Origin of the sequence: Ensifer oleiphilus (assembly GCF_013371465.1) — a bacterium.
Lineage (GTDB): Bacteria > Pseudomonadota > Alphaproteobacteria > Rhizobiales > Rhizobiaceae > Ensifer > Ensifer oleiphilus.
The window spans coordinates 1-57,671 of sequence record NZ_JABWDU010000015.1 but is presented as its reverse complement, the minus strand read 5'-3'; the positions used below and the strand labels follow the sequence as shown (position 1 = coordinate 57,671).

General features: G+C 62.6%; 51 protein-coding genes. 21 read left to right on the top strand and 30 right to left on the bottom strand.

The window, feature by feature from the left end; genetic code table 11:
* Window positions 1-176 precede the first annotated feature (176 nt).
* The 3 genes from phaZ to HT585_RS30830 all read left to right on the top strand — a co-directional run bounded on the left by phaZ (window position 177) and on the right by HT585_RS30830 (window position 2,981).
* The gene (gene phaZ, locus HT585_RS30840) at window positions 177-1,451 is read left to right on the top strand and encodes a polyhydroxyalkanoate depolymerase (RefSeq protein WP_176356588.1); all 1,275 of its coding nucleotides are present in this window, start codon (window positions 177-179) and stop codon (window positions 1,449-1,451) included.
* A gap of 147 nt (window positions 1,452-1,598) precedes the next feature.
* Window positions 1,599-2,027, top strand: a complete 429-nt coding sequence (locus HT585_RS30835; protein WP_176356587.1) for a DUF2852 domain-containing protein — start codon at window positions 1,599-1,601, stop codon at window positions 2,025-2,027.
* Between the two features lie 195 nt (window positions 2,028-2,222).
* Window positions 2,223-2,981, top strand: a complete 759-nt coding sequence (locus tag HT585_RS30830) for a M48 family metallopeptidase (protein ID WP_176356586.1) — start codon at window positions 2,223-2,225, stop codon at window positions 2,979-2,981.
* A gap of 13 nt (window positions 2,982-2,994) precedes the next feature.
* Here the strand turns inward: HT585_RS30830 and HT585_RS30825 are convergent, their stop codons facing one another.
* Entirely contained in the window at window positions 2,995-3,195 is a 201-nt protein-coding gene (locus HT585_RS30825; RefSeq protein WP_176356585.1) for a YqaE/Pmp3 family membrane protein, read from the bottom strand.
* Between the two features lie 131 nt (window positions 3,196-3,326).
* Between HT585_RS30825 and HT585_RS30820 the strand changes: the two genes are divergently transcribed.
* The 5 genes from HT585_RS30820 to HT585_RS30800 are packed head-to-tail and all read left to right on the top strand — an operon-like array spanning window position 3,327 to window position 8,402.
* A complete protein-coding gene (locus tag HT585_RS30820) occupies window positions 3,327-4,001 on the top strand; it encodes a phosphoribosylanthranilate isomerase (protein WP_176356584.1) in 675 nt (224 codons plus the stop codon).
* A complete protein-coding gene (gene trpB, locus HT585_RS30815; RefSeq protein WP_176356583.1) occupies window positions 3,998-5,218 on the top strand; it encodes a tryptophan synthase subunit beta in 1,221 nt (406 codons plus the stop codon). The genes HT585_RS30820 and trpB overlap by 4 nt, the downstream gene beginning before the upstream one ends.
* A gap of 5 nt (window positions 5,219-5,223) precedes the next feature.
* On the top strand, window positions 5,224-6,063 hold the full coding sequence (trpA, locus tag HT585_RS30810; protein WP_176356582.1) for a tryptophan synthase subunit alpha: 840 nt from the start codon (window positions 5,224-5,226) through the stop codon (window positions 6,061-6,063).
* A gap of 50 nt (window positions 6,064-6,113) precedes the next feature.
* Window positions 6,114-7,031: an acetyl-CoA carboxylase, carboxyltransferase subunit beta gene (gene accD / locus HT585_RS30805; RefSeq protein ID WP_176356581.1), complete on the top strand. Its 918-nt coding sequence runs from the start codon at window positions 6,114-6,116 to the stop codon at window positions 7,029-7,031.
* Window positions 7,032-7,058: 27 nt separating this feature from the next.
* Window positions 7,059-8,402: a bifunctional folylpolyglutamate synthase/dihydrofolate synthase gene (locus tag HT585_RS30800; protein WP_176356580.1), complete on the top strand. Its 1,344-nt coding sequence runs from the start codon at window positions 7,059-7,061 to the stop codon at window positions 8,400-8,402.
* A 130-nt stretch (window positions 8,403-8,532) separates the two neighbouring features.
* On the opposite strand, the gene trxA is transcribed toward HT585_RS30800, so the two are convergent.
* From trxA to chvI, 12 genes are all read right to left on the bottom strand, one after another.
* Window positions 8,533-8,856: a thioredoxin gene (trxA, locus tag HT585_RS30795; RefSeq protein ID WP_025425335.1), complete on the bottom strand. Its 324-nt coding sequence runs from the start codon at window positions 8,854-8,856 to the stop codon at window positions 8,533-8,535.
* An 86-nt stretch (window positions 8,857-8,942) separates the two neighbouring features.
* Window positions 8,943-12,512 carry a double-strand break repair helicase AddA gene (gene addA / locus HT585_RS30790; RefSeq protein ID WP_176356579.1) on the bottom strand — a complete coding sequence of 1,190 codons (3,570 nt, stop codon included), beginning with the start codon at window positions 12,510-12,512 and terminating at the stop codon, window positions 8,943-8,945.
* The gene (gene addB, locus HT585_RS30785; RefSeq protein ID WP_176356578.1) at window positions 12,502-15,687 is read right to left on the bottom strand and encodes a double-strand break repair protein AddB; all 3,186 of its coding nucleotides are present in this window, start codon (window positions 15,685-15,687) and stop codon (window positions 12,502-12,504) included. Before addB ends, addA begins: the two co-directional genes overlap by 11 nt.
* Complete coding sequence (locus HT585_RS30780; RefSeq protein WP_176356577.1) at window positions 15,684-16,415, bottom strand: nucleotidyltransferase family protein; 732 nt, start codon at window positions 16,413-16,415, stop codon at window positions 15,684-15,686. Before HT585_RS30780 ends, addB begins: the two co-directional genes overlap by 4 nt.
* Before the next feature lie 10 nt (window positions 16,416-16,425).
* Complete coding sequence (gene tsaE / locus HT585_RS30775; protein WP_176356576.1) at window positions 16,426-17,937, bottom strand: tRNA (adenosine(37)-N6)-threonylcarbamoyltransferase complex ATPase subunit type 1 TsaE; 1,512 nt, start codon at window positions 17,935-17,937, stop codon at window positions 16,426-16,428.
* Window positions 17,937-20,417 carry a sensor histidine kinase gene (locus HT585_RS30770; protein WP_176356575.1) on the bottom strand — a complete coding sequence of 827 codons (2,481 nt, stop codon included), beginning with the start codon at window positions 20,415-20,417 and terminating at the stop codon, window positions 17,937-17,939. Before HT585_RS30770 ends, tsaE begins: the two co-directional genes overlap by 1 nt.
* A gap of 303 nt (window positions 20,418-20,720) precedes the next feature.
* The gene (gene ahcY / locus HT585_RS30765; protein WP_176356574.1) at window positions 20,721-22,121 is read right to left on the bottom strand and encodes an adenosylhomocysteinase; all 1,401 of its coding nucleotides are present in this window, start codon (window positions 22,119-22,121) and stop codon (window positions 20,721-20,723) included.
* Between the two features lie 168 nt (window positions 22,122-22,289).
* Complete coding sequence (locus tag HT585_RS30760; protein ID WP_176356573.1) at window positions 22,290-22,583, bottom strand: HPr family phosphocarrier protein; 294 nt, start codon at window positions 22,581-22,583, stop codon at window positions 22,290-22,292.
* A complete protein-coding gene (locus HT585_RS30755) occupies window positions 22,580-22,981 on the bottom strand; it encodes a PTS sugar transporter subunit IIA (protein WP_176356572.1) in 402 nt (133 codons plus the stop codon). The genes HT585_RS30760 and HT585_RS30755 overlap by 4 nt, the downstream gene beginning before the upstream one ends.
* Window positions 22,982-23,137: 156 nt before the next feature.
* Window positions 23,138-23,596 carry an HPr kinase/phosphorylase gene (locus HT585_RS30750; protein WP_176356571.1) on the bottom strand — a complete coding sequence of 153 codons (459 nt, stop codon included), beginning with the start codon at window positions 23,594-23,596 and terminating at the stop codon, window positions 23,138-23,140.
* Window positions 23,593-25,374 (bottom strand): stimulus-sensing domain-containing protein, encoded by a 1,782-nt coding sequence (locus HT585_RS30745; RefSeq protein WP_343214118.1) that lies wholly within the window; start codon window positions 25,372-25,374, stop codon window positions 23,593-23,595. Before HT585_RS30745 ends, HT585_RS30750 begins: the two co-directional genes overlap by 4 nt.
* 234 nt (window positions 25,375-25,608) lie before the next feature.
* Complete coding sequence (chvI, locus tag HT585_RS30740; RefSeq protein ID WP_115421109.1) at window positions 25,609-26,337, bottom strand: two-component system response regulator ChvI; 729 nt, start codon at window positions 26,335-26,337, stop codon at window positions 25,609-25,611.
* 329 nt (window positions 26,338-26,666) lie between these two features.
* Here chvI and HT585_RS30735 point away from each other — a divergent pair, with 329 nt between their 5' ends.
* From HT585_RS30735 to HT585_RS30715, 5 genes are all read left to right on the top strand, one after another.
* Window positions 26,667-28,277 (top strand): phosphoenolpyruvate carboxykinase, encoded by a 1,611-nt coding sequence (locus tag HT585_RS30735; protein ID WP_176356569.1) that lies wholly within the window; start codon window positions 26,667-26,669, stop codon window positions 28,275-28,277.
* A 219-nt stretch (window positions 28,278-28,496) separates the two neighbouring features.
* Window positions 28,497-28,931 (top strand): alternative ribosome rescue aminoacyl-tRNA hydrolase ArfB, encoded by a 435-nt coding sequence (gene arfB / locus HT585_RS30730; RefSeq protein ID WP_176356568.1) that lies wholly within the window; start codon window positions 28,497-28,499, stop codon window positions 28,929-28,931.
* A 92-nt stretch (window positions 28,932-29,023) separates the two neighbouring features.
* Window positions 29,024-29,497, top strand: coding sequence for a peptidoglycan-binding protein LysM (gene lysM, locus HT585_RS30725; RefSeq protein ID WP_176356567.1), 474 nt, complete (start codon window positions 29,024-29,026; stop codon window positions 29,495-29,497).
* A gap of 11 nt (window positions 29,498-29,508) precedes the next feature.
* The gene (locus tag HT585_RS30720; protein ID WP_246708018.1) at window positions 29,509-29,943 is read left to right on the top strand and encodes a hypothetical protein; all 435 of its coding nucleotides are present in this window, start codon (window positions 29,509-29,511) and stop codon (window positions 29,941-29,943) included.
* A 10-nt stretch (window positions 29,944-29,953) separates the two neighbouring features.
* Window positions 29,954-30,565, top strand: a complete 612-nt coding sequence (locus HT585_RS30715) for an alpha-ketoglutarate-dependent dioxygenase AlkB (RefSeq protein WP_176356566.1) — start codon at window positions 29,954-29,956, stop codon at window positions 30,563-30,565.
* 79 nt (window positions 30,566-30,644) lie between these two features.
* On the opposite strand, the gene coaA is transcribed toward HT585_RS30715, so the two are convergent.
* The 7 genes from coaA to hisB are packed head-to-tail and all read right to left on the bottom strand — an operon-like array spanning window position 30,645 to window position 35,276.
* Complete coding sequence (coaA, locus tag HT585_RS30710) at window positions 30,645-31,637, bottom strand: type I pantothenate kinase (protein WP_176356565.1); 993 nt, start codon at window positions 31,635-31,637, stop codon at window positions 30,645-30,647.
* Entirely contained in the window at window positions 31,634-31,957 is a 324-nt protein-coding gene (locus HT585_RS30705) for a phosphoribosyl-ATP diphosphatase (RefSeq protein ID WP_176356564.1), read from the bottom strand. The genes coaA and HT585_RS30705 overlap by 4 nt, the downstream gene beginning before the upstream one ends.
* Before the next feature lie 17 nt (window positions 31,958-31,974).
* Window positions 31,975-32,751, bottom strand: coding sequence for an imidazole glycerol phosphate synthase subunit HisF (hisF, locus tag HT585_RS30700; RefSeq protein WP_176356563.1), 777 nt, complete (start codon window positions 32,749-32,751; stop codon window positions 31,975-31,977).
* A 4-nt stretch (window positions 32,752-32,755) separates the two neighbouring features.
* On the bottom strand, window positions 32,756-33,493 hold the full coding sequence (gene hisA / locus HT585_RS30695; RefSeq protein WP_176356562.1) for a 1-(5-phosphoribosyl)-5-[(5-phosphoribosylamino)methylideneamino]imidazole-4-carboxamide isomerase: 738 nt from the start codon (window positions 33,491-33,493) through the stop codon (window positions 32,756-32,758).
* A 29-nt stretch (window positions 33,494-33,522) separates the two neighbouring features.
* Window positions 33,523-34,173 (bottom strand): imidazole glycerol phosphate synthase subunit HisH, encoded by a 651-nt coding sequence (gene hisH / locus HT585_RS30690; protein WP_176356561.1) that lies wholly within the window; start codon window positions 34,171-34,173, stop codon window positions 33,523-33,525.
* Window positions 34,173-34,643 carry a DUF2628 domain-containing protein gene (locus HT585_RS30685; RefSeq protein ID WP_176356560.1) on the bottom strand — a complete coding sequence of 157 codons (471 nt, stop codon included), beginning with the start codon at window positions 34,641-34,643 and terminating at the stop codon, window positions 34,173-34,175. The genes hisH and HT585_RS30685 overlap by 1 nt, the downstream gene beginning before the upstream one ends.
* Before the next feature lie 24 nt (window positions 34,644-34,667).
* A complete protein-coding gene (hisB, locus tag HT585_RS30680) occupies window positions 34,668-35,276 on the bottom strand; it encodes an imidazoleglycerol-phosphate dehydratase HisB (protein ID WP_176356559.1) in 609 nt (202 codons plus the stop codon).
* Between the two features lie 223 nt (window positions 35,277-35,499).
* Between hisB and hslV the strand changes: the two genes are divergently transcribed.
* The 5 genes from hslV to HT585_RS30655 all read left to right on the top strand — a co-directional run bounded on the left by hslV (window position 35,500) and on the right by HT585_RS30655 (window position 40,500).
* Entirely contained in the window at window positions 35,500-36,057 is a 558-nt protein-coding gene (hslV, locus tag HT585_RS30675) for an ATP-dependent protease subunit HslV (RefSeq protein WP_077505445.1), read from the top strand.
* A complete protein-coding gene (locus HT585_RS30670; protein WP_176356558.1) occupies window positions 36,047-36,568 on the top strand; it encodes a GNAT family N-acetyltransferase in 522 nt (173 codons plus the stop codon). The genes hslV and HT585_RS30670 overlap by 11 nt, the downstream gene beginning before the upstream one ends.
* Entirely contained in the window at window positions 36,565-37,869 is a 1,305-nt protein-coding gene (gene hslU, locus HT585_RS30665) for an ATP-dependent protease ATPase subunit HslU (RefSeq protein WP_176356557.1), read from the top strand. Before HT585_RS30670 ends, hslU begins: the two co-directional genes overlap by 4 nt.
* Before the next feature lie 218 nt (window positions 37,870-38,087).
* Window positions 38,088-39,032 (top strand): DUF1402 family protein, encoded by a 945-nt coding sequence (locus HT585_RS30660; RefSeq protein WP_343214117.1) that lies wholly within the window; start codon window positions 38,088-38,090, stop codon window positions 39,030-39,032.
* A gap of 73 nt (window positions 39,033-39,105) precedes the next feature.
* Entirely contained in the window at window positions 39,106-40,500 is a 1,395-nt protein-coding gene (locus tag HT585_RS30655) for a cytochrome P450 (protein WP_176356556.1), read from the top strand.
* On the opposite strand, the gene HT585_RS30650 is transcribed toward HT585_RS30655, so the two are convergent.
* Window positions 40,454-41,074 (bottom strand): hypothetical protein, encoded by a 621-nt coding sequence (locus tag HT585_RS30650; RefSeq protein WP_176356555.1) that lies wholly within the window; start codon window positions 41,072-41,074, stop codon window positions 40,454-40,456. The two genes, HT585_RS30655 and HT585_RS30650, sit on opposite strands and share 47 nt — an antisense overlap.
* Window positions 41,075-41,216: 142 nt before the next feature.
* Here HT585_RS30650 and HT585_RS30645 point away from each other — a divergent pair, with 142 nt between their 5' ends.
* The gene (locus HT585_RS30645; RefSeq protein ID WP_176356554.1) at window positions 41,217-43,220 is read left to right on the top strand and encodes a hydantoinase/oxoprolinase N-terminal domain-containing protein; all 2,004 of its coding nucleotides are present in this window, start codon (window positions 41,217-41,219) and stop codon (window positions 43,218-43,220) included.
* A 115-nt stretch (window positions 43,221-43,335) separates the two neighbouring features.
* Window positions 43,336-45,507 carry a malate synthase G gene (locus HT585_RS30640; protein WP_176356553.1) on the top strand — a complete coding sequence of 724 codons (2,172 nt, stop codon included), beginning with the start codon at window positions 43,336-43,338 and terminating at the stop codon, window positions 45,505-45,507.
* 32 nt (window positions 45,508-45,539) lie between these two features.
* Here the strand turns inward: HT585_RS30640 and HT585_RS30635 are convergent, their stop codons facing one another.
* Together HT585_RS30635 and HT585_RS30630 are read right to left on the bottom strand one after the other, a co-directional pair.
* Window positions 45,540-47,477 (bottom strand): HAMP domain-containing methyl-accepting chemotaxis protein, encoded by a 1,938-nt coding sequence (locus HT585_RS30635; protein ID WP_176356552.1) that lies wholly within the window; start codon window positions 47,475-47,477, stop codon window positions 45,540-45,542.
* 269 nt (window positions 47,478-47,746) lie between these two features.
* Window positions 47,747-48,436: a L,D-transpeptidase gene (locus HT585_RS30630; protein ID WP_176356551.1), complete on the bottom strand. Its 690-nt coding sequence runs from the start codon at window positions 48,434-48,436 to the stop codon at window positions 47,747-47,749.
* 182 nt (window positions 48,437-48,618) lie between these two features.
* Between HT585_RS30630 and HT585_RS30625 the strand changes: the two genes are divergently transcribed.
* The gene (locus HT585_RS30625) at window positions 48,619-49,158 is read left to right on the top strand and encodes an MmcB family DNA repair protein (protein WP_176356550.1); all 540 of its coding nucleotides are present in this window, start codon (window positions 48,619-48,621) and stop codon (window positions 49,156-49,158) included.
* On the opposite strand, the gene HT585_RS30620 is transcribed toward HT585_RS30625, so the two are convergent.
* The 7 genes from HT585_RS30620 to HT585_RS31620 all read right to left on the bottom strand — a co-directional run.
* Window positions 49,159-49,743 carry an ActR/PrrA/RegA family redox response regulator transcription factor gene (locus HT585_RS30620; protein WP_025425369.1) on the bottom strand — a complete coding sequence of 195 codons (585 nt, stop codon included), beginning with the start codon at window positions 49,741-49,743 and terminating at the stop codon, window positions 49,159-49,161.
* A gap of 83 nt (window positions 49,744-49,826) precedes the next feature.
* Window positions 49,827-51,131, bottom strand: a complete 1,305-nt coding sequence (locus tag HT585_RS30615; RefSeq protein ID WP_176356549.1) for an ActS/PrrB/RegB family redox-sensitive histidine kinase — start codon at window positions 51,129-51,131, stop codon at window positions 49,827-49,829.
* 41 nt (window positions 51,132-51,172) lie between these two features.
* The gene (gene hrpB / locus HT585_RS30610) at window positions 51,173-53,632 is read right to left on the bottom strand and encodes an ATP-dependent helicase HrpB (protein ID WP_176356548.1); all 2,460 of its coding nucleotides are present in this window, start codon (window positions 53,630-53,632) and stop codon (window positions 51,173-51,175) included.
* On the bottom strand, window positions 53,629-54,294 hold the full coding sequence (locus HT585_RS30605; RefSeq protein ID WP_246708017.1) for an ATP-binding cassette domain-containing protein: 666 nt from the start codon (window positions 54,292-54,294) through the stop codon (window positions 53,629-53,631). The genes hrpB and HT585_RS30605 overlap by 4 nt, the downstream gene beginning before the upstream one ends.
* Complete coding sequence (locus HT585_RS30600; RefSeq protein WP_343214116.1) at window positions 54,295-55,971, bottom strand: ABC transporter permease; 1,677 nt, start codon at window positions 55,969-55,971, stop codon at window positions 54,295-54,297. It abuts the gene before it with no gap.
* A 33-nt stretch (window positions 55,972-56,004) separates the two neighbouring features.
* Window positions 56,005-57,231, bottom strand: a complete 1,227-nt coding sequence (locus HT585_RS30595; protein WP_176356547.1) for an ABC transporter substrate-binding protein — start codon at window positions 57,229-57,231, stop codon at window positions 56,005-56,007.
* Between the two features lie 55 nt (window positions 57,232-57,286).
* Window positions 57,287-57,671, bottom strand: a 385-nt coding sequence (locus HT585_RS31620; RefSeq protein WP_210270631.1) for a hypothetical protein, incomplete at its 5' end; no start/stop codon positions are given.

The following is a 57,671-nucleotide window of genomic DNA, read 5'->3' as shown; positions in this document are numbered from 1 at the left end:
ATCCGGGGGCATTCTCGCAGAAGTCGCTTGTATCGAGGTGAAACGGGTATACTTGTTGCAGTGCACAAGAAACATGGTAGTCTTGCAGCGATTGCGGACACCAAGACAAACAATCGCAAGCTTGCGTCCGACTGGGAGCGGCGTTGTCGTTGATTGAACCAAGGGGTACGCTTCCTATGTTCTACCAGCTCTACGAATTGAACCATGCCATGATGGCGCCGTGGCGGACGGCGGCGGATGCGATGCGGCTTGCTTTCAGCAATCCGATGAACCCGATCTCGCACACCTATCTCGGTCGCGCGACAGCTGCTGGCCTCGAGGTCTTCGAACGAACGACGCGCCGCTATGGCAAGCCGGAATTCGGCCTTCCCGAAACGCTGATCGACGGCCAGCCCGTCGGGGTTCACGAGCGTATCGTCTGGCGCGAGCCGTTCTGCAACCTGATCCATTTCGAACGCGCTGTTCCCAAGGGTAGGGCTGCCGATCCGAAAGTGCTGATCGTTGCACCGATGTCGGGCCATTATGCCACGCTGCTGCGCGGAACCGTCGAAGCCCTGCTTCCGCATTCCGATATCTACATCACCGACTGGATCGACGCGCGCATGGTTCCCTTGAGCGAGGGGAATTTCGATCTCGACGACTATATCGACTACGTCATCCAGATGCTGCACTTCCTTGGGCCTGACACGCACGTCATCGGGGTCTGTCAGCCGGCCGTGCCGGTGCTCGCAGCGGTCGCGGTGATGGAGGCGGCCGGCGATCCGCTGTCACCGGCCTCGATGACGCTGATGGGCGGGCCGATCGATACGCGCATCAACCCGACCGCCGTCAACAAGCTGGCCGAAGAGCGGCCGATCGAGTGGTTCCGCGACAATGTCGTCATGCCGGTGCCGTGGCCGCAGCCGGGTTTCATGCGCATGGTCTATCCCGGCTTCCTGCAGCTCTCGGGCTTCATGTCGATGAACCTCGACCGTCACCTGATCGCACACAAGGAATTCTTCGCCCATCTGGTGAAGAACGATGGCGATGCCGCCGAGAAACACCGCGATTTCTACGACGAATATCTTGCGGTGATGGATCTGACGGCTGAGTTCTATCTGCAAACCGTTCAGGTCGTTTTCATGCAGCATGCGCTCCCGAAGGGCGAGATGATGCATCGCGGCCGACGCGTCGATACCACGGCGATCAAGAAGGTCGCGCTGCTGACGGTCGAAGGCGAGAACGACGATATTTCGGGTCTCGGCCAGACGAAGGCGGCGCAGACGATCTGCACCAACATCCCCGAGCATATGCGCATGCACTACATGCAGCCTGATGTCGGGCACTACGGCGTGTTCAACGGATCGCGTTTCCGTCGCGAAATCGCACCGCGCATCGTTGCCTTCCAGCGCGAGCATGCCCGCCATACCAACCCGGTAAAGCAGGTGATCAAGGGCGGAAAAACCGCCTGATTGATGAAAATTCGGGCTTTTGACCGCGCAGAGTCAAGGGTTTGTCCGATTCCGGGGAAGGGCGTCTTGTAGTCGATAGCGCGCCTTCCCACATCGTTTTCACCGGGCCGCAATGGGTGGTCCGGTTGATTGCGAGGAATACTGAAGATGAACCAATCTGCTTTGATCCGTCCGGATTGGACGCCTGCGACCATTGCATTGATGGTGCTCGGTTTCGTGGTTTTCTGGCCGCTCGGCCTGGCCATGCTCGCCTACATCCTCTTCGGCGAGAAACTGAAAACGTTCAAGAAAGACGCCAACAGCACGGTCGACGGCATGTGCTCCGCCTTCAAGCGCGGCAATCGCGCCAACTGGACGCAGCCGCATCGCACCGGCAACGTTGCCTTTGATGACTGGCGCGAAGCCGAACTTGCCCGCCTCGATGAAGAGCGTCGCAAGCTCGATGAAATGCGCGAGGAATTCGATTCCTACGTGCGCGAGCTTCGCCGCGCCAAGGACCAGGACGAGTTCGACCGCTTCATGCGCGACCGCCGCAATGGCGGCTCCGGCCCCGTCGCCCCGTTCGAGGCAAACTGAGTGATGAACAGGACATCCGGTGTTTCACATGAAACGCCGGATGTCGTGATCGGCATAAGGCGCCACCTGTCGCTTCAAATGCGCAAACGGCGCCTTGTCATGTCGATCACAAAAGCCGGCAATTCCCTGACCCGCGGCGCGTTTCTGGGAATTATGCATTAGCCGAAAAGGCCGCGAATCGGATAGAAAGCCGTCATGTTCCCTTCTTTCACGCGGCGGCGCACTCCTCCTCCGGCTCCAGTCGACACGACCCGAGAAATCGAAGTCGCGGGAAAGATGCTTCCGCTGACCATCCGGCAGAATTCGCGGGCCACCCGCATGACACTGCGCATCGAGCCCGGTGGCCGCGCGCTGAAGCTGACGATCCCGCAGGGGCTGGCCGATCGGGAAGTGAATGCTTTCCTCAGCCGCCATCAGGGCTGGTTGATGACCAAGCTGGCGCGATTTTCCGGCGAGAGCCAGCTGGAAGAGGGCGGCACGATCCTGATCCGCGGCGTCGCTCATCGGATCGAAAGATCAGGAAAAATCAGAGGATTGACCGAAGCCTTCGTCGTTGACGATGAGGCGATCCTGCGTGTCAGCGGCGGCGAGGAACATCTGCGCCGTCGCATCGTCGATTTCTTGAAGAAGGAAGCGCGGCATGATCTCGATCGTCTGGTCGCGGTCTATGCCGGCCGGGTCGGCCGGCGGCCGAAGTCGCTGAGCCTGAAGGACACGCGCAGCCGCTGGGGCTCCTGTTCGGCCGATGGCGCGCTAAGCTTTTCATGGCGGATCGTCATGGCGCCGCCGAAGGTCATCGCCTATCTCGCCGCACACGAAGTAGCGCATCTCAAGGAGATGAACCATGGGCCGGACTTCTGGGCACTGTGCGAGAAGCTCTGCCCCGACACCAACGATGCCAAGCGCTGGCTGAGGCGCAACGGCACGATGCTGCACGCCATCGATTTCGACTAGATCGTTGTCGGGTTTAGCCGCGGCTGCGGCCAGCCAGAGCAGCCTGGATCTTCGCGTCCGTCTTGTATTGGCTGAGCGCATAGACCGACCAGATCGCCGCCGGCACCCAGCCGATCAGGGTTATCTGCAGGATAAGGCAGATGATGCCGGCAAAAGGGCGGCCGATGGTGAAGAACTGAAGCCAGGGCAGAATGAGGGCAAGCAGCAGACGCATTCGTCTCTCCGTTGTGATAGAATGCATATGGTGAGCTGAGGCCGAAACCGCAATGCCGCACCCTCTGGACGACGGTGCGCAGGGTGGTTTTTGGCTCGACTCCAGCGACATTTCATGCAAGGTCGCTTCTCATGAAAACCGAAGTGAAGATATGCGGCCTGAAGACCGCGGAAGCGGTGGATCACGCGGTGGCGCTCGGCGCATCGCACACGGGCTTCATCTTTTTCGCAAAGAGCCCGCGCAATCTCGAACCCGATGACGCCGGTCGTCTGGCGGACAGGATCCGCGGCAAGGCAAAGATCGTCGCCGTGACCGTCGACGCCGACAATGACGATCTCGACGAGATCGTGGCAGCGCTCAATCCGGACATTTTGCAGCTGCATGGCCGCGAGACACCCGACAGGGTTCTCACCGTCAAGGCGGTCTATGGCCTGCCCGTGATGAAGGCTTTGTCCATCCGCAACGCTGACGATTTGAAAAAGGTCGAGCCTTATATCGGCATCGCCGACCGGTTTCTCTTTGATGCCAAGCCCCCTGCAGGATCGGAATTGCCCGGCGGTAACGGTGTTTCCTTCGACTGGACCCTGCTCGATGCGCTTGACGGCAGCGTCGATTACATGCTTTCCGGTGGTTTGAACGTGAACAACATCGGTGAAGCCCTGGCGCAGACGCGCGCCCGTGCCATCGATACGTCCTCCGGCGTCGAGAGCGCGCCGGGTGTCAAGGATCTGAAGCTCATGGATGCGTTTTTCGATGCCGTTCGCCACGCGGAGGCGGTTACGGCACGGTCAGGGAGCAAGACGTGAACGAGGCGCCAAAACTCAATTCCTTCCGGGCGGGACCTGACGAAGACGGCCGTTTCGGCATTTTCGGTGGCCGCTTCGTTGCCGAAACCCTGATGCCCCTGATCCTCGACCTGCAGGCCGAGTGGGACAAGGCCAAGAACGACCCGGCCTTCAAGGCCGAGCTCGACAATCTCGGCGCCCATTACATCGGCCGTCCGAGCCCGCTCTATTTCGCCGAGCGGCTGACGGAAGAGCTCGGCGGCGCCAAGATCTACTTCAAGCGCGAAGAGCTGAACCACACCGGTTCGCACAAGATCAACAACTGCATCGGCCAGATCCTGCTCGCCAAGCGCATGGGCAAGACGCGTATCATCGCCGAAACCGGCGCCGGCCAGCACGGCGTGGCGTCTGCGACCGTCGCCGCCCGCTTCGGCCTGCCTTGCGTCGTCTACATGGGCGCGACCGACGTCGAGCGACAGGCGCCGAACGTCTTCCGCATGAAGCTTCTCGGCGCCGAGGTGAAGCCGGTTACCGCCGGTAACGGGACGCTCAAGGACGCCATGAACGAGGCGTTGCGCGACTGGGTCACCAATGTCGACAACACCTATTACCTGATCGGCACGGCTGCCGGTCCGCATCCCTATCCGGAAATGGTCCGCGACTTCCAGGCCGTCATCGGCCAGGAGGCGAAGGCGCAGATGCTGGAGGCCGAGGGCCGGCTTCCCGATCTCGTCGTTGCTGCAGTCGGCGGCGGGTCCAACGCGATCGGTATCTTCCATTCGTTCCTCGACGACGAAGGCGTGAAAATCGTCGGTGTCGAGGCCGGCGGCAAGGGGCTCGATGGCGAGGAACATTGCGCGTCGATCACCGCCGGTTCGCCGGGCGTACTGCACGGCAACCGCACCTATCTGCTGCAGGACGGCGACGGCCAGATCAAGGAAGGCCACTCGATTTCGGCCGGCCTCGATTACCCAGGCATCGGCCCGGAGCACTCCTGGCTCAACGATGTCGGCCGCGTCGAATATGTGCCGATCATGGACCACGAGGCACTGGAAGCCTTTCAAATGCTGACTCGTCTTGAAGGCATCATCCCGGCACTGGAGCCTTCGCACGCCTTGGCCGAGGTCATCAAGCGCGCGCCGACGATGGGCAAGGACGAGATCATCCTGATGAATCTCTCCGGTCGCGGCGACAAGGACATTTTCACCGTCGGCAAGATTCTGGGTATGGGGCTGTAACGATCATGACCGCACGCATGGACAGAAAGTTCGCCGATGTGGCGTCGGAAGGACGCCCGGTCCTCGTGACCTATTTTATGGGTGGCGACCCCGATTTCGAAACGTCCGTTTCGATCATGAAGGCACTGCCGAAGGCCGGTGCCGACGTCATCGAACTCGGCATGCCGTTTTCCGACCCGATGGCCGACGGACCGGCGATCCAGCTTGCCGGCCAGCGTGCGCTGAAGGCAGGCCAGACGTTGGCAAAGACGCTCGACATTGCTCGTCGTTTCCGCGAGGAAGACCAGCGTACGCCGATCGTGCTGATGGGCTACTACAATCCGATCTACATCTACGGTGTCGATCGTTTCCTGACAGACGCTCTGGACGCTGGCATCGACGGGCTGATCGTTGTCGATCTGCCGCCGGAGATGGACGATGAACTCTGCATCCCGGCGCTTGCGAAGGGCATCAACTTCATTCGCCTGGCGACGCCGACGACGGATGACCGTCGTCTGCCGAAGGTTCTCGAAAATACCTCGGGCTTCGTGTACTACGTCTCGATGAACGGCATAACCGGGTCGGCCCTGCCGGATCCGTCGTTGATTGCCGGCGCCGTCGAGCGTATCAAGAGCCATACGAAACTGCCTGTTTGCGTCGGCTTCGGCGTCAAGACGGCGGAACATGCAAGAGCCATCGGCGCATCGGCCGATGGTGTCGTCGTCGGAACGGCGATCGTCAATCAGATCGCGTCGAGCCTGACCGAAGAAGGCAGAGCGACGGACGCGACTGTACCGGGTGTCGAAGCGTTGATAAGGGGCCTGTCGGCTGGCGTGCGGTCCGCACGGCTCGCAGCAGCCGAATAATTGCCTATATTAGCGCGCACAACCCGAAGAAAATCTTCAGGAGACTATAAGTGAACTGGATCACAAACTACGTTCGGCCGAAAATCAATTCGATGCTGGGCCGCAGGGAAGTGGCGGAGAATCTCTGGATCAAGTGCCCGGAAACCGGCGAGATGGTGTATCACCGCGATCTCGAGGAGAACAAATGGGTCATCCCGCAATCCGGCTTCCACATGAAGATGCCGGCAAAAGCTCGGTTGAAGGATCTGTTCGACGGTGGCATCTACGAGGCCCTGCCGCAGCCCAAGGTGGCGCAGGATCCGCTCAAGTTCCGCGATTCCAAGAAGTATTCCGACCGTCTTCGTGACAGCCGCGCCAAGACCGAGCTAGAAGACACGATCGTTGCCGGTGTCGGCCGCGTTCAGGGCGTCAAGCTCGTCGGCGTGGTACATGAGTTCAACTTCATCGGCGGTTCGCTCGGCATGGCCGCAGGCGAAGCCATCGTGAAGGCCTTCGAAAAGGCGATCGCGGAGAAGTGCCCGCTGGTCATCTTCCCGGCCTCCGGTGGCGCCCGCATGCAGGAAGGCATCCTTTCGCTGATGCAGCTGCCGCGCACGACCGTCGCCGTAAACATGCTCAAGGAAGCCGGTCTTCCCTATATCGTCGTGTTGACCAACCCGACCACCGGCGGTGTTACGGCCTCCTACGCCATGCTCGGGGATATTCAAATCGCCGAACCCGGCGCCGAAATCGGCTTTGCCGGCAAGCGCGTGATCGAGCAGACGCTGCGCGAGAAGCTGCCAGAAGGCTTCCAGACAGCGGAATACCTGCTGGAACACGGCATGATCGACATGGTCGTCAAGCGCCACGACATCCCGTCGACGCTGGCACGCGTGCTGAAGATCCTGATGAAGAAGCCGGCGGACGCCGTGAAGCTCAACGGCGGCGGCGCAGACCCAGTGGCCTTGCCGGTAGCGGCAAGCGCATAGCATACGATCCTATCGGGGCAGGGCGAGATGACAGCGGTGGAAGCCAGCGAAGCAGGCTACGAGATCGAAAAACTCCTTGCTTTGCATCCGAAAGGCTTCGACCTGTCGTTGGACAGGATAACCCGGCTTCTGGCCGCGCTCGGCAATCCGCAGGACCGCCTGCCACCGATCATTCACGTGGCCGGCACCAATGGCAAGGGCTCCGTCACCGCCTTCTCGCGTGCGCTGCTTGAGGCCGCCGGCCTGAGCGTCCACGTCCACACCTCCCCGCATCTGGTCAATTGGCATGAGCGTTATCGGCTCGGGGTCAAGGGCGGCAAGGGCAAGCTCGTCAGCGATCCGGTGCTGGCCGATGCGGTTCGACGCGTCGCGGAAGCCAATGGCGGCGAGAAGATCACCGTCTTTGAGATCCTGACTGCGGTCACTTTCGTTCTCTTTGCCGAACATCCGGCGGATGTCGCGATCATGGAGGTTGGTCTCGGTGGCCGCTTCGACGCGACCAATGTCATAAACAACCCGGCCGTTTCGGTGATCATGCCGATCTCACTCGATCACCAGGCCTATCTCGGCGATCGGGTCGAGCTGATCGCAGCGGAAAAAGCCGGCATCATGAAGCGCGGATGCCCAGTCGTCATCGGCCAGCAGGAGGAAGAGGGCGTTCGCGACGTCCTGACCTCGACCGCCGAGCGTCTGGGCTGCCCGATGTCTGTCTACGGTCAGGATTTCCTGGCCCATGAGGAGTTCGGTCGCCTTGTCTACCAGGACGAGCGTGGCCTGTGCGACCTTCCCCTGCCGAAGCTGCCGGGCCGGCATCAATATGCCAATGCCGCCGCCGCCATCCGCGCCGTCAGGGCCGCCGGATTCGACGTGCCGGACGTGGCCATCGAGCGCGGCGTTGCCGGGGTCGAGTGGCCCGGGCGGCTCCAGCGTCTGGGCGGCGGCAAGCTTGCCCATTACGGCCCGCAGGATGCGGAGATCTGGGTCGATGGTGGGCACAATCCCGGGGCTGGCCAGGTGATCGCCGAAGCGATGGCGAATTTCGAGGAGCGCGAATCCCGTCCGCTGTTCCTGATCATCGGCATGATCAACACCAAGGATCCGCTCGGTTACTTCCGCGCCTTCCTCGATCTTGCCGAGCAGGTCTTCACCGTTCCGATCCGTGGCTCCGATGCCGGGCTCGATCCCGTGGCATTGGCCCAGGACGCGGCCTCGGTCGGTTTCGAGGCGTCCGCCCTGTCATCGGTGGCCGAGGCGCTGACGGTCATTGCCAATCTGGTCGACGAAGACCCCATGCCGCCACGCATCCTGATCGGCGGTTCGCTCTATCTCGTTGGCGACGTGCTTGCCGATAACGGCACGCCGCCGAAGTGATCGCATACCTTCGACAAGGATAGTGTTCATCTTTGCAAGGCTGATCCGCGCCAAGACCTTCTGCCGCAGCATTCAAGGCAAGAAAAAAGCCCGGAAAGCCGGGCTTTGAAGTCGGTTCGAAATGTTGGCCTTAAGCGGCCGCAGTCGAAATCCAGGATGTCAGGGCCGTCTTCGGAGCAGCGCCAACCTTGATGTCGGCAACTTCACCAGCCTTGAACATCGCAAGCGTCGGGATCGAGCGCACGCCGTATTGCGCGGCCAGTTCCGGGTTCTCGTCGATGTTCAGCTTCACGACCTTGACCTTGCCGGCGAGCTCGTTGGAGATTTCCTCGAGGCTCGGCGCGATCATCTTGCACGGGCCGCACCATTCAGCCCAGAAATCGACAACCACCGGCTCGGCGGCGTTCAGCACTTCCTGCTGAAAATTGGATGTATCGACTTTTACAGTAGCCATTGGCTGCTCCTTGCGTTCGAAATGTCGGTGTCCAGATGTTGTGTCTCATGTGAGACTGTCCCACTGGATTTTCAATATCGGGTATCTCACTTTGTCGCGAGGTCTTCAAGGCTCCTGTCCAGCGCGGCAGCCTCAAGCACGTGGATGGTGGGGCCTTCGGTGAAGATCAGTGCACATTGGAAGCGGTGCGCCGGATAGAGCGGCCGCAACAGCTCGCGATAGATTGCCAGCTGCGCCTTATAGGCGTCGGGAACATCGTCGGGCGATGTGGGCACGCGGCGGTTGGTCTTGAAGTCGGCGATGGTAACGACGCCTTCCACGACAGACAGCCGGTCGATTCGGCCGGAAACGGCAAATTCCCGGTTCCCGAGCTTCAATGTGCCCATCACCGAGACTTCAGCACGGCTGGCGTCGGAAAAGAGCGACTGCAGGTCGGCATGGTCGACCACCTGCAGCACGGCATCACGCAGACGTGCGCGCTGCATTTCGGGCCAGCGCGGCACCGAGCGGGCGAGGTAGCGGTCGGCCGCAGACAGTCGCTCGGAAGCGGCGATCGACGGCAGGACCTGCAGCAGCCGGTGCAGGATGGCGCCGCGCAGCATCGAGATATCGGCTGGCGCCTTCTGCGAAAACAGCGCCGAACCGACGATCATGTCGCCTTCGTCTTCGTCCACCGCAATGCCGACGCCCGATGGGCTGAGCGGCCGCGGCAAACGTCGCGGCGGCGGCAATGGCATGGAAAGAGCGATCGGCAAGCCGGTTTTCGGGGTAGCGGTGAGGTCGGAGCCTTCGTCGCCCGACGGCACATCGCGCGGCACATGCGTTTCCCGCCAGGCGTGCCCCGCCCATTCCTCGTCACCGGCCTTGAAGATGGCGGGGGTGCTGCGACCGTTGTCGTCCTGCGACAGGCTTGCCTGCACCATGGCGTGCCAGGTGTCTGCGCTTGCCCGTTGCCCACGATAGCCGCACACGACCAGCCGGTCGGCAGCCCGGGTCATGCCCACGTAGAGCAGGCGGCGGTATTCTTCCTCGGCCAAGGCCTTCAACCGCTCGCTGTCGGCGGCGACAAACGAATTGGATGCCGAGCCCGGAGCCCGCCAGACGGGCAGGGGATAGCTCGAGCCATCCGGAAGCGGCATCTCCAGGAAGCGGAGATCGGGCACATGCTGGGAGTTGAACGGCTTGCCGCCGCCATCGACCAGAAACACCACCGGCGCTTCCAGCCCCTTGGCCGCGTGCACGGTCATGATGCGGACTTCGTCGCGCTCCTTGTCCTGCTCGCGCTTGACCGTCGGCGCCTCGATTTCGAGCGTCGAGATGAAGGCCTGCAAGCCAGGAAGGCCGCTTCTTTCTTGATCGAGTGCAAAGGTCAGGAACTCGTCGAGAATGTCGCTCACTTCGCTGCCGAGCCGGGCGAGGAAGGCTGCGCGCCCGCCGTGCACGCCAAGCACGCGGGCATAGAAATCATGCGGAGCGAGCTGTTGGGAGAGGGCAGCGTAGCGACCAAGCCTCCTGACGACTTCTTCGTGAGGAGAGCCTTCGTCGGCGCCGGATTGCTGCAACCTCTGCCAGAGGCTCACGCCTTCGTCGCGTCGGGCGGCGAGTTCGAACAGCGTATCCTCGTCGAGGTTGAACAGCGGGCTCTTCAACAATGCCGCCAGCGACAGATCATCCTCGGGCAGCAACATGAAGCGGCCGAGCGCCAGGAGGTCCTGGATGGCGATATGGCTCGTCAGCACCAGCCGGTCGGCACCGGCGACGGGAATGTCGCTGCGGCGCTTCAGGGCACGTGTCAGCGCGTTGACGAAAGCGTCGCGTTTGCGGACCAGCACGATGACGTCGCCTGGGCGCATGGCGCGGCGCACGCCCTTCTCGATGACGCTCTCGTGCCCGATCCAGCTATCGAGCACGGCGGCAATGCGCCGGGCGAGAATGTTGACCGGTGCCGTTTCGGGCGTCGCATCGAAGGGTGCGGTCCATTCGTCGTCTGTCTCTGTCGGCTCGGCGGCAATCACGTCCCAGATGTCGACGGCACCGGGATGGCCGATACGGTTGGAGGCATGCACCACTGCTTCGTTCTGGGCGCTGAGCCCACGCGCATGGACCGGGTTGGCAAAGACCGTATCGACGGCCGAGAGCACGTCGACGGTAGAGCGGAAGGAAAGCTGCAGCCGGATCGGGCTGAAAGCCTTGCCGCCGTCACGCACGCGCCGCTCGGTCTCGATGCTTTCGCGCGAGAAACGTTCGGGACGGGCGCCCTGGAAGGAGTAGATCGACTGTTTCTCATCGCCGACGGCAAACATGGTGCGGTCGGTGCCGCGGGCGCTATCGCCGGAGAAGAAGTCAGCCGCCAGCGCCTGGATGATCGTCCATTGCGTCGGGCTGGTATCCTGGGCCTCGTCGACGAGGATGTGGTCGATGCCCTGGTCGAGCTTGTAGTGCACCCAGGCGCTGACATCGCCGCGCGCAAACAGGCTCGCGGTGCGATTGATCAGGTCCTCGAAATCGAGCTGGCTGCGCGTGCGCTTCAGGGCTTCATAGTCGTTGCTGAGCCGATCGGCGAGGGTCAGCGCCGAAAGCGTCGCTTCGTACATCTGGACGATGCTCAGCCGGTCGGCACAGGCAACCACATGGTCGCGGGCGGCTTCGACGAGCTCAAGCAGGTCTGGTGCTGCCTGAAGCATCGCCTTGTTGACGAAGGCGGAATCGGCGCGCGGCTTGCCGGTACCGGTAAAGAACAGCTCCTGCAGCCCTTCGTAGCGGGCCATCGGATCGACAAGCTTCGCCGTCGTGCGCAGTCCCTCGGCGAAATCCAGCACCTTGGCGCCGCCGGCGCTGGCGGCAATCGAGAGGTAACGTTCCAGCGAGGGACCGTTAAGGCCCGCAAGCGGCCAGACACTCTGAAGGGTGCGCTCGACGCTATCCTCAGGGGCAAGCTTGAGGGCCGCGCGCAATTGGACGGCGATACCGCCATGGGCGTCGGCGTGGTCGAGAAAGGCCTGGATCGCGGTGCGGTTGGAAACGATCGCTGCCACCAGCTTTTCAAGCCCGGTGTCGTCGGCCAGTTCGAGCACGGTGGCAAAGGCATCGGCAAGCGCTGCATCGCCGTCGGCCGTCGTCGCCGTCAAGAGGGCACGACGCGCATCCGCCAGCAGCACCGCTGCCGCCCGGTCGTCGAGTACAGAGAAATGCCCGGCAACGTTTGCTTCCAGCGGAAACTGGTGCAGCAGCGCCTCGCAGAAGGCGTGGATGGTCTGGATCTTCAGGCCACCCGGCGTTTCGAGCGCGCGCGCAAACAACCGCCGCGCTTCCTGCAACTTCAATCGCGTCGGCCGCTCGCCCTCGATGGCCTCGATCCGCTTTTCCAGCGCCTCGTCGTCGAGCGTTACCCATTCGGCAAGGCGCTCGAAGACGCGGTTCGACATTTCGGACGCCGCTGCCTTGGTATAGGTCAGGCAGAGAATGGCCGACGGCCGGCAGCCGGCAAGCAGCAGTCGGATGACGCGCTGCGTCAGCACATGGGTCTTGCCCGACCCGGCATTGGCGGAAACCCAGGCGGAGCGGGCGGGATCGGAGGCGAGCGACTGCCGGCGCGACGTCCAGTCGAGCCAGGCTTCGGGCGTCCTTTCGTCGGGGCCGGCACTTTCATCCCTCATCGCTGTCATCCTCGCTGTCGGCGGTCGACCATTCCGCGACACGGGCCAGATGGTCGTATTCGCCACCATAGTCGCGCTCCTTCTGGACGATGAGGCGCGAGGCAAAGCCGTGCCTGCCCGACATCAGCGCGGTCAGGAGTTTTCTCAGTTCGATCAGGGCATCGTCGGCCAGCTGGTCGGCCGATTTCGTTTCTTTCGCCCGGCTGTTCTCGTTGTTGACCGCTTCCACCTTGAAACGGGCGCCTGGCTTCAGCCTGACATAGAGCAAGGATTGCGGGTGGGCCGGACCCATGCCCTTGAACGCACCGGCCTTCAGCGCTGCAGCTTCCAGCGCTAGCTGCGGATCGAGCAGCACCCGCGCTTCCTTGATCGAAGGGCTGGAGCCGGTCTTGTAGTCGATGATCTCCACGGTGCCATCGGTCAGCGTGTCCAGCCGGTCGGCGATCCCCGTCAGGCGGATGTCGGCGACGCCGACGTCCATCGATGCGGCAACCTCCGTCAAGGGCTTGCGGACAAATCGCGCGCGCTCCCGTTCCCACTTCAGGAACGCCGTGCCGACGGCGGCAAAGCGCGGCCGCCATATGGTGTCGATATGGGCGGGCAGCCGCTCTTCGTCGAAGGCTTCGTTGAGCAGGCGCGCCATCGCTTCGTCGGCAGCGGTAGACTGGATGTCGAACCCGCCGCGCACGAAGCGATCGACGATGCGGTGGTAGAGCGTGCCACGCTCGGAAGCACCCGGATCGCGGTTGAACGGGTCGAGAGGATGCAGCCGCAGGATCCGGCGCGCATAGATCGAATAGGGGTCGCGACGAAGCCGCGAGACTTCACTGAACGAATACTTGCGTGGCTGTAGGTCGACCGGCGGCTTGGGTGCCGGGCGTTCGGCCAGTGCCTGGCGCCCGCCCTTGTCGAGCATGCGTGCCCACAGGAGATAATCGCTGCCGTTCGATCGCAGGGTCTCTGCAAGCCGTTTGCCGCCAAGCGCCAGCAACCGCTGCAGCCATCGCGATGCCACGGTCGGCGCCGATCCCTGCCGCATCGAGCGGGAAAAGATCAGCTTGCGCGTGCCGCAGGCCATCTGGAAGTCGTGGGCAAGCTGGCCGACGCGACGTTCGGGCGGCTCGAGGCCGATCCCGGTTTTCATCGTGCGGGAAAGGAAGGGATCGTTGGCGGTCTGTCCCGGCCAGTTGCCTTCGTTCATGCCGCCGAGCACCACGAGATCCATGCTCTGCAGGCGCGATTCCAGTGCGCCGAAGATGAAGACACGGGGGTGGCGCATCGAACGCGGCTTGACCGCCTCGCTGGCGGCAAGCGCCTCCATGATGTCGCACCATTGCGGCCCGTCGGCATCCATCTGCCCTTCGGTCTCGATGATGCCACGCAAAAGCGTCGCCAGGGCTTCGCCTGCTTCGCCGGACCAGAGGCCGCTCAGGTCGGCACGCTCGTCGCTTGCGACGGCCTCCAGGGTCTGGCCGGTTCGTGTCGCCCATTCGGCAAAGGTGAATGTCTCGGAGAAGGGGCGTCGCCCGTCGGTGCGCCGAACCAGCGCGCCGGCAAGCGGCTCCGTTGCCGACTTTACCCGCATGGCCAGGTCCTTGGCCGCAAGAATGTCGTCCTCGGTGATGCCGATCCGCCATTCCGGCGGATGGCGATCGACTTCGTGATCGGCGACTGCCTGGTCGAGCAGCGGCTCCAGCAACGAAATGTCGGCGATCTGTGTGCCGCTGCGCAGCGCCAGCCGCTCCAGCACATCGGCGCTGCGGCGCAGTTCTGCCTTCGAGAGGCTGAAACGGGAGAGCGGATGTTTGAACAGCGCCACCAGTGGCACCGGATCGCCAGGTCGAAGGCTTGCCTCCAGCAGCAGCCGCATCAGCGTACCGGCGGGCGTGGAGGCGAGTGGCGTACCGGCTGAATCGTCCGCTTCGATATCGAAACGTGCGAGCTCAGCGCCGACGCGGCGCGCCAGATTGCGGTCCGGTGTGATCAGCGCCGCCTGGCTGTCATCGCTGCCCTCAAGCGCCAGCCGCAGCGCGATGGCAATTGCGGTCGCCTCCTCGCGCTCATTGGCGGTTTCGATCAGGGCGACGTCGCCAAAGGCCTGCTGCAATGTCTCGGGCTTAAGCTCGTTGCGGGTCTCGGTCCAGCCGTTCGTCGCCTTGGCGGGCAAGAGCGCGTGCGACAGGATCTCGCTGCGATCGGTCAATCCGGCATCGGCCTGATCGAGCGTCGGTACATCGCGGCGCTCGACCTGCATGCGCTGCAGCAGGCGGTGGAAGCCGTATTGCGGATGGCTGCGGCTTGCGGGGTCGGGCCGGCCGCCGGCGACGGTCTCGCCAATGATCATGCCCCATTCCGCGTCGGTCATCGTCTGGTCGAGCCCAGGCAAAACGATGGTGCCGTTGGGAAGCTTCTGGACCGCGGCGATCAGCGCGGCGGTCGCCGGGATCGAGCCGGTCGAGCCGGCGATGATGATCGGCCCTTGAAGCGCGCCTGCGGCAATGCGCTGCGTCTCGGCCTGCAGGATGGCGTTGCGATGCCGTGCCGGCGAGGACTGCTTGAGTTCCTCCAGCCGCTCCGGCCAGTAGACCCGGGCGATTTTCAGGAATTCGAGCGTCAGCTGCCACCAGAGCGCATGTTCGCCTGCGTCGAGACTGTCGAGCGCTTCCCAGTCGAGTTCTTCCGTCTCCATCGCGTCGACGAGTTCGGCAAGATTGCGCGCCAGCCAGATGGCGTCCGCCGGGCTCGCAGGAGCGATCAGCGGGCTTTCCGCGTGAATGTCGAGCACGACCTTCGGCAGGCGGTTGCGCCAGGCAAGGATCAGCCGGCCAAGCTCGATCAGCCGCGCGGTGCCGGGCAGGGGCGGCGCCAGATCGAGGATCGCCGGCACTTCCGCATCGAAGAAGCCGCTGTCGTCGTCGGTTTCGCCGAGCGCCCGGATCGTCGGCAGGATGGCCGATCGGCCGCCGAGAAGATCGACGAATTCCGAGCGCAGCACGCGGGCGGAGCGGCGCGTCGGTACGAAGATCGTCACGCCGGCAAGCGGCAACGGGTCGGCGGGGTCGTAGCGAAAATCCGGCGTCAGCGTGCCGTCGCAGAGTTTGCGCGCGAGTGTCTTCAGGAAGGGCAGGCCCGGCGGAATGGTGAAGACGTTCGGCTCGCGATAGGACACGATCATCCCCCCGGCTGGTGGCGGCGAATGGCGGCTTCGGCGTCTTCGATAGCCTCCGGCGTGCCGACCGTCATCCAGTGACCGTCAAGTACGATGCCGAACAATCGCCCTGAAGCAATCGCCCGGTCGAAATAGATATTGAGGTTGAACGCTTCGTCAGGCGCGTCGGCGAACAGCTTCTTGTCAAGCGCGATTGCGCCTGCATAAACGACGGGATTGTCCATGCCTTCAGCGTAACGCACCAGGCGGCCATCGGCGCCGAGCGAGAAATCCTTCTTACCGTTGTGCCCCGTGGTATCCTCGTCGCGCACGCAGAGCAGCGCCATGTCCATTCGAGTCGGATCGAAGAATTCGGCGAGCCGCTGGAGATTGCTCGGTTCGTTCTCATTCTCGCCGATCCAGAAAAGATCGGCGTTCATCACCAGAACGGGGCCGTCAGCCAGCAGCTTGAGACCCTTGGCGAGGCCGCCGCCCGAATTCATCAACGCGTCGCGTTCGTCCGAGATCACGACATCTGGAGCCGTGCGCTGCGCCAGATGCGCTTCCATCTGGTCGGCGAAGTGGTGGACGTTGACGGCCGCCGTGGTGACGCCCGCGTCGACCAGCAGATCGAGAACGTAGTCGATCATCGGCTTGCCGGCGATCTTCACCAGTGGTTTGGGCTTGGTATTGGTGATCGGGCGTAGGCGGGTACCGAGGCCCGCCGCGAGCACCATCGCATTGCTGATCGACATTGCTTCTCTGTCAGTTCGCTGATTCGGGACCGATTAGTCCCGTCTTCATACACCAGTCGCGCAAGGGTTTCAGCGCTTCGTGCGTGAGGGCGACTTCGAGATAGGCGAAAGTGCGCGGCATGTGCTTCATGTAGCCGGGCTTGCCGTCGCGCTGCATCAGGCGCACCCAAATGCCGACGAGCTTGCAGTTGCGCTGGGCCGACATCAGATGCCAGTCGCGCAGGAACAGGGCCTCGTCGAACGGGCCGGCGGCGCGACGATCCGCGAGATAGGCGTCCATCATCCGGCTTTCCAGCGCCGGTTCGATCGTCACCCGGGCGTCCTGAACCAGCGAGGCCACGTCATAGGCCGTCGGGCCGATCATCGCGTCCTGGAAGTCGATCAGGCCGACACTCTGGAGGCCTTCCTGTTCGGGACGCCAGATAATGTTAGGAGAATGAAAGTCGCGCAGCAGCAGGTTTGTCTCAGAGGTCTCGATGAGGTCGATCAGATCGTCCCAGATTGCGGCGTAGTCCTGCTTCTCCTGTTCCGTGGCCGGCGCACCGCGTTTCCATGGTAGGTACCAGTCGATCAGCAGCCGCGTTTCGATCATCATCGCGGTGCGGTCGAAATCGGGGATGTGATGCTTGATACCGCCTGCGAGCGCGATGTCGCGTTTGGCCGGCGCGGCGTGAAGCTTGGCGAGTAAGCGCACGCTTTCGACATAGCGCGCATCGATCGGCTTACCGTCGTCGTCGAGCAGGCCGTCGGAACCGAGGTCCTCGATCAGCAAGATCCCCTGGTCCAGATCGCTCGCGTAGATCGTTGGCGCGGCGAAGCCGCGTTCCCTCAGAAGCTCATCGATGGCGACGAAAGGGACGACGTCCTCGGCGATATGCGCGAGCTGCTGGTAGTATTTGCCATCCTGGAGGATGGGCCCGGGCTTGTGCCGCGCGGCGTCCATCAGGATTCTGGCTGGAAGGCCGTCCCGGCCATCGACCCGCTCGTATGCCCTGACCGAGGCATCGCCGCTCAGATGCCGTCGTCGCGCGTCGGGAAATTCGTTGTGGGAAAGGAAGTCGCGGATCGCCAGCGAACGGGCAATGCGTTGTAGGGCACTCTCCGGTCCGGAGACGCTGACCGTCCGCCCGTCCGGTTCGTGCGTAATCGACAGCACAATCCTGTTGGGCGGCAATGCCTCGTCGGCTCGCTCGGGCCATTCGACCAGACAGATCCCGAGAGACAGAGCCTCATCGAAACCGAGTTCGTCGAGTTCGCTGGCGTGGCCAAGGCGATAGAGGTCGAAATGCGCCACGGGAATGCGCAGGTCGTAGCTCTGTACCAGCGTAAAGGTCGGGCTTGGGACTTCGAGACCATCATCGTCGGCCACAGCACGCAGAAAGGCGCGCGCGAGTGTCGATTTTCCGGCGCCAAGATCGCCTGACAGGGCCAGGCAATCACCCGCCTTCAACGCCAGCGCCAGGTCTTCGCCGAGCTGGATCGTGGCTGCCTCGTCCGTCAGGAAGCGTGTGATCGGCTGCATTATTCCGCCGCGACGATTTTCGGGACCTCTGCCGAAGGAATGCGGCAGCTGACTTCGGTGCCTTCGCCTTCTCGGCTGCGGATCGACACGGTGCCGTGGTGAAGGCTGACGAAGCTTTCGACGATCGACAGGCCAAGGCCGGCGCCACCGCGCTGGCCATGGCTTTCGAAGCGGTTGAACACCGTATCGAGCACGTCCTGCGGAATGCCGGGGCCAGTGTCGGAAACGGAGAAGACGAAATCTCCGCCTTCCCGCCGGCAGGCAAGTTCGATCACGCTGCCGTCAGGTGCAAAGTTGGCGGCATTGGTCAAAAGTTTGATGAAGATCTGCTTCAACCGCTGCTGGTCGGCGACCATGCGCCCGAGGTTGTCGGGTGCAGCGACCCGCAGCGTGACGCCGCCCTCGACCAGCCGGTCGGCCATCTGGTGCGCAATGTCGTCGAGGAAGTCGGTGAGATTGATCTCCGACATGTCGAGTTCGACGATGCCGGCATCGACCGTCGCCAGGTCGAGAATATCGTTGACGATGGTCAAAAGCAACGACGAGGAGGTGGCGATATGGTCGACATATTCCGCCTGGCGATCGTTGAGGTCGCCAAAGGCCGGTGTCTTCAGCAGATCGGCAAAACCAATAATGTTGGTCAGCGGCGAGCGCAGCTCGTATGACACGTGGTGGACGAAGTCGTTCTTCAGCGCATCCGCCTTGCGCAGCGCGTCGTTCTTTTCGGTCAAGGCGCGCTCGACCCGGACACTGTCGGTGATGTTGACGAAGGTCAGCATCGTCTGGGCGTTCGGCAGCGGGATGACAGCGAAGTCGAGGATCAGGCCGGTTCGGAGTTCGAGAATACCCCGGCTCGAGGGACGTTCGTCGTCAAAGCTGGTGATGATGTGCGAGAACCGCTTCCAGCCATCCGGCTGGTCGTAGGACATCAGGCAGGCCTGTTCGATCGCGCGGATATGGGTGCCGGGCTTCGCCTCGGTCTCGTTGATGCCCCAGATGGCGCGGAAGGCCGGGTTGGAAAGCCGGATGCGGCCATCGGGACCGAACACGGCCACGCCTTCGGCCAGATGGTCGATGGTTTCCCCCTGGACCTGGACCAGCGTGTTGTAGCGGGTTTCCAGATCGACCTTTTCGGTCAGGTTCTCGAACACCCAGGTCACGCCGCCCTGCGGCCGCGCGGTTGCGAAAACCCGCAAGGTCTGGCCGTTCGGCAGGTGCCAGAGGTCGGATTGCGTATCGAGCGCCTGGTAGACGGAGAGCGCGTTCGCCTTCCACTGTTTCCAGTTGAGCTGCTCGGGCAGCTGGCCGCCGGAGCGCAGGCGGTCGAGCACTTCACCATTGTCAGGTTTGCGCTCGAGGAAGCCCATGTCGAGGTTCCAGAGGCGCTGGAAAGCCTGGTTGTAGAACTGCAGGCGCTGATTGCCGTCGAAGATGGCGACCGGGGTGGCAAGATGGTCGAGCGTTTCGGCGTGGCTCTTGAGCGTGCGGTCGAGTTCTTCCCGGACCGCCTCGACGCCGGAGACGTCGATGGCAATACCGGTCGTTCCGGCCGGGCTGCGGGCGTCGACCACGTCGTAGAATGTACGGTTGCCCTTGACGACGGTCGAAAGCTTGTCGCGGAACGGCGCGTCGAAAGTCGACACGGCGCGGATTTTTTCACGCGCGACGGTTGCCAGCAATTCGCGGCCCTCGGCGATGGCTGCAGCGACGTTGGGCGCCTCTACCGCATCCGCATAGGCCTCGTTGACCCAGCTCAGCGCTCCATCGGTGCCGCGCTGCCAGACCGGCAGGTCGATCGCGTCGAGCAGCGTGCGGAAGGACATCAGCGAGTTGTTCAGGCGATCGCGCTCAAGCTTCAGCTCGGCGAGTTCCGCCCGCATGTTGTTGAGCGCGATGAAGCGCACGAAAGCGCGTCCGCCGGATACGCGGCCCTGCGCCTCAAGTACCTCGTTGCGCTGTGTTTCGAGCACGAGGTCGAAGCTGCGCGCCTGGGTGCGTAGCGCATCGATCGCCTTCTCGAGTTCGCTGGCGGAATTTCCCTTGATCCAGCGGCCGAACGCCAGGAACTCGCGATCGTCCGACGGCGCCCCGGTTTCCGCCGGCAGCTGGCCGAGCATTTCAGCCCGCTCCGCAAGCCCGTCCCAGATGACGATGCGGCGGTTCTTGTCGGCAATGAGGGCCTGGAAGCGCGAAAGGCGCTGATTGGCGTCCGAAAGATCGGACCGAAGCTCGCGGTTTTCAGCTTCGATATTGCCGCGCTGGCGGATCAGCCAGATCGCCGAGATCATCGCCGCGGAAATGACGCCGATGAGGACGGAAAAGGTGATGACTTCCGAGGAGCCGAAGATGTTCGCCTTCTGCGCCGAGACCTGGGCGACCGCATCTGTTGCGGCGAAGAGTGCCGTGCAGGCCATCAGGCGGCGAAGGAGCACCGGGCCTTTGCGGCGACCGCCCGATGAGGTTTCGTGTGCTGTTGTCATGGCGCTGCCGTCCCCGTCTGTCCGAAGGGTGCTGCCGGCCCTGTTGTGCCATGCGCAGTTCCGGCGATACCCTGGAGGGTTCGCGTCAGATCTGATTGCATCCCCGGTCTGTCTCCGTCTGTTTGCCGCTTGCCGACAAGACATCCCACTCGCAATGCCCGAAGGTCCGCACCGGCATCACGAATCAATGGGTTAGAGCATACTTCGTTGACGAATCGTCGGGAAGGGAGCCGCCCAAAAAAGAGGCCGCGTTCTCTTGTCAAGAACGCGGCCACAACATGTTGTGGATTGCCCGGGTAAAGATTAGTACCGGTAGTGTTCAGCCTTGAACGGACCCTGCTGGCCGACGCCGATATAGTCGGCCTGTTCCTTCGACAGCTCGGAGAGCTTCGCGCCGAGCTTGTTCAGGTGCAGGCGGGCGACCTTCTCGTCGAGCGCCTTCGGCAGAACGTAGACTTCGTTCTTGTAGTTCTCACCCTTGGTGAAGAGTTCGATCTGGGCCAGCGTCTGGTTGGTGAACGATGCCGACATCACGAAGGACGGGTGACCGGTGGCGTTGCCGAGGTTGAGCAGGCGGCCTTCCGACAGAAGGATCATGCGGTTGCCCTTCGGGAACTCGATCATGTCGACCTGCGGCTTGATGTTCGTCCACTTCAGGTTACGCAGCGCGGAGACCTGAATTTCGTTGTCGAAGTGGCCGATGTTGCCGACGATCGCCATGTCCTTCATCTCGCGCATGTGGTCCATGCGGATGACGTCCTTGTTGCCGGTCGTGGTGATGAAGATGTCGGCAGACGAAACAACGTCTTCGAGCTGAACGACTTCGAAACCGTCCATGGCGGCCTGAAGCGCGCAGATCGGATCGACTTCGGTCACCTTGACGCGTGCGCCGGCGCCCGAGAGCGAGGCTGCCGAGCCCTTGCCGACGTCGCCGTAACCGCAGACGACGGCAACCTTGCCGGCCATCATCACGTCGGTGCCGCGACGGATGCCGTCGACCAGCGATTCCTTGCAGCCGTACTTGTTGTCGAACTTCGACTTGGTGACGCTGTCGTTGACGTTGATCGCCGGGAACGGCAGCAGGCCCTTGGCCTGGAGCTGGTACAGGCGGTTGACGCCGGTCGTCGTTTCCTCAGTCACGCCCTTGATGGCGTCGCGCTGCTTGGTGAACCAGCCCGGCGAAGCGGCAAGGCGCTTCTTGATCTGCGCGATCAGGATCTCTTCTTCTTCCGAACCCGGATTGGAGAGAACGTCTTCGCCAGCTTCGGCGCGAGCGCCGAGCAGGATGTACATGGTGGCGTCGCCGCCATCGTCCAGGATCATGTTGGAGACGCCGCCGTCAGCCCACTGGAAGATCTTGTCGGTGTAGGTCCAGTATTCCTCAAGCGTTTCGCCCTTGACGGCGAACACCGGGATACCGCTGGCAGCGATCGCTGCGGCTGCGTGATCCTGGGTCGAGAAGATGTTGCACGAAGCCCAACGGATGTCGGCGCCGAGAGCGGCGAGCGTCTCGATCAGCACGGCGGTCTGGATGGTCATGTGCAGCGATCCGGTGATCCGGGCGCCCTTCAGAGGCTTGGATGCGCCAAACTCTTCGCGGCAGGCCATCAGGCCCGGCATTTCCGTTTCGGCGATCGTAATTTCCTTGCGTCCGAAATCGGCAAGACCGATGTCGGCGACGATGTAATCCTGAGTGGTGGTCATGGAATTCTCCAGGCTGATCTCTTCAAGCCGCTCTGGCCCTCTGGCCATCCGGCGGCGCGACTATGCCTCCCGCGCATACCATCGCGGTGAGAGTGCGTCCGATCTATCAGGAATTCCGGGGCAGAGCAACCTCGATATAAAGAAGTCTTTATATCTTTATATTGTCGGTTACATTTCTTCACCGAACTTGTCGCGGACCAATGCGTCGAGCGCATTGAGGGCCTCTTCGGCCTGTGCGCCGCTGGCGGTGACGCAGACGCTGGAGCCGGTGCTGGCGGCCAGCATCATCAGGCCCATGATCGAGGTGCCCCCGACCGTGCTTCCGTCCTTCGATACCGTGATTTCGGCATCATAGGCCTCGACCGTCTGCACGAACTTGGCTGAAGCGCGCGCATGCAGGCCGCGTTTGTTGACGATGACAAGTTCGCGCGTCAGTGACATATCGGGGCGGTGGTCCATCATTTTCCGCTCAGGACACGGCTGGCGACGTTGATGTACTTGCGTCCCGCTTCGGAGGCTTCCGCGAGCGCCTTGTCCATATCGCTTTCGCCACGCACGCCGGCGAGCTTGATCAGCATCGGCAGGTTGACGCCGGCGATGACTTCGACAGTGCCGCTGCGCATCACCGAGATGGCGAGATTGGACGGCGTGCCACCGAACATGTCGGTGAGAATGATCACGCCGTTGCCCTCGTCGACGTTGGTCACGGCGTCGAGGATATCCTGCCGACGCTGATCCATGTCGTCCTCGGGGCCGATGCAAACGGTCTCGATAGCTTTTTGCGGACCGACAACATGCTCGAGCGCATGTCGGAATTCCTCAGCCAGCTTGCCATGGGTGACAAGCACAAGTCCGATCATGGGTATCTTTTCTCCGACTGCACGCGCAATTCACTGATGGTCAGATATCGCAATGCAGCAATTTCGTCCACCTGTTGGGGCGGCCATCTTGGCAAGGAAAAGGCGAAGTGCAAGCCAAAAATGCCGAAAAACCAGCCCCGTTGCCTGCAACTATAGCTAAAATCCTAATTTTTCGGGTAGCAACGCACGCAGAGCAGCAAGCATGTGCACGCCATTTTCAATGGGAACGCGAACAATCGGCAGGCTGCGACCGAGGGGTAGGGGTAGTTCCTCGTTTTCGGGCGGCATGCGCGGATCGAATGGCGCGCTCACCGGCAGGATCGCCCAATCCATCACCGCGGCAGGCACCGTTTCGAGCCTGGCGATGCCGGCGCCGCGGATCTCGATCAGACCTTCGATCGACGCTGGGCACCGGGCGATGATCTGGTCCTGTTCGATCGACAGATCGACACGGTCGTCGGCGACCAGTGCCGCAAAGTGCCCCATCTGACGGGCTGCCGAAATGCAGGCGAGCGCCAGTCTCGATTTGCCGATGCCGGAAGGTCCGGTTACCAGGAAGCCGGCCGTGCCGAGGACGATCGCCGTACCGTGAACATTGTGCCGCGGCGGCGTCACGCGTGCGGCTCGGCGGGCAGGGAAAGAACGAAGCGGGCACCGACGATCTGTCCATCCGGACCCATGACGTTTTCGGCCTTCAGCGTGCCGCCATGCGCTTCGGCGATCTGACGGGAGATCGACAGGCCGAGGCCGGAGTTCTGGCCGAAATCTTCGCCCTCCGGTCTGTCCGTATAGAAGCGCTCGAAGATCCGGTCGATGTCTTCCGCCTGGATGCCGGGGCCATTGTCCTCGACATAGACGAGGCAGCGCGACCGGGAGCGGGTGAGGCGCACGACGATGCGACCGCCCTGCTCGGGCACAAAGGAACGGGCGTTTTCGATCAGGTTGGTGATGATCTGGCCGATGCGCAGTTCGTAGCCGTTGATGGCGAAGCGCGCCTTGGGGCTGTCCTTGCGGTCGACGACGAAATCGAGCAGAACCGGCTTCTTCTTGCTGCGGATCTGGCGGGAGATCTCGACGAGGTCGCCGAGCAGCCTTTCGAGGTCGACCACCTTGGCGTCGCTACGCGCAAGTTCCGCGTCGAGCCGCGAGGCGTCGGAGATATCGCTGATAAGGCGGTCGAGGCGGCGGACATCGTGCTGGATGACGTCCATCAGCCGCTTCTTCGATTCGTCGGTGCGGGCAAGCGGCAGTGTTTCGACCGCGCTGCGCAGCGAGGTCAGCGGGTTTTTCAGTTCATGGCTGACGTCGGCCGCAAAATTCTCGATCGCCGCGATCCGGTCGTAGAGTGCTGTCGTCATCTCGCGCAGCGCCACCGACAGGTTGCCGATTTCGTCCTGGCGCGACGAGAAATCGGGGATCTCTTCGCGTTCCTTGGCGCCACCGCGACGCACCCGGATGGCGGCGGCCGAGAGGCGCCGCAGCGGATTGGCGATCGTCGACGACAAAAGCAGCGACAGAATGACGTTGACCAGGGCGGCGACGCCGAACACGCGAATGATGGCGAGGCGCTCGGCATGCACGATCTTGTCGATGTCGCCCGCCTGGGTGGAAAGCAGCAGCACGCCGAGCACGGCGCGCGAGCGCTGCACCGGCACGGCGACCGAGACGATCAGTTCGCCTTTTTCGGTCACGCGGCGCACGGCGCCGCGCACGCCGGTCAGCGCGTTCATCACTTCAGGATAGATCGAACCGTTGCCGCCCGGCGGCTCCTTGTAGAGCGGCAGGTCGCCCGACTGCAGCAAACGATTGATCCAACTCCCGAACTTTTCCTCGATGCCGGTCGCTTCCGGGTCGACGGGCGGCAGGTCGAAGCGCAGCACCTGGCCGCCGCTATAGAGGTGGCGTGAATCGAGCAGCAGGTCCGCATCGGCGTCGAACAGGCGCGCGCGGGTGCGGGTCGGCGAGATCAAGCGTCTGAGGACTGGAGCAACCCGCTCCTGGATGATCGGAAAATCCAGGTCTTCGTCGCTCGGCAGCGGCGTGATGCTCTGGCCAGCCTGCAGCTCCAGCAGTTTTTCGGGATCGATGGTGATCGAGTTGGTGTCGACGGAGGCGGATGCCGAAATGGCGCCGGCGATGATTTCGCCTTGGGTCAGCAGGCTTTCGACGCGTGCGTCGATCAGGCCTTCGCGGAACTGGTTGAGATACATGATCCCGCCGACCAGGACCACGAGCGCGACGAGGTTGAAGAAGACGATCCGGCGCGTCAGGCTCGAAAAGACCGCGTTGCCGAACAGGCGGCGAATCAGCGTGAAGGAATAGGCCCAGCGCCGGCCGTTGTGGGCCGATGACCTTCCGTCAAGTTCGTCGATATCGCCTTGCAAGACTTCCACCAAGTCTTTCCGCTCCCGCAGCGGATCATCCCCGCCGTATCTTCCGATTGCGGACACGCATTACCCGTATGCCGGGTTTCTCAGGTCCGCCGATGTTCTTTTTTCTGGTCTTCGGTCTCGTGGATCCAATGCCACCGGCCAAGCCAACGGGCGGGCCGAAGCTTGCCCGCCATCGCGTCGGTTCTGAATGCTCCACAAACGACGCGATGGCAAGTGCCGAGACCCCGTGTGGCCTCAGGCCATTTCGCGGAAGCGGTAGCCGACGCCGTAGAGCGTCTCGATCATGTCGAAGTCGTTGTCGACCATCTTGAACTTCTTGCGCAGCCGCTTGATGTGGCTGTCGATGGTGCGATCGTCGACATAGACCTGCTCGTCATAGGCAGCATCCATCAGGGCATCGCGGCTCTTGACCACGCCCGGACGCTGGGCAAGCGAATGAAGAATAAGGAACTCGGTGACCGTCAGGGTCACGGGCTCGTTCTTCCAGGTGCAGGTGTGGCGCTCCTGATCCATGGCCAACTGCCCGCGCTCGAGCGAGCGCGTTGGTGTGTCGGAGGTCTTCGGGGCGCCGGTGGTGCCGCCGGCTGCAGCGGCTTCGCGGTTTGCGGCCCGACGCAGGATCGCCTTGACGCGCTCGACCAGCAACCGCTGGGAGAACGGCTTGGTGATGAAATCGTCGGCGCCCATCTTCAGGCCGAAGAGCTCGTCGATTTCCTCGTCCTTCGACGTCAGGAAGATCACCGGCAGGTCCGACTTCTGGCGCAGGCGACGCAACAGCTCCATGCCGTCCATGCGCGGCATCTTGATGTCGAAGATCGCAAGCTGCGGCGGCCGGGCCAACAGGCCTTCGAGCGCGGAGGCACCGTCGGTATAGGTCTCGACCTTGTAGCCTTCAGCTTCAAGCGCGATGGATACGGACGTCAGGATATTCCGGTCATCATCGACAAGCGCGATGGTCTGCATCGTGTTCAACTCCGTCATTTGAGGCCGATCGCCGGTTTCGTCTTCGAATCCACGGCAACCGCGAGTCACGGGTGCGTTACTTGAGTATAAAGGTGGAACAAATTGTGGCGAAGCCCAAAAAGCCCTCAAGCGTACAGTCCGTCGCTGAGAGGCAGATATGGTGCAGGGAACTCGGTTTCAACCGATTAAAAAAACGATAATTTTCTTTAAATCGATTAATATACTGAAATCATTATTCTTTTTTTGACCTCGCCTTGTTTTTGAGCGAGCATGCAAGTATGTTCCGGCCAAATTCAACGCCAATGGCCAAACACGAAGGAAGCTTGACCATGGAGCAACTCGGCACTCGCAATGCAGCGAACGGCTTGGAAAAACTCGGCTTTACCGACCTGGAAGTGGTTCGGTTCAACTTTGAAGCCGCAGAGCTTTATGAAGAAGCCATCCGCCGCGGCGAGGCTCAGCTGACGGCGCACGGCGCGATCGTTGCGCGCACCGGCCAGCACACCGGCCGCTCGCCGAAGGACAAGTTCGTCGTTCGCGATGCGTCGACCGACGATCAGATCTGGTGGGACAACAACAAGCCGCTGTCGCCCGAGCATTTTGCCGTGCTGCGCCAGGATATGCTTGATCATGCCAAGGGCATGTCGCTCTATGTACAGGACCTGGTCGGCGGCGCCGACAAGGACAACGCTCTGCCGACCCGCGTCGTCACCGAGTATGCCTGGCATTCGCTGTTCATCCGCAATCTCCTGATCCGCCCGAAGCGGGAGGCTCTGGCCTCCTTCCTGCCGAAGCTGACGATCATCGATCTGCCGAGCTTCAAGGCCGACCCTGAACGCCACGGCTGCCGTTCGGAAACGGTGATCGCCTGCGATCTGACCAACGGCCTCATTCTCATCGGCGGTACGTCCTATGCCGGCGAGATGAAGAAGTCGGTGTTCACCGTTCTGAACTACTTGCTTCCGAAGAAGGGCGTTATGCCGATGCACTGCTCGGCCAATGTCGGACCCGAAGGCAATACTGCCATCTTCTTCGGCCTTTCGGGCACCGGCAAGACCACGCTGTCGGCAGATCCGACCCGCACGCTGATCGGTGACGACGAGCATGGCTGGGGAGATGAGGGCGTCTTCAACTTCGAAGGCGGGTGCTACGCCAAGGCTATCCGCCTTTCGCAAGCGGCCGAACCGGAAATCTTCGCGACGACCCGCCGCTTCGGCACCGTCATGGAAAACGTCGTTCTCGACGAGGACCGGGTTCCCGATTTCAACGATGGCTCGCTGACAGAAAACACCCGCTGCGCCTATCCGCTGGATTTCATCCCGAACGCCAGCGAAACCGGCACCGCGCCGCAGCCGCGCACGATCATCATGTTGACGGCCGATGCCTTCGGCGTGATGCCGCCGATCGCCAAGCTGACGCCGGAACAGGCGATGTATCACTTCCTGTCCGGCTACACCGCCAAGGTTGCCGGCACCGAAAAGGGCGTCACTGAGCCGGAAGCGACGTTCTCGACCTGCTTCGGCGCGCCGTTCATGCCGCGTCACCCGTCGGAATACGGCAACCTCTTGAAGGATCTGATCGCCAAGAACGGCGTCACCTGCTGGTTGGTCAGCACCGGCTGGACCGGCGGTGCCTATGGAACCGGCAGCCGCATGCCGATCAAGGTGACCCGCGCTCTGCTCGCGGCAGCCCTTGACGGTTCGCTGAACGCCGCTGAGCTTCGCACCGACGCCAACTTCGGTTTTGCCGTGCCGGTTTCGGTGCCGGGCGTCGACGACGGTATTCTCGATCCGCGCTCGACCTGGGCTGACGGCAACGCCTATGACGCACAGGCCCGCCGCCTCGTCGATATGTTCATCGCCAACTTCGCCAAGTTCGAAGACCATGTCGATGGCAGCGTTCGCGATGCTGCTCCTGGCGCGAAGATCGCCGCCGAATAAACATCGCCGGCTATGATTCACGTGAAACCCGGTCTTCCATGGCCGGGTTTTTCGTTTTCGTGGCGACTGCACAATTCCTTAATTCGAAGTCGATTTTAGGAGAAAATTATGCAGCAATTTTGAAGCGTTACAGCGTCCTTTGCGCGTCACATCTGACGCGCGGCGCTGCAATGTTTTCAAGAGGTTCGCTCTGTGCCATAGATCGGGGCGAGGTGAATCATGGCTAGCGACCCGCTTTACATAAACGACAATATCGTCATTGCCGGCTGGGAATTGACGGAGCAATTCGTGCTGGCCGGCGGACCCGGCGGGCAGAACGTCAACAAGGTCTCGACGGCCGTCCAGCTGTTCTTCAACGTCCAGGCGTCGCCCGCGCTCAACGATCGCATCAAGGCCAATACCTTGAAGCTTGCCGGTCGCCGCGCCTCGAAGGACGGCGTGCTGATGATCGAGGCCAGTCGTTTCCGCAGCCAGGAGCGCAACCGCGAGGACGCGCGCGAAAGGCTGAAGGAGATGATCCTGAAGGCCGCCGAGCCGCCACCACCGCCGCGCAGGAAGACCAAGCCGACGCGCGGTTCGATCGAGCGCCGTCTGAAGGAAAAAACCGGCCGCGGAGAGACCAAGAAGCTGCGCGGACGACCGAGCGGCGACTGATCTGCGGTTGCGAAATCTTTTCAACCGTCTCTTGTCTTTTGCCGCCATGCGCCCTCTCTTATCCCAAGCGACTTTTGCAGAAGGAGGGATCCATGGGCCTTTTCAGTTTTATCAAGAACGCTGGCAAGAAGTTGGGCATCGGCGGTGACGACGATGCGCCGGATACCGAAAGCGTCCAGAAGGAACTCGCTTCGCACGACCTGGGCACCAAGGACGTCCAGGTCGAAGTCGTCAATGACAAGGTGGTGCTGAAGGGTGTCGTCAAGGACCAGACGGCCTTCGAGAAGGCGGTCGTCGCCGTCGGCAACACGCTCGGCGTATCCGCGGTCGAAGCGTCGGAACTGAAGGTCGCGGATGCCGGCGCGACGCCGGCGCCGGCCAAGGCGCCCGTGTTCTATACCGTCAAGAAAGGCGACAACCTCTGGAAGATCGCCGAGGCTCAGTACGGCAAGGGTAAGGGCGCCAAGCACACGGTGATCTTCGAGGCCAACAAACCGATGCTGAGCCATCCCGACAAGATCTATCCCGGTCAAGTTCTGCGCATTCCGGATCTGGACGCCGCGTGACAGCCTTGTCGATGCGATCACTTTTTGGCGTCGCTCTGACTGTGGCAGGTCTTGGACTTGCCACGGCTGGTTTCGCGCAAACGCTGCGCGAGCCGGCAAAGGGCAGTTCGGAGCGTGCAGCAATCCTCGACGCCTTGCGGCCTGCCGTCGAGGCGGAGATGCGCGGTTCGGTCGAATTCGTTGTCACCACGATGCGGGCGACGCCGAACTGGGCCTTCGTGCAGGTCGAGCCGCAGCGTCCGGGCGGCGGCGTCATCGATCTCTCACAGACCGGCTTTCGCGATGATGCCGATATGATGGATGGTTCGACGGTGTTCGCACTCGTCAGCTTCCAGGGCGGCCGATGGAATCTGGTTGATCACGTCGTCGGCCCGACGGATGTCGCCTATGCCGGCTGGGCCGAACGTTACGGCGTCCCGGCAAGACTGCTCGGGCTCGGGGAATGAGGGCAACCGCATGCTGGTTCTCCCCAAGGGCATAAAGCACATTCCCGGCTTTTTAGATCGCGCCCGTCAGGAAGAGATCGTCGAGGCGATCCGCAGCGTGGTCGCCGAAGCGCCGTTGTTCGTTCCACAGATGCCGAAGACCGGTAAGCCGATGTCGGTGCTCATGACCAATTGCGGACCGCTCGGCTGGGTGACAGACCGCGAGAAAGGCTATCGCTACCAGTCGCAGCACCCCGGAACGGGAAGGCCTTGGCCGTCGATGCCCGACGTTCTCCTCGAAATCTGGGATGCGGTTTCGGCCAGCGAAAAGCAGCCGGAAGCCTGCCTGGTGAACTTCTATTCCGAAGAGGCGCGCATGGGTCTGCACCAGGACAGGGACGAGCGCGACCTGCAAACCGCAGTCGTTTCGATTTCGCTTGGCGATAGCTGCTTGTTTCGCGTCGGCGGCAAGGAGCGTGGTGGCCAAACCATGTCCTTCAGGCTTGAAAGCGGCGATATCGTTGTGCTGGGCGGCGAGGGGCGTCTCGCCTTTCACGGCGTCGACCGGATCTATCCCAACACGTCGACGCTGCTGAAGAACGGCGGCCGGCTCAATCTGACGTTGCGCCGGGTCAATCCCTGAGCGACGATAAAGATGTGCCTGCGGGACTGCGCCCGGCCCTGCAGTTCTAAATCCGTGACATCAGCGGTCTGCGGCGCACTCAAAGTTTGCGCAGCGCCACCTTCTCGGTGAGGTGGTTTGGCCCCTTCTGCAAAATGAGGTCGGCGCGTGGCCGCGTCGGCAGAATGTTCTGGTGCAGGTTCTTCAGGTTGATGTTGTGCCAGAGCCCCTCGGCAATCGCCCGTGCCGCATCCTCGCTGATGGTCGCATAGCGATGGAAGTAGGATTCCGGGTTCTTGAAGGCCGTTTCCCTGAGGCGCATGAAGCGGTTGACGTACCAGCTGTGGATCAGGCTTTCCTCGGCGTCGATGTAGATCGAGAAGTCGAAGAAATCCGAGACCATCGGCACGATCTTGCCGTCGGCCGGCAGGTTGCGCGACTGCAGGACGTTGATGCCTTCGAAGATCAGAATATCAGGGCGATCGATGACCGTGTACTGATCCGGCAGCACGTCGTAGGTCATGTGCGAGTAGCTCGGCGCCCTGACGTTCGGCTGGCCCGCCTTGATCGCCGACAGGAAGCGCAGGAGCGCGCCGACGTCGTAGCTCTCGGGGAAACCCTTGCGATCCATCATGTTTTCGCGCTGGAGCACGGCGTTCGGATAGAGGAAGCCGTCCGTGGTGACGAGATCGACCTTCGGGCTCGAGGGCCAGCGCGACAGAAGCTGCGCGAGGATACGCGCTGTCGTCGACTTGCCGACCGCCACCGACCCGGCAATGCCGATGACGAAGGGGGTCTTCGTCTCGGACATGCTGAGGAAGCGCTTGCGCTGCTCGAACAGCATCTGCGACGATTCCACATGGGTCGAAAGCAGGCGCGACAGCGACAGGTAGATTTGCCGGACTTCGCCGAGATCGACCGGGTCGTTCAGCGAGCGCAGCCGCTGCACTTCGTCTGCCGTCAGCGTCATCGGCGTGTCGGCACGAAAACGCGACCATTCCTCGGCGGAGAAGAAATGATAGGGCGAATAGTCCCGTTTCTGAAGATTGTCCGGGAGATCGGCCATTTCGATATCTTGCGCAGCTAGGGTCATGGATCCCGCCGATTAGCCTTTTCCTGCAGACCGGATTGGCTTGTCCGCCGTGCAAGTTCGTCGAGCACATCCTGCAACGGAATGTCTGCAATTTTCAATACGACCATCAGATGATAGAGGAGATCGGCGCTCTCATCGACGAGATTCTGCCGGTCGTTGCGGATCGCCGCGATCACGGTTTCGACCGCTTCCTCGCCCAGTTTCTTGGCCGCCTTCTGCTGACCGTGTGCGACCAGTTTCGCCGTCCAGGATTCCTCCGGCGACGCCTTGGCGCGTTCGGCGACAATGGTCTCGAGGTCGGAAAGGGAAAAATCACTCATAACGAAACCCTGAAAACTCAATCGAGACGCATGGCGATGCCATGTTCGGCCATATAGCGCTTGGTTTCGCCAATGCTATAGGTTCCGAAGTGGAAGATCGATGCGGCCAGAACCGCCGTCGCATGGCCGTCGCGGATGCCGGAAACCATGTGATCGAGCGTGCCGACACCTCCCGAGGCAATGACGGGTGCGCGCACCGCATCGGCAACCGCCCGGGTCAGGTCGATATCGTAGCCGCTCTTGGTTCCGTCACGATCCATCGAGGTCAACAGGATTTCACCGGCGCCGAGATCGACGACGCGGCGGGCAAAGTCGACCGCGTCGATGCCGGTGGTCTGGCGGCCGCCGTGGGTGAAGATTTCCCAGCGGTTCTCTTCGCCGTCCTTCGAGACCTTCTTGGCATCGATCGCAACGACGATGCACTGGTTGCCGAACTTGTCGGCGGCTTCGGCGACGAAATCAGGGTTTTTCACGGCGGCGGTGTTGATCGACACCTTGTCGGCGCCTGCGAGCAGCAGCTTACGAATATCGGCCACCTGGCGGACGCCACCGCCGACGGTCAGCGGCATGAAGCATTGTTCGGCCGTGCGGGCGATGACGTCGAAGATGGTTTCGCGGTTGTCCGAAGACGCGGTGATGTCGAGGAAGCAGAGCTCGTCGGCACCGGCCGCATCATAGGCGCGGGCCGCTTCCACCGGATCGCCGGCATCGATCAGGTCGACGAAGTTGACGCCCTTGACGACGCGACCGTCCTTGACGTCGAGGCACGGGATTACGCGGGCTTTGAGGGTCATCGGCTCATGCCTTTCTCGTAGCGCGGATCAGCGCCAGGGCTTCCTGCGGGTCGATGCGGCCGTCATAGAGCGCGCGGCCGGAAATGGCGCCTTCGAGCTTGGCAGCGTCAGGGGCGATCATTCGCCGGATATCGTCCATCGAGGCGAGACCGCCCGAAGCGATCACCGGGATCGAAACCGCGTCGGCAAGCTCCAGCGTCGAATCCCAGTTGATCCCGGTGAGAATGCCGTCGCGATCGATGTCCGTATAGATGATCGCAGACACGCCGGCGCCCTCGAACTTCTTCGCAAGCTCGATCACGCCGAGTTCCGACGCTTCCGCCCAGCCCTCCACCGCGACCTTGCCGCCCTTGGCGTCGATGCCGACGGCGACCTTGCCCGGAAATTTGCGGCAGGCTTCGATAACAAGTGCGGGATCACGCACCGCGACGGTGCCGAGGATGACGCGGGCAAGCCCGCGCGACAGCCAGTTCTCGATATGCTCAAGCGTGCGGATGCCGCCGCCGAGCTGGACCGGGTTCTTGGTCGATTTCAGGATCGCGTCGACGGCAGCCCCGTTGACCGTCTCACCGGCAAAGGCGCCGTTGAGGTCGACCACATGCAGCCACTCGAAACCCTGTTCCTCGAAGGCGCGCGCCTGCGCGCCGGGATCCGGGTTGTAGACCGTTGCCTGCTCCATGTCGCCGAGCTTCAGGCGCACGCATTGCCCGTCTTTCAGGTCGATAGCGGGAAAAAGTATCATGTAACTATCCGATCAGAGGTCGCTGGCGCTTACGGCTTCCAGCGCAGGAAATTCGAGATGAGGGCGAGGCCGAGTGCCTGGCTCTTTTCCGGGTGGAATTGCGAGCCGGCCTTGTTGCCATTGGCGACGAAGGCGGTGACAGTGCCGCCGTAATCGGCCTCGGCGACGACATCGTCGGCATTTTCCGCTGCCAGATGATAGGAATGCACGAAATAGGCGTGCAGGCCGTCGTCACCGGTGCGGATGCCGTCAAACAGCGGGTGCGCGCGAGTGAGCCGCAGCGTATTCCAGCCTATCTGCGGGATTTTTAAGGACGGATCCGTCGGCTTCATTTCGACGACGTCGCCGGGGATCCAGCCGAAGCCATGTGTCGTGGTCTTTTCGAGGCCACGCGACGACATCAGCTGCATGCCGACGCAGATGCCGAGAAACGGCCGGCCGGCCTTTTCGACGGCCTCCGTCAGCGCCTGCTCCATGCCGTCCACGGCCGCAAGGCCGCGACGACAATCGGCATAGGCACCGACGCCCGGCAGCACGATGCGGTCGGCGGTCGCCACCCGGTCGGGCTTGTCGGTCAGGTCGATCCGGGCATCGATGCCGGCTTCGCGCGCAGCCCGTTCAAACGCTTTCGTTGCCGAGCGCAGATTGCCCGATCCGTAGTCGATAATGGCGACGCGCATCAGCGTTCTCCGTAGGATTCAAAAAGCCCAAGACCCGGGCCGGTGCCTGCCGGCGCCTGCCTAGGCCAGTCGACGGCCGGCCTAGCGACTGCTGCTTGGTCGGCCGAGGGCACGTTTGCGAAGTAGATTTCCTCGGCCGTCTCGAGATCGCGCGCCGGCACGATGGAGCGCAGCGTCCAGTCACGGTTGATGAGCCGGCGAACAATAAGCATGGGGCCTTCCAGCGCGACCAGCAGTGCGAGCGCCAGATGCAGCAGCAGCGCTGCCAGCAGTCCGCCATTGGTCGCCGACAGAGAGATTAACAAGATCTGCAGAACAGCAACTGCGATTCCGAAGAGCCACATCCGCTTGGCAAAAAGCCAGAGCGCCGGAAACAGAAAGGCGCCCCAGGAGAAGCCGTCGGCGACAAAGCGTGCCCGGTCGTCGTCGGCGCGGGCGCCTGGCGGGGTCAGGATCATGTAAGAGGCCATGGTGATCAGCCAGATAATGACCGCTCAGGCAAGCGTACCCTTGGTCGAGGGAACGCGACCGGCCTGGCGCGGATCGATTTCGGTTGCCGTGCGGAGCACGCGGGCGACGGACTTGAAGCAGGTCTCGGCGATATGATGGTTGTTGGCGCCGTAGATGTTCTGGATATGCAGCGTGATGCCGGCGTTCTGGGCGAGCGCCTGGAAGAACTCGCGCACCAGCTCGGTGTCAAAGGTGCCGATCTTCGGCGAGGTGAAGTTGACGTTCCAGACGAGAAATGGTCGGCCGGACACGTCGACCGCGGCGCGGGTCATCGTCTCGTCCATGGCAAGGTCTAGCGAGGCGTAGCGGGTAATGCCGCGCCGATCGCCAAGCGCTTTGGCGATCGCCTGGCCGATGGCAATGCCGGTGTCTTCGACCGTGTGGTGATCGTCGACATGCAGGTCGCCGTCGGTCTTGATTTCCATGTCGATCAGCGAATGTCGGGAAAGCTGGTCCAGCATGTGGTCGAAGAAGCCGACACCCGTCGCAATCTTCGAGGCTCCGGTTCCATCGATGTTGACGGATACGGACACGGCAGTTTCATTGGTCTTTCGCGAAACTTGGCCGGTGCGGCTGGACGTGGCTTCTGCCATCAGGCTCTCCTGTATGCGCTGGAGCCGCTCCTTATCAGGGGAGAGGGAAAATATCCAGAACCGCGGCGGAGATTCGACCGATTCGGGGAGGTGTCTGATTTACGGCAAACTGCGTGGCTCACCGGGATTTGCAATCGCGCAAGAGGCACTTACATAGGCTTCAAGCAACCAGGCTCGTTCGAGCCCCCAACGCCCCTGGTTCTGGGGCCGACAGGTATCTTCAATGAGTGAACACAATCCCTACGGAACGATGCACGCGACCACCATCATCACGGTGCGCAAGGACGGCAAGGTGGTGATGGCCGGCGACGGTCAGGTCAGCCTTGGCCAGACGGTGATGAAGAGCAATGCCCGCAAGGTCAGACGACTGGCCAAGGGCGACGTGATCGCCGGCTTTGCCGGCGCGACGGCCGATGCCTTCACACTTCTGGAGCGGCTCGAAGCCAAGCTCGAGCAATACCCGGACCAGCTTATGCGCGCGGCCGTGGAACTCGCCAAGGACTGGCGCACCAACAAGTATCTGCGCAATCTCGAAGCGATGATGCTGGTCGCCGACAAGTCGATCACGCTGGCGATCACCGGCAATGGCGACGTGCTGGAACCGGAACATGGAACGATCGCCATCGGCTCGGGCGGCAATTATGCCTTTGCCGCGGCCCGCGCCCTGATGGACAGCGACAAGTCGGCCGAGGAAGTCGCGCGCCGGGCGCTCGAAATCGCAGGCGACATCTGCGTCTACACCAACCACAATATCGTGGTGGAGACGCTGGATGCCCAATGACCAGGCCCATGTCAGCTTCGAACGGGTGGCCGATGGCCACCTGCCGATGCTGCATGCCTGGTTGAGCGAGCCGCATGTGCGGCAATGGTGGGGTGATCCGGACAAGGAAGTCGCTTTGATCCGCGACGGTTGCGCGACGGGCGAGGTGGATGGCTTCATCTTCCACGTCTCGGGCGCGCCGGCGGGCTATATCCAGTCCTGGACACCATCCGAATATGACGAAGAGCCGTGGGCGAAGGATCTGCCCGGCGATGTCCCCGGCGTCGATATCTTCATCGGCCCGCCGGAGATGACCGGGAAGGGCGTTGCGTCGCTGGCTTTGCGGGCCTTCGCGCAGACGCTTTTTGCCGCCGGCGCGCCGCGGATCGTGATCGACCCCGATGCCGGCAACAGAAGGGCCGTCAGGGCCTATGCGAAAGCGGGCTTCGTGCCCTTTGGCGAATGGATAGATGCGTCCGGCCGCACGCTCCTGATGGAGCTGACGCGGACCGAGTTTGAGAGGACTACATGAGTATTTTTTCACCCCGGGAAATCGTGTCGGAACTCGACCGTTTCATCATCGGCCAGAATGACGCCAAGCGCGCAGTGGCGATCGCGCTGCGCAACCGCTGGCGGCGCCAGCAGCTCGGTGACGATCTGCGCGACGAAGTCATGCCGAAGAACATCCTGATGATCGGACCGACCGGTGTCGGCAAGACGGAAATTTCCCGCCGTCTGGCCAAGCTCGCGGGTGCGCCCTTCGTCAAGGTCGAGGCGACCAAGTTCACCGAAGTCGGCTATGTCGGCCGCGATGTCGAACAGATCATCCGTGACCTCGTCGAGGTCGGCATCGGTCTCGTGCGCGAAAAGCGACGCGCCGAGGTCAAGGCAAAGGCCCACCAGAATGCCGAGGAGCGCGTTCTCGATGCGCTGGTCGGCGCCACCGCCTCGCCGGCGACGCGTGACAGCTTCCGCAAGAAGCTGCGCGCCAACGAGCTGGACGACAAGGAAATCGAGGTCGATATCGCCGAGACCGGCGCACCGGGCGGCTTCGAAATTCCCGGCATGCCCGGCGCCAACATCGGCGTGCTCAACCTGTCGGAAATGTTCGGCAAGGCGATGGGCGCACGCACCAAGAAGGTCAAGACGACAGTCAAGGCTTCCTATGATGTGCTGGTCAACGACGAGTCCGACAAGCTGCTCGACAACGAGCAGATCCAGCGCGAGGCGGTGAGGGCGGTCGAGGACGACGGCATCGTCTTCCTCGACGAGATCGACAAGATCGCGTCGCGCGAAGGCGGCATGGGCGCCGGCGTGTCGCGCGAAGGCGTGCAGCGGGACCTCTTGCCACTGGTCGAAGGCACGACGGTCGCGACCAAGTATGGACCGGTGAAGACCGATCACATTCTCTTCATCGCCTCGGGCGCGTTCCACGTGTCGAAACCATCGGATCTTCTGCCCGAGCTACAGGGCCGCTTGCCGATCCGCGTCGAGCTGCGGGCCCTGACCAAGGAAGACTTCCGCCGCATCCTGACGGAGACCGAGGCAAGCCTCATCCGCCAGTACAAGGCGCTGCTTGAGACGGAAGAAGTGAAGCTCGACTTCACCGAAGATGCCATCGATGCGCTTGCCGGTGTGGCTGTCCAGCTGAATTCGAGCGTCGAGAACATCGGCGCGCGGCGGCTGCAGACGGTGATGGAGCGCGTGCTGGATGAGATCTCGTTTAACGCTCCGGACAGTGCCGGCCAGGCGGTCACCATCGATGCCGAGTATGTGCGCAAGCATGTCGGCGATCTCGCCGCCAATACGGATCTGTCGCGTTACATTCTATAGCGCCATCGTTCCATCCTGGAACGACCGGACGTGGCGGCAATCCCTTGCCGTCAAGTGACTCATGAAGATGAAAGGCGCCTGTCCCTCGACAGGCGCCTTCATTTTTTCTAACACGGTCGGGCAATCGATTGTGGGGGGAGGCATCTTTCCGACATGATCTTGTCGTAGGAGCCGCGCCGCCGGATAGGCGTCTCCACCGTTGATAGGAAGAAGAGATCGTGCGTTTTACCGCCTGCATGCTCGCTATCGCCACGTTTTGCCTGACCGCAGGCCAGACGATGGCGGCCAATGTTGTTCCGCCGGGCAACCGGAATGTCGAACAACCCGGCATCCCAGGCGCATCCGTTCGCCGCACCAAGGCCGGCCGCACCTCCTTCGACGCCAAATTCGAGAAGGTGCGCGACCTGCTTGCCAACGACAAGCAGCTGATGAGCAAGATCAAGTCGACGTCGCGCGCCTATGGCATTGCGCCGATCCATATGATTGGCGCCATCGTCGGCGAGCACACCTACAATGTCGATGCCTACGACCGGCTGCAGTCCTACTACGTCAAGGCCGCCGCCTATGCCGGCAACAGCTTCCAGTTCGGCTATGACGGCGAGACCGTGGCCGAGTTCGTCGCCCGTCCGCAATTTGCCGACTGCACCGGCAAGAAGAGCTCCTATTCCCTGTGGAGTTGCCGCGAGAGGGTCTGGGACGGCGAGTTCCGCGGCAAGTCCGTCGGCGGAAAGTCTTTCCCGAACAATCGTTTCAGTGCAGTCTTCTTCCAGCCCTTCTTCGCCGGCCAGACCTTCGGCCTCGGCCAGATCAATCCGCTGACCGCCCTGATGTTGACCGATATCGTCGCCAAGACGTCAGGTTACGAGCGGCTTGACGAGACCAATGCCGCCGGCGTCTACGAGGCGATCATGGATCCGGATGTCTCGCTTGCCTATATGGCCGCCTCGATCCGTCACTCGATCGATGTCTACAAGTCCATCGCCGGCGTCGACATTTCAGGCAATCCCGGCATAACCGCCACGCTCTACAATATCGGCAATCCCGATATCCGTGCGGCCGCCCTTGCCGCCCGCAACCAGGGCGGCGAGATCCAGTGGCCGGAGGAAAACTATTACGGCTGGCTGGTGAACGACAAGCTGGCGGAACTCGAAAGCCTGCTGTGATACAGCGGAAGCACCTTCCTTGATTGCGCCGTAAAAACCTGAAATCCTGGCGCAATCGAGAAAGGCAATCACCATGGACATGCGTCCGGAGCCATTCGAACCACCGGCTCCCACTCCTCGGGTCGGCGTGCCGTCCTACCTGAAGATCATCAAGACCGTTCTGCGCAATCCGCTCGAACTCTGGGGCGAGCCGTCGTACACGCTGCCGTGGATCGAGACGAAGTTCATCACCCAGCGCACCCTGATCGTCAACGATCCCGGCCTCATCCGCTATATCCTCGTCGAAAACGTCAGCAATTATGAGATGTCGAAGGTCCGGCGATTGATCCTGCGCCCAATCCTGCGCGATGGTCTGCTGACCGCCGAAGGCGAGATCTGGAAGCGATCGCGCAAGGCTATTGCGCCGGTGTTCACACCACGCCACGCCAAGGGATTTGCCGGCCAGATGCTGCGCCGGTCGGAAGAGTTCGTCGAGCGCTACGCCGCGGCGAAGGTGAAGCCGTTCACCACCAATGTCGCCAGCGACATGACCGAGTTGACCTTCGACATCCTGGCGGAAACGTTGTTCTCCGGCGAGGTCGCGGTCGAAAGGGAGGGCTTCGTCCAAAGTGTCGAAGAGCTTCTGCACCGCATGGGCCGCGTCGACCCGATGGACATACTGCTGGCGCCGGAATGGCTGCCGCGGCTGACGCGCATCGGCGGCAAGAAGGTGATGAACCGCTTCCGCACGATCGTTTCGGAAACGATGGCATTGAGGCGACAGCGCATGGCGACGGACCCCACCGGCACGCCCAACGATTTTCTCACGCTGTTGCTGCAGACCGAGGGCGCGAACGGGCTTTCAACCGAAGAGATCGAGGACAATATCCTCACCTTCATCGGCGCCGGGCATGAGACCACCGCCCGAGCGCTCGCCTGGACGCTCTATTGCGTCGCCAATACGCCGGCTTTTCGCGAGGCGATGGAGACGGAAATCGACGGCGTCATGAAGAGCGGCGCCGACCCGGTCGAGTGGTTGACCCTGATGCCGCATGTGCTGGCGGCCTTTGAGGAGGCGATGCGGCTCTATCCGCCGGCACCGTCGATCAATCGCGCCGCCATCGAAGAGGATGAATGGACGTCGCCGACGGGCGAGCGCGTCAGGATACCCAAAGGCATCGCCGTTCTGGTGATGCCGTGGACGTTGCATCGCCACGTGCTCTACTGGGATCGGCCCCGTGCCTTCATGCCCGAGCGCTTCCTGCCGGAAAATCGCGAGAAGCTGCATCGCTTCCAGTATCTGCCGTTCGGTGCCGGGCCGCGCATCTGTATCGGCGCCACCTTCGCGCTGCAGGAGGCCGTCATCGCTCTCGCCGTCCTGATGCACCGGTTCCGCTTCGACGTCACCGACGAGACGAAACCCTGGCCGGTGCAGCGGCTGACTACTCAACCGCGGGGCGGCTTGCCGATGCGGGTTTCGGCTCGCTGAAGGTCTTGCCCGGAATGGGCGATTGCACGCCGCGCACCGGCGAATCGGCCGGCATCGGCTGTGGCAGCAGCTTCGATGGTTTCTTGATCGTCTTGATTGCCGCACAGGTGGCGTCCCCGACATTGTCGCAGGGCTTGTAGACGACGATCTCGCTGCCGGCGCCATCGTCCCACACCGCCTGGATCGTCAGCGTCTTGGCCTCGTTGGCGGCAAGCGAGATATAGACATATTCGGCGGTTTCGTCGGCGGGCAGGTTGAACGGGATCTGTGGATTGCATTTCGCCAGCGGAAAGCGCTTGTCGAGCGCGTCGGAATTGATGGAGTATCGGATTTCCGATAGCCGGCAATGCATCGTCTGCAAGGCGGTAAAATAGATCAGTTGCCGGTCGTCATAGTTGCGAAACTGGATCCAGCCGGTCTGCTTGTTGGCGTCGAGCATCGCCTTGTAGATCGAGACATCGGGCAGTTGCGGCTTGTATTCTTCTTCCTCGGCGTCCTGCGCGCCGCCCGGCTGCGAAAAGAGCAACCCCACAGCAAGAATGCCGGCGACGGTCGACCCCCTGGAAAATCTCATGCTGCTCCCCCTTCGCATCATGTCGCACCGATGACCGCGAATGTCCTCGACACGATGGCCTTCTCTTCCATTATGTCATATCACCGGATCGATCCCCAATGAACCCGGGGCTGCCCCGGCCGAAACACTGGACTGGTTCGAATTGACGTCCCATTTTCTTCTCGGCATCGATACCGGCGGAACCTACACCGACGCGGTCCTCTTTAGCGAAACGGCGGGCGTGGTCGCCAAGGCAAAGGCGCTGACCACGCGCCACGATCTGGCAGTCGGAATTTCCGGCGCGGTCGAGCAGGTCCTGCAGAAGGCGGACGTGCCGGCTTCGGCCATCAGCCTCGTGTCCCTGTCGACCACGCTTGCCACCAACGCTCTGGTCGAGGGCCAGGGCGGCCGTGCCGGTCTGGTGATGATCGGCTTTGGTCCTGAGGATTTGAAGCGCGACGGGCTGCAGGATGCACTCGGCTCCGATCCGGTCATTTTCCTGCCCGGCGGTCACAACGTTCATGGTGGCGAAACGCCCCTCGACATGACCGCGCTGGAGGAAGCCTTGCCGATTTTGGCCGAGCAGGTGTCTTCCTTTGCGATCGCCGGCTATTTCGCCGTGCGCAATCCCGCCCATGAGCAGCGGGTGCGCGACCGTATCCGCGAAGTCTCGCATCTGCCGGTAACCTGCAGCCATGAGCTGTCGTCCAAGCTCGGCGGGCCGCGCCGGGCGCTGACGACGCTCCTGAACGCCCGTCTCGTCTCGATGATCGATCGGCTGATCGGCTCCTGCGAGGGCTTTTTGAAGTCCCGCGGCATCGATGTGCCCATGATGGTGGTGCGCGGCGATGGCGCCCTGATTTCGGCCGAGGAAGCAAGGCTCCGACCGATCGAGACGATCCTCTCAGGTCCTGCCGCAAGCCTCGTCGGCGCGCGGCATTTGACCGGGCTCGACAATGCCGTCGTCTCTGATATCGGTGGCACGACGACGGATGTCGCGGTGCTCGATCGCGGTCGACCGCGGCTCGATGCAGAAGGCGCCGTGGTCGGCGGTTTCCGCACCATGGTGGAAGCAGTCGCGATGCGCACCTATGGTCTCGGCGGTGATTCGGAAGTTCGCATCAACGATCGCGGGCTGAAGGCGAAGATCGATCTTGGTCCCAGGCGGCTGATGCCGCTCAGCCTTGCCGCCGCGCTGCATGGCGAAGCGGTGCTTTCGGTGCTCGAAAAACAACTGCGAGCGCAGCATGCCGGCCGCAACAACGGCCGCCTGGCGGTTCGCACCGGCCTGCCCGACCATCTGGCAAGCGGCCTGCAGCCGCAGGAGCAGGCGCTTTACGAGCGCATCGGCGCTTCGCCGATCTCGCTTGAAAACCTTCTGACGTCGACGCCGCAGCGCGCAACGCTGGACCGGCTGGTGGCGCGCGGTCTGGTGCATATCTGCGGACTGACTCCCTCCGACGCCATGCATGTGCTCGGCCGCCAGTCGCAATGGTGCAGTGAGGCTGCGCGTCTCGGCATTGAGCTTGCGGCACGCACCCGCGATGGCTCCGGTCAGCCGATCGCCGCCTCTGCCGAGGCGATGGCCGAGATGATCGTCGATCGCGTTACGCGCCAATCGTCCGAAGTCATCCTGCAGGCCTGTCTTGGCGAAGACGGCGCGGGCGCCATCGACCCGGCGGTTTCGCAGGCAGTCGATCGCGCGCTGAGGCGCGCACCAGGCATCGTCCGCTTTTCGCTCGGTCTCGACCGCCCGCTCGTCGGCCTGGGCGCTTCGGCGCCGGTCTATTACCCCGCCATTGCCGACATGCTCGGCACCGACGCGGCAATCCCCAATGAAGCCGACGTCGCCAATGCCGTTGGCGCCGTCGTCGGCCAGGTCAGGGCGTCTGTCACCGTGTTCGTCACCATGCCGGAAGAGGGCATCTTCATCGTCAACGGGGCAGGGGTGAGCGAGCGTTTCCTCGATCAGGACCGGGCCTTCTCAGCCGCGCGCCGACGCGCCGAGACAATGGCGCTCGAGACAGCACGCACCAGCGGTGCTGACGAGCCGGTCTCGATGCTGCGCGAAGAAATCGACGCCCCCGAAGTCGAAGGAAACCGCAAGCTGGTGGAAGCGCGCTTCATTGCACAGGCGAGCGGCCGGCCACGCATTGCTCATGGATGATCTTTTCCATTTTGGAAACAATTCTTCGCATCCTTGCTGAATTGACAGGGAATGAATTGATGAGAAACTGCCGGCCTTTCACGCGCGCGAGTGGCCTGTTTCAAGGAGTAAGATAATGGACCGCATTGAGAAGTTTGGATTGAAGATCGATGCAGGTCTGCATGACTTTCTGGTGAATGAGGCGATGCCGGGCACCGGCGTCGATGCCGAACGGTTCTTTGCCGAGCTGTCTAAGATCGTCCATGACCTCGCACCGAAGAACCGCGCCTTGCTTGCCAAGCGCGACGACCTGCAGGCGAAGATCGACGCCTGGTATCGCGACAATGGCGCGCCGAACGACCTTGAAGCCTATCAGGGGTTTCTGAAGGATATCGGCTATCTCCTGGCCGAAGGGCCGGAGTTTTCGGTATCGACAGGCAATGTCGATCCGGAGATCGCGACCATCGCCGGCCCGCAGCTTGTCGTTCCCGTCATGAATGCGCGCTATGCGCTGAACGCTGCCAATGCGCGCTGGGGCTCGCTCTATGACGCGCTCTACGGCACCGATGCGATTTCCGAAGAGGACGGTGCGGAAAAAGGACGCGGCTACAACCCCAAGCGTGGCGCCAAGGTTATCGCCTGGGCGCGCGACTTCCTCGATGCGAGCGCGCCGTTGGATAGCGGTAGCTGGAAGGATGTTTCATCCTTGACGGTCGCTTCCGGCAGCCTTGTGGTAACGCTTGCCGGTGGGTCGAAGACGAGGCTTCGCAATTCCGAGCAGTTTGCCGGCTGCGCAGGTTCACCCGACGCGCCGTCGCAAATCGTTCTCCGGCACAACAACCTGCATGCCGTCGTCGTCCTCGATGCGACGACACCGATCGGCAAGGATGATCCAGCCCATATTTCCGACGTCATCCTCGAATCGGCGATCACCACGATCATGGACTGCGAAGATTCGGTTGCCGCCGTCGATGCCGAAGACAAGGTGGTCGTCTACCGCAACTGGCTCGGCCTGATGAAGGGCGATCTCGAGGAAGAGGTCGTCAAGGGCGGCCGCAGCTTCACGCGCCGCCTCAATCCCGACCGCACCTACACGGCGCCGTCCGGCGGCACCCTGTCGCTTCCGGGCCGCTCGCTGATGCTGGTGCGCAATGTCGGCCACCTCATGACGAATCCGGCTATCCTTGATCGCGACGGCAACGAGGTGCCGGAAGGCATCATGGATGCGATGGCAACCGCGCTGATCGCGCTGCACGATATCGGGGAAGGTGGCCGCCGCATGAACTCGCGCGAAGGTTCGATGTACGTCGTCAAGCCGAAGATGCACGGGCCGGAAGAAGTTGCCTTTGCCTGCGAAATCTTCTCGCGGGTCGAGGCGGCACTCGGCATGCCGGCCAATACCATGAAGATTGGCATCATGGACGAGGAGCGCCGCACCACGGTCAATCTCAAGGAATGCATTCGCGCCGCGCGCGAACGCGTCGTCTTCATCAACACCGGCTTCCTAGATCGCACCGGCGACGAAATCCACACCTCGATGGAAGCAGGCCCGATGATCCGCAAGGGCGACATGAAGCAGGCCGCATGGATCGCGGCTTACGAAAACTGGAACGTCGACATCGGCCTCGAATGCGGCCTTTCCGGCCACGCGCAGATCGGCAAGGGCATGTGGGCCATGCCCGATCTGATGGCGGCGATGCTGGAGCAGAAGATCGCTCACCCGAAGGCCGGCGCCAACACTGCATGGGTTCCGTCGCCGACGGCTGCCACCCTGCATGCGACCCACTACCACCGGGTCAATGTTGCCGACGTTCAGGCTGGCCTGAAGAGCCGGGCACGCGCGAAGCTCAGCGATATCCTCTCGGTTCCGGTCGCCACCCGTCCGAACTGGACGCCGGAGGAAATCCAGCGCGAGCTCGACAACAATGCGCAGGGTATTCTCGGTTACGTCGTGCGCTGGGTCGACCAGGGCGTTGGTTGCTCCAAGGTGCCCGATATCAACAATATCGGCCTGATGGAGGATCGTGCCACGCTGCGCATTTCCGCCCAGCACATGGCCAACTGGCTGCATCACGGTGTCGTCACCGAGGCACAGGTGGTCGAGACGATGAAGCGCATGGCCGCTGTCGTCGATGGCCAGAACGCCGATGATCCGCAGTATGTCGCCATGGCCGGCAATTTTGACGGATCGATCGCCTTCAAGGCGGCGCTTGAGCTTGTCCTCGAGGGTCGCCAACAGCCGAACGGCTACACCGAACCGGTCCTGCACCGCCGTCGCCGCGAGCTGAAGGCCAAACTGGCGGCCTGATCGGGCCGCCAGCTGAATTCATCGAGGCTGGGTCAGAACTCGGCCCAGCCTTCGGTGGCCAACGCAGTATTGCCTTGCACCAGTGGCGCAACAGGTCGTCTTGCGGCCGGGCGGGCATTGCTGTCAGCGTATTGATGGGCGCCAGCGGCGCGAGGCGCGGTTCTGCGCGCTCCCGATTGGGGCGAGACGCTGGTTTCGCCGGACAGTTGGAACCTGTCGATCAGGGCTCGAAGGTTGCTGCCCTCCTGGGCAAGCGTCGCCGAAGCGGCATTTGCCTCCTCGACCATGGCGGCGTTGCGCTGCGTCACCTGGTCCATCTGGTTGACGGCCGTGTTGACCTCTGCCAACCCGACGGATTGTTCCCGTGCCGATGTGGCGATGGCCGCCATATGTTCGTTGATGGTGATGACGTGCGCCTCGATGGTCTTCAGCGCCTCGCCGGTATCGCGCACCAGCCGTACGCCGCTTTCGACTTCCGAGCTGGAGCTGCGAATCAGTTCCTTGATTTCCTTGGCGGCTTTTGCCGAGCGCTGCGCCAGCTCGCGCACTTCCTGTGCCACGACCGCAAAGCCCTTGCCGGCTTCACCCGCCCGTGCTGCCTCGACGCCTGCATTCAGCGCCAGCAGATTGGTCTGGAAGGCGATTTCGTCGATCACGCCAATGATGCTGGAAATCTGGCTGGATGATTCTTCGATCCGCCGCATCGCCTCCACGGCATTTGCAACGACGACGGCAGACTGCGTCGCGCTGGTCTTTGCTTCGCCGGCAACGTCGCGGGCTTCCTCGGTACGTCGCGAAGAATTGCTGACATTGGCGGTGATCTGGTCGAGGGCTGCAGCCGTTTCCTCCAGGGATGCCGCCTGCTGCTCCGTGCGTTTCGACAGGTCGTCGGCGCTCTGGCTGATTTCGCGGGTGCCCAGGCCGATGTTGCCGGCGCTGTCGGCAACGGCGAGCATGGCATCGTTGAGCTGGCCGGCAGCCTTGTTGAGGTCGTGACGCAATTGCTCGAATTCGGCGGAGAACGGTTCGTCCAACCGGACGGCAAGATCGCCGTCGGCCAGCCGCTGCAAGCCTGTCGCAAGACCTGATGTTGCCTGCACCAGCCTCTGCTGCGCGGCCCGTTCGGCCTCCGCTTGCATTCTCGTGCGTTCGGCTTCTCCGTTGCGGCGGCTTTCCTCGGCTTCCGCCTGCAGGCGAAGGTTGGATCGGGCAGCTTCCCGGAACGATTGGATGGCGCGGGCCATCTCGGCGATCTCGTCCTTGCCGGTCACCGCAGTGCCGTCATCGTCGAGATGGCCGTCGATAAGTTTGCGCATCGCGCCGATCTGTCGGCCGAGTGGGCCGATCACGCCGCGTGAAACAACCAGATACGTTCCGGTTGCCAGCACGAGGACGAGCAGGATGATACCGATGCTGAGCACCTGCACGGTTTCGAACTCACGATGCTGTGCCTGAAAGACCTCATCCGACAAGTGAACTTGCAGATCGGAAATCTCCGAAATGGTCTCGGTCAGCGGATCGATGGTTTCGTAGAGCGCCGTGCGAACGAAGCTGTCGAGCGCAGCCGAATCACCCTCGGACAGGATCTTGGTCAGCGTCGCGATCGAATCCATCGCGATCACCATCTGCTGCTTGGCTTTCTCGACAAGCTTATGTTCCTCTGGTGTCATCGAGGTCGCGACATAGGCGTCCCAATTGGCCGTTATCACCTGACGCGCATTGTTGACCGATGCGAGGCCCGTCGCCATCGTCTCGTTGCCGTTGCGCACCTTGTGCGCCGCATCGACGATGGAAACGGCAAAGGCGTCCGATGTCGCCTTCAGATTCTTCAGCGGCACGATGCGGTCGGCATAGATCGCATCCATCGTTTCGCTGTTTTCTGCGAGCGCATGCTGGCTGTAGACGGCAATGCCGATCGCGATGAGTGACAGCAGTGCGATCGCACTGAGGAGCTTGGTCTTGATCAGCATGTCCGGTCCCTTTGGTTAGGCGTCTATCGGCCACACTTTTTAGTTAATTAGATAATGCTTGCTTAATAACGTGCTGAAATTTCGGTCTTATTGCGCGCTTTTTGAACAAATCGTCGAGGCGGATTCAGATGTCGGCCACCCTGATTTGAGGCGTATGAAGCAGAGCAACTCTGCGTATCAACAACGACGGAATATCGTCGGGGATATGCGGCCAACAAAAAAGCCGCCGAGGGTCCCGGCGGCTCTGATCGCATAATTCAGGTTGCGTTTTACTGCTGGACGACCACGCGTGCGTTCTTGCCCGGACGGACCCGCGAATAGAGATCGATGATGTCCTGGTTCATCAGGCGGATGCAGCCGGACGATGCGGCCGTGCCGATCGACGACCACTCCGGCGTGCCATGCAGGCGGAACAGCGTGTCCTTGCCCTGATCGTTGAAGAGATAGAGGGCGCGCGCGCCGAGCGGGTTCTTCAGACCCGGGCCCATGCCTGCCTCGACATACTTGGCCACTTCCGGCTTGCGCTCCGCCATTTCCTTCGGCGGGTGCCACATCGGCCATTCCTGCTTCCAGGCGATATAGGCTTCGCCCTCCCATGCAAAGCCGGCCTTGCCGACGCCGATACCGTAGCGAACGGCCTTACCGCCGGGCAGCACGTAGTAGAGGAAGCGGTTCGGCGTATTCACAACGATCGTGCCGGGGCGCTCGTTCGTCGAATAGTCGACGATCTGGCGATGGAAACGATTTTCGACCCTGTTGATGGGAACGGCGGGGAGCGCATAGCCGTGATCCTCAACTGCGCCATAATCACCCGAAAAGATCTGGTTAGAAGCGACCTGTTCCGCAACGGGAGCAGGCTCACCGCCAGCCGTCTCGGACTTGGTCGAAGTTGTCGAGCAGCCGGCCACGGCGAGTGTCGCCGCCAGGCTGCACAGGAGGAAGGCATTGCGGAAGCGCATAGGAGTCTCTTAAATAAGAAGCGAAGAAAAACTGGGTCGGCCCGACCGTCAGTGAATCCGGTTATTTTCGATTAGTTGCCGCTATGCAAGGGATTGCGCGGCAACAAGGCGGCGGGAAAGTGTAAATTCCGTGACGCTGGCTTTTTTGCAACAAAAGCGGTGACGCACGAGAGTCTAGGCGAATGACAATTCTCTCAATCCATGGCGACAACCCTCTCGTGGACGGTCGGCAATCGAATCGCGCGCTCATGGTGCGCCGCGGAGTCCAGCGACTTTTCGCCGAACTTCGGCACTCGGTGCTGCCCGAACTCACACTCGCCAGCGGCCGTCGCGCCGATCTCATCTCTTTGTCGGTAAAGGGCGAAATCTGGATCGTCGAGATCAAGACGTCGATCGAGGATTTTCGGGTGGATCGGAAATGGCCGCAGTATCGGCAGCACTGCGACCGACTGTTCTTCGCCACCCACGGCGACGTTCCACTCGATATCTTTCCGGAAGATTGCGGCCTGCTGCTCTCGGATGGTTATGATGGGCACATCATCCGTGACGCACCGGAACATCGTCTCCCACCGGCCACCCGCAAGTCGGTGCTGCAGCTCTTCGCGCGCACGGCAGCACAACGGCTGATGCTGGCGGAGTGGGCTGCCGAGCGCAACGGCGAGCTCGGCAACTCGATTCGCGATATCGTGTCCGGCTCCCGCGACGGGTCCGCCGAAGGCTGATTATTTTGGCGCGCGCTTGGCCAGGATGCGCTGAAGCGTCCGACGGTGCATGTTGAGCCGGCGTGCCGTCTCCGACACGTTGCGCTCGCACATTTCGTAAACACGCTGAATATGCTCCCACCGCACCCGGTCGGCCGACATCGGGTTTTCCGGTGGCTCCACCCGTTCGCCCTGGCGCTGCACCAGCGCTGCGAAGATGTCGTCGGCGTCGGCCGGCTTGGCAAGGTAATCGACCGCTCCGAGCTTCACGGCATTCACGGCTGTCGCAATGTTGCCGTAGCCGGTCAGCATGATCATGCGGGTGTCGTCACGGCGGCTGCGGATCGCCTCGATCACGTCGAGACCGCTGCCGTCGCCGAGCCTCAGGTCGATGACCGCGTATTTCGGCGGGTTGCCCTTTGCCTTGGCGATGCCTTCTGCAACGGACTCGGCGATATCGACGGTGAAGCCGCGCGCTTCCATGGCGCGGGCGAGGCGTCGAAGGAACGGCGCGTCATCGTCGACGAGCAGCAGCGTTCTGTCCGGTCCGATCAGTTCGGCGTCCTGGGCGTGTGTGCTGGGCGATGCTGTCGATTTTTCGGTCATTCTCGCAATCCTTGGGCGAAAATCGGGACGTTTTCACCGAGATTATAGGTTTCCTGTCACGCGGTTCAATAAACTGCCAAACGTCATTTCGCCAGTTTCGTATCCATCAGCGCACGCGGCCATTCGACGCTGACCTTGGCGCCGGGTCCATCCGCGCCGCCGTTCTCGAAGCGCAGGCGCGCGCCGGAGCGCTCAAGCAGGGTCTTGGCGATGAACAGGCCGAGCCCGAGGCCGCCGGCGCTGTCGTCCTTCTGCCGCCGCGTGACATAGGGTTCGCCGATACGCATCAGAATATCGGGGGCAAAACCGTCGCCATCATCGGCGATCGTCACTTTGACATGTTCGGCCGTGTGCTCGACCGTAACCGTTACCTGCTTCTTGGCGTAGTCGACCGCATTTTCGAGCAGATTGCCGAGCCCGTAGAGAATGCCGGCGTTGCGGTTGCCGACCGGCTCGGATGCCTTGTCGCCCTTTTCGACCAGATTGATGTGAATGCCGAACTCGCGGTGCGGCGCCATCACTTCTTCCACCAGCGAGGAGAGCGGCAAGAGCCGCATATGCTCTTCGCTCTCGGAGGACAGCGTCGTCAGGCGTTTGAGAATGTCGCGGCATCGTTCGCTCTGGCTGCGCAACAGGTGCACGTCTTCGCCGAAGCGCGGATCATCGCCGAGTTCGCGTTCCATTTCCTTGGCGACGACGCTGATCGTGGCAAGCGGCGTGCCGAGTTCATGGGCGGCGGCCGCCGCCAGGCCGTCGAGCTGCGAAAGGTGTTTTTCGCGCTGCAGCACCAGTTCGGTCGCCGTCAGCGCCTCCGACAGTTCGCTCGCTTCGAGTGAGACGCGATAGGTGTAGAAAGCGGCAAAGGCCGTCATCGACACGATCGCAAACCAGATGCCGGCCGTCAGCACGCGCGGCATCAACAGGAGAGTTCCCGGATACCAGGGCAGTGGGAAGGGCGAGAAGGCGAGCGCCGTGACGCCGATCACCGCAAGGCCGGCGAGAACGATGCTGTGCGGCTTCGGCTGCGAGGCCGAGGAAATGATGACGGGCACGCACAGCAGCGGCGCGAACGGATTGGCAAGCCCGCCGGTGATGAAGAGCAGGCCGGTCAACTGCGCCAGGTCGAGCCCGAGCAGCGCGAAAGCGGCCGGCGGCCGCAAGCGGTGCGTCGGCGGAAAGCGCAGCGTGAGGTAGGTATTGACCAGGGCCAGGGTGGCTATCAGCACCAGGCATGAGAGCAGGGGCAGCGGAAACTGCAGCCACAAGGTGGTGATGATGACGGCGATCGACTGGCCGCCGACCGCAAGCCAGCGAAGGCGGATGAGCGTCTGCAGCCGCAGGCTTCTGTTGGAGGTCGGATCATTGTGTTCCATCGCCACTGCCGTCATGCGTGCTCTTATTCCTTTAGGGTCCCGTACGGGGTGTTGCCTCATGTACCACGCGGTTTTGCCCGTGTCGTCGGCGCGGCTTCCGCTGGGTTCTCCGGCCACGGGTGCTTGGGATAGCGCCCGCGCATGTCGGCGCGGACATCGCGCCACGACCCGGCCCAGAAGCCCGGCAGGTCGCGTGTCGTCTGGATCGGCTGCCGGCCGGGCGAGATCAGTTCGAGCAGCAGCGGCAACCGGCCATCGCCTATGGCAGGGTGCTTCTTCAGCCCGAACAGTTCCTGCACCCGGATGGAAAGAAGCGGCTCGTCGCCGTCGTAGTGGATCGGATGCCGCTGTCCCGTCGGCGCCTCGAAGTGGGTCGGCGCCAGCTTTGCCAGCTCCCGCTGCCGGTCGTGCGCAATCAGCGACAGCAATCCCTCGGAGAGTGCGCCGGACTTGATGTCGGCAATAGCGGTGATGCCATGCTGGAATGGAACGAACCAGTCCTCAAGGCGCGCAAGCAGGGCTTCGTCGGAGACGTCGGGCCAGGGTTCGCCGATCGAGCGATGCAGGAAGCCGATGCGATCGCGCAACTGCATCGCCTCCTTGGAAAACGGCAGCACAGCAAGACCAAGCTGCCGAACGCCATCGGCAAGTGCGCGCGCCGCACTTTCGCCGGTCGGCCTTGGCAATGGCGCCTCCTCGAAGATGATGGCGCCCAGCCGTGTGACGCGGCGCGCCCGCACCTGGCGGCTCGCCCGGTCGAAGACGCTTTGTTCTTCGCGCACGATCGCTTCAGGCATATGCGCCTCGACGTCGGCGCGCGAAAGCTCGGCTGCCGCCAGTACGCGCTGCCCGCCGGCCCGACCCGTGAGATCGGCGATCACAAGCATGTTTGCCGCCGCGAGCCGCTCGGTTTCGGCGATTTCCGCGCCGCGACCGTTGGCCATCACGAACCGCCCGCGTCCTCCACGTTGCAGCGCGATACGGTCCGGGAACGCGTGCATCAACAAGGCACCGGGCTGGACCGGTTCGTTCGATCTTGGCCCGCCTTTGAGTTCCGCCGCCATCCGGCGGGCGAGGTTGCGGGAGGCTTCGGCCCGTTCGCCGCGCTCCTGGCGAAAGCGTCGCAGCCGGTCTTCCAGGTCGATGGCGTTGCCGCCGAGCCCTTGTTCGGTCAGCATGACCGCCAGCAGGCAGGCGGCCTCGCCCTGGCCTTCCTCGGCTGCCGAGACAGCCATCGCCGCAAGGCGCGGTGGCAGGGCCAGATTGCGGATCTTGCGTCCCCTTGGCGTCAATGCGCCCGAGCCGTCGAGTGCTCCGAGGTCCGTCAGCAGCTTTCGCGCTTCCGCAAGCGTGGTTTCCGGCGGCGGATCGATGAAGGCGAGCGCCGCTGGATCGGTGACGCCCCAATGCGCCATGTCGAGCAGCAGCCCTGAAAGGTCGCTTGCAAGAATCTGCGGCGGCGTGAAGGCGGCAAGGGCCGCGGTCTGGCCGGCATGCCAGAGGCGGATGGCGATCCCGGGCTCCGTTCGCCCGGCACGGCCGGCGCGCTGGTCGGCCGACGCGCGCGAGACGCGCACGGTTTCCAGTCGGGTGATGCCGGTGGAGGCTTCGAACACCGGCAGTCGCTGCAGGCCGCTGTCGATGACGATCCGCACGCCATCGATGGTGATCGAGGTTTCGGCGATCGAGGTGGCAAGGACGATCTTGCGCGTACCCTTCGGCGCCGGCCGGATCGCCGCATCCTGCTCCTTCTGCGTCAGGTTTCCGTAGAGCGGAACCACCGTGGTCTCTGCCCCGAACCGGTCGGCAAGCCGGGATGCCGTCCGAGTAATTTCGGCCTGTCCCGGCAAAAATGCGAGGATCGAGCCCTGTTCACTGCGATGCGCATCGGTGATCGCGCGAACGACGGCGTCCTCGACGCTCTCGCCGCCGCGATCCTGGTTGCGGATGTCGATCGGAAAGCTGCGCCCCTGGCTTTCGACGACGGTTGCATCGCCGAGCAGTTTTGACACGCGCGCCACATCAAGTGTCGCCGACATGACGATGATCCTGAGGTCGTCGCGTAGTGCCGACTGAACGTCGAGCGCCAGCGCCAGACCGAAATCGGCATCCAATGATCGTTCGTGAAATTCGTCGAACAGCACTGCGGAAACGCCTGTCAGCTCCGGATCGTCGAGAATCATGCGGGCAAAGACGCCTTCGGTCACCACCTCTATCCGGCTCTTGGCGGAGATCCGGCTGTCGAGCCGCATGCGGTAGCCGACGGTTTCGCCGACCTTCTCGCCGAGCAGTTCCGCCATCCGGCCGGCCGCCGCCCGGGCGGCGAGCCGCCGCGGTTCGAGCAGGATGATCTTGCCGCCCATCAGCCAGGGCTGGTCGAGCAGGAACAGCGGCACGAGCGTCGTCTTGCCGGCTCCGGGCGGCGCCGAAAGCACGACGGAGCGAGCCTGATCGAGGGCCGCGCCGATCTCGCGCAGGACGTCGCGAACCGGCAAAGCTGGCAGGGTAAGCGTCACGACTTCGTCTCCGCTCCGATATGGATGAGCGCACCACCGGCGGCGTCCGCGTCCGCTCTGTCATGGGTCACAAGAATTGTCGGCAAGCCAGCCGAGCGCGCCTTGGCAAAGACCAGTTCGCGCGTCTGCTGGCGCAAGGCCATGTCGAGCTTTGAAAAGGGCTCATCGAGCAGCAGCAGGCGGGGCTCGGAGAGAAGCACGCGCTGGAGCGCGACACGTGCCTTTTGCCCGCCCGACAAAGTCTCCGGATCGCGGTCGAAGAAGCCTCCAAGACCAACTTCATCGAGCGCCTCTTCGGCCAGTCGGCGTCGGCGGTCTCGGCCACTGATCACCTCGGGGATGGCAAAGACGATGTTGCCGCCGACCGAAAGATGCGGGAACAAGAGCGGGTCCTGGAAGAGAATGCCGGTGTGGCGCCGTTGCGGCGGCAGGCCGATCAGATCGTCTTCTCCGAGAAGAACTGCGCCGCTGGCGACGAAGGCAGGGTCGAGGAAGCCGCCGATATAGGCAAGCAGCGCCGACTTGCCGGCGCCCGACGGTCCCATGATCGTCAGCACGTCGCCGGGCATCACCGTCGCCGAAACGGAAAGCAGCACTCTGCCCGCGAGCCGGATGGTCACATCGGACAAAGTTAGAGCCATCGTCTTGCCCGGTGTCTGCATTCAAATCCTCATTGCCCGTCGGTGGCGGAATAGCAATTGCGGCACCAGCGATGCAACGAGAAAACCGAGGAAGGGTAACAGCGCCTGCAGCAGCGCATAGACGCCGATGACGCGCCGATCGCCGCCTGATGAAAGCGCCACGGCCTCGGTGGTGATCGTCGTCACCCGTCCAGCGCCGATCAGCACGGTCGGCAGGTAGAGGCTGACGGAGACTGCAAAGCCGACGGCAAAGGCGGTGAGACAAGCGCGAAGCAGCATCGGCAGCCGGATGGTGAGGAGGATCGCCAGCGGTGACTTGCCCAGACCGGACGCAATTTGCTCGTAACGCCGGTCGAGCGCCCGCCAGGGCGGCCCAAGTGACAAGAGCACATAGGGCAGAACGAAGATCAGATGCAGAGCGGCAACCGTGGCGATCGACGGTGAAAGCCCCACCATCGCTGCCAGGATCTGCAATCCGAACACGAAGGTTATCTCCGGAACCAGCAAGGGCAGAAAAACGGGCAGCCAACGATCGGCGGAGCGGTGCGCGCTTCGCGATAGCAGCCCGATGGCGATCGCAAGGGCGACGAGCGAAGACAGGAGAGCGATGGCGATGGTGGTTGCCAGAGGTCCGGCGAGCGCCCCAAGCGCGCGGTCCCAGGTTCTGAACGTGAGGCTTGTCGGCAGACGATCGGGAAAGGGCCAAAGGCCTGCGACCGACCACAGTGCCAGCAGTCCGAGACCGATGAAGATGAACGCAGCGGACACAGCCATCACTGACGCTGCGGCCAGGCGAAGAAGCCCGTCGCCGACAAGTCGTTTTCCCGAAGAACTGAGGTGCTGGTGGCAGATACGGCCAAGCCGTTCGACGCCGATCCAGATCGCGATCGCCATCAGGCCGAGCGCAAGCTGCAGAACGGCGCCTGCCGACGCGAGGAAGCGGGTGCCGATGTCGTCGTCGGCGAGCCACCGGGCGATACGCACCGGCAAGGTCGGCGGCAATTGCGGCCCGAGGATCATCGCGACGTCGACGACCGAGGTCGCGTAGACCAGCACCGCGAAAACCGGCAACCGGACCTGCCGGTAGAGCAGCGGCCAGAGCGCGATGGCAAAACCCGACACCCTGCTATAGCCGAGCGCCGTCATCAGGCGCCGCGCATTCGCGACCGGCAACTGCGGCAACGCGGCCAGCATCACCAGCAGCAGAAAGGGGATCTCCTTGGCGACGAGGCCTGACATCATCGACAAGCCGAGCGGATCGTTGGGGATGAGCCAGTCCGGGGGGCGGGTGAAGCCGGTGAGTTCGGGAGAGATGATCCGAAGCAGAATGCCGGACGGCGCGATCAGGAAGGCGATCGCAAATGCCGATGCGGCATGCGGAACGGCGAGCAGCGGCGATAGCAGGTGCTGGATGACGGCGAAGGGCCGCGTACCGGCAAAGCCGGCGACGAAGGTCGCGACCACCGTCAGCGCGATGAATGTGCTGGTCAATCCAGCGACAAGACTGATCAGCGCCGAGCGCAGGATATGGGGTTGGGCGGCAAGCGCCTCGAATTGCTGAAGTGTCGCCTGCGTGCCGCCGAGTGTCGGCAGGTAGCCGAAGGCCGGAAGCAGCGTGCCGGCGAGCCCGGCCAGCACCGGCAGGCATAATATCACCTTAAGGCCGGTGCCGATGCGCGAATGCACGGCGCTTCTCACAGGGGTATCCGTCGGTAGCGCCGGCGCTTGCTGTCAATTGGCGGCGCCATACCGGCGGATCCAATCGGCTTCGATCCGGGTCATCCAGTCCGGATGCGGTTCGGCAAGCGCCGGACCCAGTTGATCTGGCGGCAATGTCGCGACGCCGAGATCCAGCGCGGCGAAGGCTGCACGGTCCGCATCCGGCAGTTTCGACATTGCCAGCACGGTCGGGTCCCCCCAGACCTCGGCATCCTGCTTGCGCAACTGCGCTTCGGGCGAGATCAGGAAATCGGCAAGCAGCAGCGCACCCGCCTTTGCATTGGCATTATAGGGAATGGCGACGAAATGGGTGTTGCCGAGCGTTCCGGCGGGAAAGACGAAGGAGCGCACGCTTACCGGCAACTCGCCATTGGCGATCGCCGCGGAAGCTTCCGCCGGATTGAAGGCGAAGATTATGTCGAGTTCCCCATCCGCCAGCTTCTGCTTCATATCGGGATAGTTCTGCGGATAGGCCTTTCCCTGGCGCCAGAGATGGGGTGTCAACTGGTCGAGATAGGCGAAAAGCGGCGCGACATCCTGTTGAAACGTTGCCTCGTCTACCGGCTTCAGCAGCTTGCTCCTGTCTGCGACGAGTTCGATCAGTACCTGCTTTAGAAAAGATGAACCTATGAAATCCGGCGGCTGCGGATAGGAGAAGCGCCCGGGATGGGTCTGTGCCCAATCGAGCAGCTCTTTTGCCGAGGTGGGCAGCTCAGCGGCCGGCGTGCGGGCCTTGTCATGGAAGAAGACCAGCTTGGCGCCGCCCCACGGACTTTCGAGCCCTTCGGTCGGTACGGTGAAGTCGGTGAGAACAGTGGGTTTCGTCTCGTGGTCGACATAGGCCCAGTTTGGAAGCCGGGTTGCCCAACCAGGGGTGAAAAGCAGGCCCTGCCGCTTCATGGCGGCAAAGTTCTCGCCATTTATCCAGATAAGGTCGACGCTGCCTCCGGCATCCTTGCCCGCCGATTTTTCGGCAAGCACAGTGGCGACGGACTTGGCCGTGTCGTCGAGCTTCACATGCACGACGTCGACACCATAGCGCGCCTTCATCTGTTCGCCCGTCCAGGCGATATAGGCATTGATGTTGGCAGCACCGCCCCAGGCGTTGAAATAGACCGTTTCGCCCTTGGCTTCGGAAACGACCGAAGCCCAATCGTCGATGTCGAGAGCGGCTGCCGGCCCGACAAGGCCAAGTGTCACGGCGACTGCCGCTGCCCATCGTCTTGCCCATCCGGCCATGCCCGCGCTCCTCGTTTGCTGCTTCGGCGCGAAGGTAAGCCAAGGCCCCGCGGCGTCAATGCGCGCCGTCGGCCACGACCGTCACGTTTCGGTGAAACGCACCGGGTGAACGGCGGCATGATTTTCCCCAAAGAACCTGGCGATCGGCGCGATTGTCACCCTTTTGCGCAGGCATCCGGGAGATATCAGGAGGAGCGCAGGCATTTTTCCGGCTGAAGGCCCCGTTTTTTGACCATCTGGACAATGATTCTGGGCATGCCCGCCGCCATTTGCGGGATCGTGCCCGCCCTGTTGATAACCTCCGTTCGAATTTCCCCTTTATTTTCAGTTGATTGTCGTTTCTTGTCAGTTTTTTGAAATTGTCTGTTGACGTGTTCGAGGTGTGGGGTCTATAAGCCCGATCACTGACGAGGGCGGCGGCGCTGCTGGCGACGATGTCC

Coding starts and splice junctions, on each gene's coding strand:
- phaZ (WP_176356588.1), top strand. CDS start 177: ATGTTCTACCAGCTCTACGAATTGAACCATGCCATGATGGCGCCGTGG.
- hisB (WP_176356559.1), bottom strand. CDS start 35,276: ATGGCAGAAGCCACGTCCAGCCGCACCGGCCAAGTTTCGCGAAAGACC.
- addA (WP_176356579.1), bottom strand. CDS start 12,512: ATGAGGGATGAAAGTGCCGGCCCCGACGAAAGGACGCCCGAAGCCTGG.
- lysM (WP_176356567.1), top strand. CDS start 29,024: ATGGGCCTTTTCAGTTTTATCAAGAACGCTGGCAAGAAGTTGGGCATC.
- HT585_RS30830 (WP_176356586.1), top strand. CDS start 2,223: ATGTTCCCTTCTTTCACGCGGCGGCGCACTCCTCCTCCGGCTCCAGTC.
- HT585_RS30720 (WP_246708018.1), top strand. CDS start 29,509: ATGCGATCACTTTTTGGCGTCGCTCTGACTGTGGCAGGTCTTGGACTT.
- HT585_RS30615 (WP_176356549.1), bottom strand. CDS start 51,131: ATGACGGCAGTGGCGATGGAACACAATGATCCGACCTCCAACAGAAGC.
- hisA (WP_176356562.1), bottom strand. CDS start 33,493: ATGATACTTTTTCCCGCTATCGACCTGAAAGACGGGCAATGCGTGCGC.
- HT585_RS30635 (WP_176356552.1), bottom strand. CDS start 47,477: ATGCTGATCAAGACCAAGCTCCTCAGTGCGATCGCACTGCTGTCACTC.
- hisF (WP_176356563.1), bottom strand. CDS start 32,751: ATGACCCTCAAAGCCCGCGTAATCCCGTGCCTCGACGTCAAGGACGGT.
- HT585_RS30655 (WP_176356556.1), top strand. CDS start 39,106: ATGGACATGCGTCCGGAGCCATTCGAACCACCGGCTCCCACTCCTCGG.
- HT585_RS30685 (WP_176356560.1), bottom strand. CDS start 34,643: ATGGCCTCTTACATGATCCTGACCCCGCCAGGCGCCCGCGCCGACGAC.
- HT585_RS30625 (WP_176356550.1), top strand. CDS start 48,619: ATGACAATTCTCTCAATCCATGGCGACAACCCTCTCGTGGACGGTCGG.
- arfB (WP_176356568.1), top strand. CDS start 28,497: ATGGCTAGCGACCCGCTTTACATAAACGACAATATCGTCATTGCCGGC.
- HT585_RS30640 (WP_176356553.1), top strand. CDS start 43,336: ATGGACCGCATTGAGAAGTTTGGATTGAAGATCGATGCAGGTCTGCAT.
- HT585_RS30825 (WP_176356585.1), bottom strand. CDS start 3,195: ATGCGTCTGCTGCTTGCCCTCATTCTGCCCTGGCTTCAGTTCTTCACC.
- HT585_RS30770 (WP_176356575.1), bottom strand. CDS start 20,417: ATGACAACAGCACACGAAACCTCATCGGGCGGTCGCCGCAAAGGCCCG.
- coaA (WP_176356565.1), bottom strand. CDS start 31,637: ATGACCCTAGCTGCGCAAGATATCGAAATGGCCGATCTCCCGGACAAT.
- HT585_RS30835 (WP_176356587.1), top strand. CDS start 1,599: ATGAACCAATCTGCTTTGATCCGTCCGGATTGGACGCCTGCGACCATT.
- HT585_RS30715 (WP_176356566.1), top strand. CDS start 29,954: ATGCTGGTTCTCCCCAAGGGCATAAAGCACATTCCCGGCTTTTTAGAT.
- addB (WP_176356578.1), bottom strand. CDS start 15,687: ATGATCGTGTCCTATCGCGAGCCGAACGTCTTCACCATTCCGCCGGGC.
- hslU (WP_176356557.1), top strand. CDS start 36,565: ATGAGTATTTTTTCACCCCGGGAAATCGTGTCGGAACTCGACCGTTTC.
- HT585_RS30760 (WP_176356573.1), bottom strand. CDS start 22,583: ATGATGGACCACCGCCCCGATATGTCACTGACGCGCGAACTTGTCATC.
- HT585_RS30595 (WP_176356547.1), bottom strand. CDS start 57,231: ATGGCCGGATGGGCAAGACGATGGGCAGCGGCAGTCGCCGTGACACTT.
- hisH (WP_176356561.1), bottom strand. CDS start 34,173: ATGCGCGTCGCCATTATCGACTACGGATCGGGCAATCTGCGCTCGGCA.
- HT585_RS30820 (WP_176356584.1), top strand. CDS start 3,327: ATGAAAACCGAAGTGAAGATATGCGGCCTGAAGACCGCGGAAGCGGTG.
- HT585_RS30630 (WP_176356551.1), bottom strand. CDS start 48,436: ATGCGCTTCCGCAATGCCTTCCTCCTGTGCAGCCTGGCGGCGACACTC.
- HT585_RS30755 (WP_176356572.1), bottom strand. CDS start 22,981: ATGATCGGACTTGTGCTTGTCACCCATGGCAAGCTGGCTGAGGAATTC.
- HT585_RS30605 (WP_246708017.1), bottom strand. CDS start 54,294: ATGCAGACACCGGGCAAGACGATGGCTCTAACTTTGTCCGATGTGACC.
- ahcY (WP_176356574.1), bottom strand. CDS start 22,121: ATGACCACCACTCAGGATTACATCGTCGCCGACATCGGTCTTGCCGAT.
- trpA (WP_176356582.1), top strand. CDS start 5,224: ATGACCGCACGCATGGACAGAAAGTTCGCCGATGTGGCGTCGGAAGGA.
- HT585_RS30735 (WP_176356569.1), top strand. CDS start 26,667: ATGGAGCAACTCGGCACTCGCAATGCAGCGAACGGCTTGGAAAAACTC.
- HT585_RS30780 (WP_176356577.1), bottom strand. CDS start 16,415: ATGTCGATCAGCAATGCGATGGTGCTCGCGGCGGGCCTCGGTACCCGC.
- HT585_RS30670 (WP_176356558.1), top strand. CDS start 36,047: ATGCCCAATGACCAGGCCCATGTCAGCTTCGAACGGGTGGCCGATGGC.
- HT585_RS30620 (WP_025425369.1), bottom strand. CDS start 49,743: ATGACCGAAAAATCGACAGCATCGCCCAGCACACACGCCCAGGACGCC.
- HT585_RS30650 (WP_176356555.1), bottom strand. CDS start 41,074: ATGAGATTTTCCAGGGGGTCGACCGTCGCCGGCATTCTTGCTGTGGGG.
- tsaE (WP_176356576.1), bottom strand. CDS start 17,937: ATGCAGCCGATCACACGCTTCCTGACGGACGAGGCAGCCACGATCCAG.
- HT585_RS30800 (WP_176356580.1), top strand. CDS start 7,059: ATGACAGCGGTGGAAGCCAGCGAAGCAGGCTACGAGATCGAAAAACTC.
- HT585_RS30705 (WP_176356564.1), bottom strand. CDS start 31,957: ATGAGTGATTTTTCCCTTTCCGACCTCGAGACCATTGTCGCCGAACGC.
- chvI (WP_115421109.1), bottom strand. CDS start 26,337: ATGCAGACCATCGCGCTTGTCGATGATGACCGGAATATCCTGACGTCC.
- hslV (WP_077505445.1), top strand. CDS start 35,500: ATGAGTGAACACAATCCCTACGGAACGATGCACGCGACCACCATCATC.
- trxA (WP_025425335.1), bottom strand. CDS start 8,856: ATGGCTACTGTAAAAGTCGATACATCCAATTTTCAGCAGGAAGTGCTG.